Source organism: Rhodococcus sp. NPDC059968 (genome assembly GCF_042738615.1).
In the GTDB taxonomy this organism is placed as follows: domain Bacteria; phylum Actinomycetota; class Actinomycetes; order Mycobacteriales; family Mycobacteriaceae; genus Rhodococcus_F.
In genome coordinates this window covers 284830-342500 of sequence record NZ_JBHWUE010000001.1, presented here as the reverse complement: position 1 = coordinate 342500, position 57671 = coordinate 284830, and the positions used below count along the sequence as shown (strand labels likewise).

At 68.1% G+C, this 57671-nt stretch carries 46 protein-coding genes, 1 tRNA gene and 1 riboswitch (2 of these 48 only partly in view); of the genes, 22 read left to right on the top strand and 25 right to left on the bottom strand.

Annotated elements, in window-relative coordinates:
* From ACFWAY_RS01585 to ACFWAY_RS01555, 7 genes are all read right to left on the bottom strand, one after another.
* A protein-coding gene (locus ACFWAY_RS01585; RefSeq protein WP_378451044.1) for an acyl-CoA dehydrogenase family protein crosses the window boundary here: on the bottom strand, positions 1 to 796 show its 5' portion. It extends 407 nt beyond the left edge of the window; 796 of the gene's 1203 nt are visible here — the first part of the coding sequence; the start codon lies at positions 794 to 796; the stop codon falls past the left edge of the window.
* A 50-nt stretch (positions 797 to 846) separates the two neighbouring features.
* On the bottom strand, positions 847 to 1809 hold the full coding sequence (locus ACFWAY_RS01580) for a phosphotransferase family protein (RefSeq protein ID WP_378451043.1): 963 nt from the start codon (positions 1807 to 1809) through the stop codon (positions 847 to 849).
* Entirely contained in the window at positions 1806 to 3011 is a 1206-nt protein-coding gene (locus tag ACFWAY_RS01575) for an acyl-CoA dehydrogenase family protein (protein ID WP_378451042.1), read from the bottom strand. Before ACFWAY_RS01575 ends, ACFWAY_RS01580 begins: the two co-directional genes overlap by 4 nt.
* A 9-nt stretch (positions 3012 to 3020) precedes the next feature.
* Entirely contained in the window at positions 3021 to 4169 is a 1149-nt protein-coding gene (locus ACFWAY_RS01570) for a thiolase family protein (RefSeq protein ID WP_378451041.1), read from the bottom strand.
* Entirely contained in the window at positions 4169 to 4546 is a 378-nt protein-coding gene (locus ACFWAY_RS01565) for a Zn-ribbon domain-containing OB-fold protein (protein ID WP_378451040.1), read from the bottom strand. Before ACFWAY_RS01565 ends, ACFWAY_RS01570 begins: the two co-directional genes overlap by 1 nt.
* A 37-nt stretch (positions 4547 to 4583) precedes the next feature.
* Positions 4584 to 5372, bottom strand: coding sequence for an enoyl-CoA hydratase/isomerase family protein (locus ACFWAY_RS01560; RefSeq protein ID WP_378451039.1), 789 nt, complete (start codon positions 5370 to 5372; stop codon positions 4584 to 4586).
* Positions 5373 to 5493: 121 nt separating this feature from the next.
* Positions 5494 to 6633 (bottom strand): acyl-CoA dehydrogenase family protein, encoded by a 1140-nt coding sequence (locus ACFWAY_RS01555; RefSeq protein WP_378509629.1) that lies wholly within the window; start codon positions 6631 to 6633, stop codon positions 5494 to 5496.
* A 100-nt stretch (positions 6634 to 6733) separates the two neighbouring features.
* On the opposite strand from ACFWAY_RS01555, the gene ACFWAY_RS01550 reads away from it, so the two are divergent.
* Positions 6734 to 7120, top strand: coding sequence for a hypothetical protein (locus ACFWAY_RS01550; RefSeq protein WP_378509628.1), 387 nt, complete (start codon positions 6734 to 6736; stop codon positions 7118 to 7120).
* A complete protein-coding gene (locus ACFWAY_RS01545; protein ID WP_378509627.1) occupies positions 7104 to 7502 on the top strand; it encodes a hypothetical protein in 399 nt (132 codons plus the stop codon). Before ACFWAY_RS01550 ends, ACFWAY_RS01545 begins: the two co-directional genes overlap by 17 nt.
* Positions 7503 to 7561: 59 nt before the next feature.
* Here the strand turns inward: ACFWAY_RS01545 and ACFWAY_RS01540 are convergent, their stop codons facing one another.
* Positions 7562 to 9652 carry an ArnT family glycosyltransferase gene (locus ACFWAY_RS01540; RefSeq protein ID WP_378509626.1) on the bottom strand — a complete coding sequence of 697 codons (2091 nt, stop codon included), beginning with the start codon at positions 9650 to 9652 and terminating at the stop codon, positions 7562 to 7564.
* Positions 9649 to 10902 carry a glycosyltransferase gene (locus tag ACFWAY_RS01535; protein WP_378509625.1) on the bottom strand — a complete coding sequence of 418 codons (1254 nt, stop codon included), beginning with the start codon at positions 10900 to 10902 and terminating at the stop codon, positions 9649 to 9651. The genes ACFWAY_RS01540 and ACFWAY_RS01535 overlap by 4 nt, the downstream gene beginning before the upstream one ends.
* A 140-nt stretch (positions 10903 to 11042) precedes the next feature.
* On the opposite strand from ACFWAY_RS01535, the gene ACFWAY_RS01530 reads away from it, so the two are divergent.
* Positions 11043 to 11468, top strand: a complete 426-nt coding sequence (locus ACFWAY_RS01530) for an HIT family protein (RefSeq protein ID WP_378451033.1) — start codon at positions 11043 to 11045, stop codon at positions 11466 to 11468.
* A 3-nt stretch (positions 11469 to 11471) separates the two neighbouring features.
* On the opposite strand, the gene ACFWAY_RS01525 is transcribed toward ACFWAY_RS01530, so the two are convergent.
* Entirely contained in the window at positions 11472 to 12854 is a 1383-nt protein-coding gene (locus ACFWAY_RS01525) for a sensor histidine kinase (protein ID WP_378509736.1), read from the bottom strand.
* A gap of 80 nt (positions 12855 to 12934) precedes the next feature.
* Positions 12935 to 13651: a response regulator transcription factor gene (locus tag ACFWAY_RS01520; protein WP_378509624.1), complete on the bottom strand. Its 717-nt coding sequence runs from the start codon at positions 13649 to 13651 to the stop codon at positions 12935 to 12937.
* Between the two features lie 772 nt (positions 13652 to 14423).
* A riboswitch (guanidine-III (ykkC-III) riboswitch) is annotated at positions 14424 to 14485 on the top strand.
* A gap of 10 nt (positions 14486 to 14495) precedes the next feature.
* Here ACFWAY_RS01520 and ACFWAY_RS01515 point away from each other — a divergent pair.
* Genes ACFWAY_RS01515 through ACFWAY_RS01490 form a run of 6 tightly spaced genes read left to right on the top strand, consistent with a single transcriptional unit; the run spans position 14496 to position 18153 of the window.
* The gene (locus tag ACFWAY_RS01515) at positions 14496 to 14810 is read left to right on the top strand and encodes a DMT family transporter (protein WP_378509623.1); all 315 of its coding nucleotides are present in this window, start codon (positions 14496 to 14498) and stop codon (positions 14808 to 14810) included.
* Between the two features lie 48 nt (positions 14811 to 14858).
* Positions 14859 to 15662: an ABC transporter gene (locus ACFWAY_RS01510; protein WP_378451030.1), complete on the top strand. Its 804-nt coding sequence runs from the start codon at positions 14859 to 14861 to the stop codon at positions 15660 to 15662.
* 41 nt (positions 15663 to 15703) lie between these two features.
* Entirely contained in the window at positions 15704 to 16531 is an 828-nt protein-coding gene (locus ACFWAY_RS01505) for a TIGR03620 family F420-dependent LLM class oxidoreductase (protein WP_378509622.1), read from the top strand.
* A 49-nt stretch (positions 16532 to 16580) separates the two neighbouring features.
* A complete protein-coding gene (locus ACFWAY_RS01500) occupies positions 16581 to 16931 on the top strand; it encodes a hypothetical protein (protein WP_378451028.1) in 351 nt (116 codons plus the stop codon).
* A gap of 56 nt (positions 16932 to 16987) precedes the next feature.
* Positions 16988 to 17491 (top strand): epoxide hydrolase N-terminal domain-containing protein, encoded by a 504-nt coding sequence (locus ACFWAY_RS01495; RefSeq protein ID WP_378509621.1) that lies wholly within the window; start codon positions 16988 to 16990, stop codon positions 17489 to 17491.
* A complete protein-coding gene (locus ACFWAY_RS01490; RefSeq protein WP_378509620.1) occupies positions 17395 to 18153 on the top strand; it encodes an alpha/beta fold hydrolase in 759 nt (252 codons plus the stop codon). Before ACFWAY_RS01495 ends, ACFWAY_RS01490 begins: the two co-directional genes overlap by 97 nt.
* Before the next feature lie 63 nt (positions 18154 to 18216).
* Here ACFWAY_RS01490 and ACFWAY_RS01485 read toward each other — a convergent pair whose 3' ends face one another.
* The 3 genes from ACFWAY_RS01485 to ACFWAY_RS01475 form a co-directional block, all read right to left on the bottom strand.
* Positions 18217 to 19182 carry a ferritin-like domain-containing protein gene (locus tag ACFWAY_RS01485; protein ID WP_378509619.1) on the bottom strand — a complete coding sequence of 322 codons (966 nt, stop codon included), beginning with the start codon at positions 19180 to 19182 and terminating at the stop codon, positions 18217 to 18219.
* Between the two features lie 29 nt (positions 19183 to 19211).
* Positions 19212 to 19439 (bottom strand): hypothetical protein, encoded by a 228-nt coding sequence (locus ACFWAY_RS01480; protein ID WP_378451025.1) that lies wholly within the window; start codon positions 19437 to 19439, stop codon positions 19212 to 19214.
* 454 nt (positions 19440 to 19893) lie between these two features.
* On the bottom strand, positions 19894 to 20202 hold the full coding sequence (locus ACFWAY_RS01475; protein WP_378451024.1) for a MerR family transcriptional regulator: 309 nt from the start codon (positions 20200 to 20202) through the stop codon (positions 19894 to 19896).
* 240 nt (positions 20203 to 20442) lie between these two features.
* Here ACFWAY_RS01475 and ACFWAY_RS01470 point away from each other — a divergent pair, with 240 nt between their 5' ends.
* Complete coding sequence (locus ACFWAY_RS01470; protein ID WP_378451023.1) at positions 20443 to 20826, top strand: hypothetical protein; 384 nt, start codon at positions 20443 to 20445, stop codon at positions 20824 to 20826.
* A 15-nt stretch (positions 20827 to 20841) separates the two neighbouring features.
* Here ACFWAY_RS01470 and ACFWAY_RS01465 read toward each other — a convergent pair whose 3' ends face one another.
* The gene (locus ACFWAY_RS01465; RefSeq protein ID WP_378451022.1) at positions 20842 to 21168 is read right to left on the bottom strand and encodes a helix-turn-helix transcriptional regulator; all 327 of its coding nucleotides are present in this window, start codon (positions 21166 to 21168) and stop codon (positions 20842 to 20844) included.
* A gap of 314 nt (positions 21169 to 21482) precedes the next feature.
* Here ACFWAY_RS01465 and ACFWAY_RS01460 point away from each other — a divergent pair, with 314 nt between their 5' ends.
* From ACFWAY_RS01460 to ACFWAY_RS01450, 3 genes are read left to right on the top strand one after another with little or no spacing between them, the layout of a single operon-like run.
* A complete protein-coding gene (locus ACFWAY_RS01460) occupies positions 21483 to 21626 on the top strand; it encodes a hypothetical protein (RefSeq protein WP_378451021.1) in 144 nt (47 codons plus the stop codon).
* 59 nt (positions 21627 to 21685) lie between these two features.
* On the top strand, positions 21686 to 21832 hold the full coding sequence (locus ACFWAY_RS01455; protein ID WP_164709551.1) for a hypothetical protein: 147 nt from the start codon (positions 21686 to 21688) through the stop codon (positions 21830 to 21832).
* A 43-nt stretch (positions 21833 to 21875) separates the two neighbouring features.
* Entirely contained in the window at positions 21876 to 22793 is a 918-nt protein-coding gene (locus ACFWAY_RS01450; protein ID WP_378509618.1) for a SigB/SigF/SigG family RNA polymerase sigma factor, read from the top strand.
* Here the strand turns inward: ACFWAY_RS01450 and ACFWAY_RS01445 are convergent.
* On the bottom strand, positions 22778 to 23542 hold the full coding sequence (locus ACFWAY_RS01445) for an SDR family oxidoreductase (RefSeq protein WP_378509617.1): 765 nt from the start codon (positions 23540 to 23542) through the stop codon (positions 22778 to 22780). The two genes, ACFWAY_RS01450 and ACFWAY_RS01445, sit on opposite strands and share 16 nt — an antisense overlap.
* A 105-nt stretch (positions 23543 to 23647) precedes the next feature.
* Between ACFWAY_RS01445 and ACFWAY_RS01440 the strand changes: the two genes are divergently transcribed.
* From ACFWAY_RS01440 to ACFWAY_RS01425, 4 genes are all read left to right on the top strand, one after another.
* Positions 23648 to 24535 carry a sigma-70 family RNA polymerase sigma factor gene (locus ACFWAY_RS01440; RefSeq protein ID WP_378509616.1) on the top strand — a complete coding sequence of 296 codons (888 nt, stop codon included), beginning with the start codon at positions 23648 to 23650 and terminating at the stop codon, positions 24533 to 24535.
* Positions 24536 to 24629: 94 nt separating this feature from the next.
* The gene (locus ACFWAY_RS01435; RefSeq protein WP_378509615.1) at positions 24630 to 26522 is read left to right on the top strand and encodes a glycoside hydrolase family 15 protein; all 1893 of its coding nucleotides are present in this window, start codon (positions 24630 to 24632) and stop codon (positions 26520 to 26522) included.
* Between the two features lie 42 nt (positions 26523 to 26564).
* Positions 26565 to 27200: a TetR/AcrR family transcriptional regulator gene (locus ACFWAY_RS01430; RefSeq protein WP_378451016.1), complete on the top strand. Its 636-nt coding sequence runs from the start codon at positions 26565 to 26567 to the stop codon at positions 27198 to 27200.
* A 102-nt stretch (positions 27201 to 27302) separates the two neighbouring features.
* A complete protein-coding gene (locus ACFWAY_RS01425; protein WP_378509614.1) occupies positions 27303 to 28715 on the top strand; it encodes a lipase family protein in 1413 nt (470 codons plus the stop codon).
* A 15-nt stretch (positions 28716 to 28730) separates the two neighbouring features.
* Here the strand turns inward: ACFWAY_RS01425 and ACFWAY_RS01420 are convergent, their stop codons facing one another.
* Positions 28731 to 28934, bottom strand: a complete 204-nt coding sequence (locus tag ACFWAY_RS01420) for an RNA polymerase sigma factor (RefSeq protein ID WP_378451014.1) — start codon at positions 28932 to 28934, stop codon at positions 28731 to 28733.
* Positions 28935 to 29077: 143 nt separating this feature from the next.
* Positions 29078 to 29152, bottom strand: a tRNA-Thr gene (locus tag ACFWAY_RS01415).
* Between the two features lie 72 nt (positions 29153 to 29224).
* Here ACFWAY_RS01415 and ACFWAY_RS01410 point away from each other — a divergent pair.
* Positions 29225 to 29605, top strand: coding sequence for a nuclear transport factor 2 family protein (locus ACFWAY_RS01410; RefSeq protein WP_378451013.1), 381 nt, complete (start codon positions 29225 to 29227; stop codon positions 29603 to 29605).
* A gap of 1 nt (position 29606) precedes the next feature.
* Entirely contained in the window at positions 29607 to 31046 is a 1440-nt protein-coding gene (locus ACFWAY_RS01405; protein WP_378451012.1) for a threonine/serine exporter ThrE family protein, read from the top strand.
* 106 nt (positions 31047 to 31152) lie between these two features.
* Here the strand turns inward: ACFWAY_RS01405 and ACFWAY_RS01400 are convergent, their stop codons facing one another.
* The 5 genes from ACFWAY_RS01400 to ACFWAY_RS01380 form a co-directional block, all read right to left on the bottom strand.
* Positions 31153 to 31404 (bottom strand): MbtH family protein, encoded by a 252-nt coding sequence (locus ACFWAY_RS01400; protein ID WP_005244517.1) that lies wholly within the window; start codon positions 31402 to 31404, stop codon positions 31153 to 31155.
* On the bottom strand, positions 31401 to 32747 hold the full coding sequence (locus ACFWAY_RS01395) for a lysine N(6)-hydroxylase/L-ornithine N(5)-oxygenase family protein (RefSeq protein ID WP_378509613.1): 1347 nt from the start codon (positions 32745 to 32747) through the stop codon (positions 31401 to 31403). Before ACFWAY_RS01395 ends, ACFWAY_RS01400 begins: the two co-directional genes overlap by 4 nt.
* 162 nt (positions 32748 to 32909) lie before the next feature.
* The gene (locus tag ACFWAY_RS01390; RefSeq protein ID WP_378509612.1) at positions 32910 to 49685 is read right to left on the bottom strand and encodes an amino acid adenylation domain-containing protein; all 16776 of its coding nucleotides are present in this window, start codon (positions 49683 to 49685) and stop codon (positions 32910 to 32912) included.
* A gap of 289 nt (positions 49686 to 49974) precedes the next feature.
* The gene (locus ACFWAY_RS01385) at positions 49975 to 51174 is read right to left on the bottom strand and encodes a diguanylate cyclase domain-containing protein (RefSeq protein WP_378509611.1); all 1200 of its coding nucleotides are present in this window, start codon (positions 51172 to 51174) and stop codon (positions 49975 to 49977) included.
* A 46-nt stretch (positions 51175 to 51220) separates the two neighbouring features.
* Positions 51221 to 52024, bottom strand: coding sequence for an alpha/beta fold hydrolase (locus tag ACFWAY_RS01380; protein ID WP_378451008.1), 804 nt, complete (start codon positions 52022 to 52024; stop codon positions 51221 to 51223).
* A 110-nt stretch (positions 52025 to 52134) separates the two neighbouring features.
* Here ACFWAY_RS01380 and ACFWAY_RS01375 point away from each other — a divergent pair, with 110 nt between their 5' ends.
* Entirely contained in the window at positions 52135 to 53070 is a 936-nt protein-coding gene (locus tag ACFWAY_RS01375; protein ID WP_016883993.1) for a methionyl-tRNA formyltransferase, read from the top strand.
* A gap of 4 nt (positions 53071 to 53074) precedes the next feature.
* Here ACFWAY_RS01375 and ACFWAY_RS01370 read toward each other — a convergent pair whose 3' ends face one another.
* Entirely contained in the window at positions 53075 to 54823 is a 1749-nt protein-coding gene (locus ACFWAY_RS01370; protein ID WP_378509610.1) for an ABC transporter ATP-binding protein, read from the bottom strand.
* A complete protein-coding gene (locus tag ACFWAY_RS01365; RefSeq protein ID WP_378509609.1) occupies positions 54820 to 56523 on the bottom strand; it encodes an ABC transporter ATP-binding protein in 1704 nt (567 codons plus the stop codon). The genes ACFWAY_RS01370 and ACFWAY_RS01365 overlap by 4 nt, the downstream gene beginning before the upstream one ends.
* A gap of 167 nt (positions 56524 to 56690) precedes the next feature.
* On the opposite strand from ACFWAY_RS01365, the gene ACFWAY_RS01360 reads away from it, so the two are divergent.
* The gene (locus ACFWAY_RS01360; RefSeq protein WP_005262874.1) at positions 56691 to 56864 is read left to right on the top strand and encodes a hypothetical protein; all 174 of its coding nucleotides are present in this window, start codon (positions 56691 to 56693) and stop codon (positions 56862 to 56864) included.
* 33 nt (positions 56865 to 56897) lie between these two features.
* Positions 56898 to 57671, top strand: the 5' portion of a protein-coding gene (locus ACFWAY_RS01355) for a trehalose-6-phosphate synthase (RefSeq protein WP_378509608.1). Its footprint extends 765 nt past the window's final position; only the first 774 of its 1539 coding nucleotides appear in the window; the start codon lies at positions 56898 to 56900; the stop codon falls past the right edge of the window.

Genomic DNA, 57671 nt, shown 5'->3' with positions numbered 1-57671 from the left:
CTCGCATCGCGTAGTGCATGCGCCCCGGCCCCAGCCGGCCCTGCGCGATCGCGAAACCGTCCCCCTCGGCGCCGAGCATGTGATCGGCCGGCACCCGGACGTCCGTGAACTGGACCTCGCCGTGACCGAGCCGGTCCCGGTATCCGAACATGGGCAGATCGCGAAGGACCTCGATACCGGGGGAATCCGCAGGCACCAGGATCATGCTCTGCTGCCGGTAGGTCGGAGCCTCGGGATCGGACTTGCCCATGAAGATGACGAGCTTGCAATCAGGGTCGAGAATGCCTGAGGTGTACCACTTCCGGCCGTTCAGGACGTACTCGTCGCCGTCCCGGCGGATGGTCGAGGTGATGTTCGTTGCGTCGGAGCTCGCCACATCCGGTTCCGTCATGGCGAACGCCGACCGGATCGTGCAGTCGAGGAGCGGCGCGAGCCACCGCGACTGTTGTTGCTCGGTGCCGTACATGGCGAGGATCTCCATGTTGCCGGTGTCGGGTGCCGAACAGTTGATGGCTTCGTTGCCGATCACCGAGCGTCCGACCAACTCGGCGAGCGGGGCGTACTCGAGGTTGGTGAGACCGGCGCCCCACCCACCGTGCGTCATGAAGAGATTCCACAAACCGAGCTCGCGGGCCTTCGCCTGCAGGTCCAGCATGACCTTGGGCTGCTCGTGTGGGTTGTCGTTCGACTTGATCTGCTCGTCGTACACGGCCTCGGCCGGATAGACGTGCTCTTCCATGAAGTTCCGCAGCTGCTCGAGCAGTCGCTCGGTGCGCGCGGAGTATTCGAAGTCCACGTGAGGTCCTCTCTGTTCCTTCATCGCGTCACGCGGTGAACGGAGGTTGATCAGGCAAGTAGCGCGGTCCCGCTGCGGATGAGCTGCGAGATGGTGTCGGGCAGCCGTTCTTGGTCGGGGTCGTGGTGGCGGCCCTCTCGGTGCCGGCGGAGGTTGTGGCCCATGATCGCCGCCATCTTCAAGCGGCCGAGCGCGTTGAACCAGTTCATGTCCGGCAGCGCCGGGTGGTCCCCGGTGTAGAGGGCGATCAGTTCGTCCTCGGACGGCAGGTCCGGCACCGCGCGCCCCACCCCGGGAAAGTTCGCACCGTCGGCGAAGACGAGGAACCAGCCCAGTTCGACCCGCGGATCGCCCAGGCTCCAGATCTCCCAGTCGATCAGTGCCGCGGGCTCGGTGTCACGCGCAATGATGTTGCCGAGCCGGTAGTCGCCGTGCACCAACGTCGGTGCCAGCGCGTCGGGGAGATCGGCGGCGAGGAGGCGCAGGAGTTCGTCGCCGCCGCTGACCAGGTCGGGGGGAACGGCGTCCAGGGTGCGTTTCCACCGCGCCAGCTCCGCGCCGGGCGACAGGGGATCCCCGGCCGCCGGGATCGTGTCGACCGGCACCGCGTGCAGCAGCGGCAGGACCGCGGCGGCCCGGCGCATCCGGGCTGCCGCGACAGCCGGTTCGACCGGAGGGGAATCGAGCACCGGCTCGAGTGATTCCCCGGCCACGCACTCCATCGCGAACCACGCAGGCCCGTCCTCGTCGACGGCGACGATCCGGGGCACCGGAACCTCGGTCGCACCGAGTGTTTCCATGATCCGCGCCTGGCGCACCATGTCGTGTCGTCCGATGGGGCGTTGCCCCTCGGGAACCGCCTTGACCACGAGGTCGCCGTCGCTGGTCTGCACTTTGTACGTCAAACCGGAATGCCCGCCGAGCAGCGGCTCGAGTGTTCCGACGTCCAGGCCCGGGCTCTGCTCACGCAGGCGGTGGGCTACCCGGTCGCCGAGCGTGCTGTTCGTGGTCATCGGCGCGACTCCCTCGGCAGACCGAGAACACGCTCGGCGAGGATGTTGCGCTGGATCTCGTCGGTGCCGCCGGCGATCCGGTACCCGGGCGCGCCGAGCACATGTTCCGTCCATGCGAACGTTCCCCACTCGCCCGAGTCGGCAATCAGATCGCGCCCCAGCAACAGCCGGACGACCTCCGACGTACGTGCCATGGTGTCCGTGGCGAGCAACTTACCCACCGATGCCTCGGGACCGGGGTCCTTGTCTGCGACCACTGCCGCGGCCACCCGCATACCGGTCACCCGCTGGACGTAGCTGCGCGTCACGAGATCCGCGACCTTGTCGCGCTCGATTTCGGTCAGCTGCCGGTCGAGGTGACGGGCGAGTTCGACGGCGTGATCGGCGTTGGCCAGACCCAGGTTCCCGGCGTCGAGGCGCTCGGCTGCCAGCACCGTCAAGGCGACCGGCCAGCCCTCCCCCACCGGCCCCAAGCGGTAGTCGTCCGAGAGTTCGACGCCGTCGAGGTAGACCTCGTTGAAGGAACTGCCCCCGGTCATCTGGCGGATCGGCCGGACGGTGACTCCGGGAGCGTCCATCGGGATCAGGAAGACCGTGAGTCCTGCGTGTTTGGGCGCGTCCGGGTCGGTGCGGCACACCGCGACCCCCACGTCGGCGACCCGGGCGCCGGACGTCCAGACCTTGTGCCCGGTAATGGTCCACCGGCCGTCCTGTTCGACTGCCCTCGTCCGGACGGCGGCAAGGTCGGATCCGGCCTCGGTCTCCGAAAACAGCTGACAGGCAATGATATCGGTACGAAGCATCGCACGCACATATCGCTCGCACTGTGCCGGTGTTCCCCACTGGGCGATCGCCGGCGCGACCAGTTGCTGCGTCACCGAGAACATTTCGGTCCGGCGCGGCACGTCGAAAGCGTTCTCCTCCCGCCGGAACGCGAGAACGTAGGACATCGGCAGGCCACGGCCACCGTACTCGTCCGGCCAATTCATCGAGCCCCAGCCGGCGTCGAACTTCGTCTGCTCGTACGCCCGGATATGGTCGGTCTCGTCGCGCTCCTGCTCTGCGGTCCAATTCTCGAAGACGGCGACCGAGTCGGACCCCACCCCCCACTTGATCTGGGTGCGTGGTTCGGCGACAGTTCTCAGCCACGCCCGCGCATCATCCACGAACTGGTCCATGTCGGGCATCGTTGCTTGATTCATGGCTCTTCCTCAGACGGACAGGACGGTGCAGGCGCTGATTCCGGGCGCACCGTAGACGTGGGTGAATCCGATGCGCGGGTGTCCGGGAACCTGTCGGGCACCGGCCTCCCCGCGCAACTGCGTGACGATCTCGTGTATCTGCCGGAGGCCGGAGGCGCCGATCGGCTCCCCGTTGGCGATGCATCCGCCGTCGGTGTTGATCGGGATCCGGCCACCGATCTCCGTCTCGCCCGCGGCGATCAGCTTCTCCTGTTCGCCGTGCTCACAGAATCCGCACTCGGCCATGTGCATGATCTCGGCGCCGCTCTCCGTGTCCTGGAGTTGCGCCACATCGACGTCGGACGGGCCGAGTCCGGCCTGCTCGAATGCGGCGGTGGCGGTGGACGTGCTCACGCTCGACGGGGTTCCCTCACCCTGTATCGACGGACCGAACACCTCGAAGGAGCCGAATCGGCGGGTGCCCGCCGAGATTCCGCGCAGTTGCACGGGCCTCCCGCCGAGGCGCCGGACGGCGGCCTCACTCGCCACGACGACGGCGGCACCGCCCTCGCCGGGAGAACAGAACATGTATCGCGTGAGTGGGTCGTTGACCATGTCCGCTGCGGCGATCACTTCAGCGGACATCGGTTCGCGACGCCAGGCATTCGGATTGAGCGAGCCGTTGCGATACGCCTTCTCCGCCACGGCGGCGAGCGTAGGTGCGCTGATCCCGTGTTCGCGCATGTACCGCGCGATCTTGATGCCGAAGAACTGGGTGGTGACCATCAGGCCCGCCTCGCCGTAACCGACGGGCAGGCCCCAATCCTGCGGTGCCGGGTCGAAGGCGCCGCGCGGATGTTTGTCGAAGCCGACCGCGAGTGCGATGTCGGCGGCGCCCGCGCGAATCGCGTTGACGGCCGACACCAGCGCGCTACCGCCGGTCGCGCAACCGTTCTTGACGTTGGTGAAGGGTATGCCGGTGAGCCCGAGTTCGGCGACCAGGGTGTCGGCGAGCCCGGATCCGTCGCTGCCGCCGAATGCGACCTGAACATCGGTCCACGCGATGCCTGCGTCGGTCAAGGCGGACGCGATCGCGTCCAGGGCCAGCCCGCGACCGCTCTTGTCCGGCTGACGTCCGAATTTCGAGAGTCCGGCCCCGATGATCGACACGGTGGACATCAGCGGATCTCCTTCAGATAGGCATCGGTGGCGAACCGGGGCACCGGCGCCGTGGCGATCAAGGTCACCGGCGCCCCGTCGTCCAACTCGTCGAAGTCGTGGCATTCGAGCACGGCTTCGATCTTGATTCCCTCGGGGAGTTCGACGTATCCGACGGCGAACGGTGCGAAACCGTTCGGCGGCGGGACGTACGGCGGGGATTTCGGGGCGAACCGCTGAACCGTGTACGCCCAGACCGTTCCGCGTGTGCTCAGCGTGAACGGCGACATCGCCGGTCGTGAGCACTGCGAGCACAGGCTGGTGGCCGGGAACGCGACAGTCGAGCAGTGGGAGCACCGGCTCGCGCCGAGCGCCGGCGCGGTATGTGTCTCGCCCATCCTCATTCTCTCCTCGGGATTCGTCGTCGGTATCGGATCAGCGACCGACCCAGACCGGATCACGCTTTTCGAGGAAGGCGTTCACGCCTTCTCGTGCGTCCTCGGACTGCAGCGCATTGCCGACGGCGAGGTGCTCCATCACCATCAGTGACTGGATGTCCGCGTCGAGGCCGCGGTCGATGCACATCTTGGTGAGCTTCATCATGAACGGGCTCTTGTCGACGATCGGGGCGATGAACTCGGCGAGAAGCTTGTCGAGGTCTTCGGCCGGCGCCGAGGCGTTGATCAGGTCGAAGGCCTCCGCCTCCTTGCCGGTCAGGAGCTTGCCGGTCAGCATGAGCTCCTTGGTCTTCCGAATGCCGATCATCCGCGGGAGCCGGTAGATCGGGCCTGCCCCGCCGAACAGCGCGCGACGGATGTGGAAATCGCCGATACGGGCGTCCTCGGCGGCGATGGCGAAGTCACAGGAGATCATGAGCTCGAAACCGCCTGCGGTGACGAAGCCTTCGAGGACCGCGACGGACGGCGTGTTCATCGAGTACAAGCGGTCGCACACCCGGGCGGACAGCACGGCGACGTCCATCGCGGTGGTGGAGCCGACGTACTTCTCCCGCAGTTCGTCGAGATCGAAGCCCGAGCAGAAGGTGCCGTCACGTCCACGCAGGACCAGCACCTTGAGGTTGGGGTCGTTGTCGACCTCCACGATGATCTCGTCGAGGCGATGCAGCAGCTCGACGGTGACCGCGTTCTTCTTGTGCGGGCGGTTGAGCCACACGCGGGCGACGTCGCCGTCCTTCTCGAGCACGATGTGGTCGGTGTCCACCATGTCGGTGTCCTTTCGAGGGATAAACTGAACTGGATTCACTTCAGTTCTACTGGGTGGGAGTTGTTCCGTCAATAGCGCGGGAAAAGAGTTTTCGATTCAGCCGCCGGCAGGCGACCCGACGTCAGAGCCCGACGAGATCCGCGATACGACTGCGATGCGCCCGCGAATCCCCGAGCAGCGGTTCGTCTCCGAGGGCGCGGCGAACGTAGGAATGCGCCGCATGTTCCCAGGTGAAGCCGACACCGCCATGCAATTGCACGGCCTCGTGGGCGGTGGCGATCGCGGCCTCGGTGCAGATTGCTCCCGCGACCGCGGCGGGGAGCGCCGCGGAGTCCGGGTCTTCCGAGAAGACGGCGGCCGCATATCGCGCCGCCGATCGAGCCTTCTCCAACTCGACCAGGGTGTTCGCCAATCGATGCTTCACGGCCTGGAAGGAGCCGATCGCCCGCCCGAACTGGTGGCGTTGCACCGTGTATTCCCTTGTGCTTTCGAGCAATCGGTCGACAATTCCCACATGTTCGCAGGCCAGGCCGATCACTCCGAGGCTCCGCAGCGATGCGGCCGTCCGCAGTGCGTCGGCGGGTCCGACGAGACGTACCGCCTCGGCGTCGTCGAAGAGCAGATTCGCCTGCCGCCGACTGGGGTCGATGACCGGAAGCTCCGAGCGCCGTACCGGGGCTGTACGCAGATCGACCGCGTAGAGGCCGGGCCCCTCGTCACCACGCCCGAGTAGCACGACGATATCGGCCGCGCCACCCTGCACGACATTGGTCGCGCGGCCGGACACCGACCAGCGGCCTCCGGCTCGGGTGGCGTCGACGAAATCGGTCTCCGAGCACAGGGCTGTCACGGTTGCGACGAGCTCGCCCTCGACGACTTGCCCCAGCAGTTCGTCGACCTGCGGGCACCTCTCGGCAGCGAGCAGGGCGTGCACTCCCAGTGTCGCGGACGTGAGTACGGGTTCGCCGACCAGCGCGCGCCCGCATTCTTCGAGAACGATCCCGAGTTCGACCATGCCGTAACCCAGGCCCCCGCGATCCTCCGGCACCGTCAGGGCGGCGACGTCCATCTCCTTGACGAGAAGCGACCACAACTCGGGGGAATAGCCGATTTCGGACTCGGCGGCAAGGCGGCCGGCCTCGAGCGTCGAATGCCGATCCAGCAATTGGCGGACTACGGCCCGGATATCGTCGTGCTCGGCGACAGGCGTCATCGCCGGGGGTTCGGTCTCGGGCCAGGGACGGGAATGGGGCGACGGCATGGAACTCTCCTCAAATTGACGTGAGTTCAGTTTAGTTTCGCCGAAGCCGCTTCGGCAAGGACTCTCGACAACGCCCGGCAGTTTGAACTAAGTTCATTTCATGACCGATGCACTCGTGATCGAGCGGTACTACGCGATCCTCGACAGCGGCCGGACCGAAGACGCGGTTGCCTTGCTCGACGAATCGATCGAGTTCGCCATAGTCCTCCCGGGTACCGTCCGCCGGGGGTACAGCCGCGCCGACATGCTCGACTACCTCAGGGGACGGCCCCCGGTCGATCGACGACACGTGCTGCTCCGAACGAGCAGCGCCGGCGACGTCCAGTTCGCCTACGGTTCCGTCGTCGAGAACGACGTGAAGACAACCGGCTACTTCCTCGCCGCGATGCACCTCGACAGCGCGGGTGCCATCGATGCGTACGAGGTGTCCTTCGACACGGAATTCAGCATTCTCACAAAGGAGTTGGCCCATGGGAAGCGCGACTGACCTGACCGAGACCACTTGTCCGACGCCCGCGCTGGTCGCGTGGTTCGCGATCATGGATTCGGACGATCCCGACCGCGTCCTGACCATGATCACCGACGATTTCCGGATGTCGATTCAATTCTCCACCGGAGACGGTAATGCCGCCGAGTTCGTCGGGGATCGAGCAGGCCTGATCGGGTACCTGCAGCAACGCGAGAAGAGTGTGCTCGTACACGAGGTCCTCGCGGGTGCTCGTGTGGGAGAGCTCGAGCTGGCTCTGGGACGCACCACCCGAAACGGCGAATTCGAGGCCTCGTTCAACACCTCGGCACAGCTCGACGATTCGGGCCTCGTGCGGAGGTTGCTCATCTGCCGCACGCCCGAAATCTCGTTCGACGTCTGAAACAGCTGCGCGCACTTGTCGACCGCGAACGGTGAACGAGTGCGCACAGCCGGTTTCGATCAGGACGTGAGGTCGTACAGGGTCACGCCGTCGACGGTGACGGTGGTGAAGTTCTCCTGCACCCAGGTGGAGATCTCCGACGCCGTGCCGTCGCCACCCATTCCGCCGCCGCGGCCGCCGGAGATGAAGTAGTGGATCTTGCCGTCCGCCACGTACTGCTGGAACTGCTCCAGCGTGGGTGATGGATCGCTGCCGTTGAACCCGCCGATCGGCATGACCGGGTCCTCGGTGGCCAGCTGGTAGCCGGACGCACTGTTGGATCCGATGGCCGCGGCGACCCAGGTGTAGTTGCCGGAGTCCTGTTCGAGCAACGTCACCAGTTCCGCGCCCGGATCGCTACCGGAGAGCAGTCCCCCGGCGGCGCCGCCTATGGCACCCATACCGCCCATGGCGTCGGTGGCAGCTGCCGCCGCACCGTCCGTTGCGCCCGCAACGACACCGCCCGGCGCGGTGGGCACCGCGGCACCGTCGGTGCGGCCGCCCATGCGTCCGGCACCGTCCATGCCGCCGGGGCCACCCATTCCGCCGGGGCCTCCGCGGGCGCCTTCGACATTGGGTCCGGCCGAGACGATCGAACCGGTGTGCGGCGTCGCGATGGTGTCGACGGCGTAGGCCGTCGGTCCGGCGAGCCCGGTGAACAGCGCGGCCAGCGTGACCACGGCGGCGATCCGGCCTCGGGTCAGCGCCGGGATCAGCACGGCAACCGCGGCGACAACTCCGACGACGACCACGGCCCACTTCAGCCACGGCACGAACGACGCGCTGCGTCCGAGCAGAACCCAGGACATGGCGGCGGTGGCCAGCAGTGTCACGGCGAGGACCGCCCGCACCCACAGGGCGTCCCGTCGACGCCACAGCGTCACCGAACCGATCGCCACCAGCGCGGCCACAGCCGGTGCGAGAGCGACGGTGTAGTACGCGTGGAAAATGCCCGCCATGAAGCTAAACGTCAGTCCGGTGACGAGCAGCCACAGACCCCACACGAGGAACGACGCACGCTGGGTGTCGACGCGAGGCGCCCTGCCGCGCAGTGCGAGACCGGCGACCAGCAGGATCAGTGCGGCCGGGATCAGCCAGGCGATCTGACCGCCCTGAGCCGATTCGAACATGCGCGTGATGCCGGTGCTGCCCCACATTCCGCCGCCGCCACCGGGGCCGCCTGCGGGCATGCCGCCGCCCGCCATCGCCTCACCGGCACCACCCATGGCCGTCGCGGCGTCCCCGCGACTGCCGCCGCCGGGCGTGACACTGCCGGTCTCCTCACCGTTCAACCGGCCGAGACCGTTGTAACCCAGCGTGAGTTCGAGGATCGAGTTGTTCTGCGAACCACCGATCCAGGGCCGCGACGACGCCGGCCACAGTTCGACGATCAGCAACCACCAGCCGGCGGAGACGATCATCGCGCCGAGCGCCGCGAAGCACTGGGCGAGGCGTTTGCCGAACTTCGGCGGTCCCGCGAAGAGATAGGTCAGAGCGAGCGGCGGCACGACGAGCATCACCTGAAGCTGCTTGGTCAGGAACCCCAAACCGACGAACACGCCGGTCAGCACCATCCACCGGGTGCGTCCGTCCTCCACGGCCCGCAGCATCGCCCACACGGACGCGATCATCAGCAGCACCAGCAGGGCGTCGGGGTTGTTGAACCGGAACATCAGCACCGCGATCGGCGTCAGCGCGAGCACGAGACCCGCGAGCAGACCCGCCGGGGCGCCGAACCACCGCTTCACCGTGGTGTACAGCAGGGCGACCGAACCGACACCGAGCAGGGCCTGCGGTACCAGCATCGCCCAGGAGCTGAGCCCGAAGACCCGGACCGACAGCGACATCAGCCACAGCGACATCGGGGGCTTGTCGACGGTGATGGAGTTGGCGGCGTCGGAGGATCCGAAGAAGAACGCCTTCCACGACTCCGAACCCGCCTGGACCGCGGCGGCGTAGAACGAGTTGGCCCAGCCGGAGGCGCCGAGCCCCCAGATGTACGCGACCGCGGTCCCGACCAGGAGTGCGGCGAGCGCCCAGGGCTCCCACCGCCGCCGGGCGGGAGGTGGTTCGGCCGGTTCGACCTTTGGCTGTTCGAGGGTCGTCGTCATGCACGAACTCCTTCGGGGCGTGCGTTCCGGAACACCCAGCGAAGGGCTATGAAACGGCTGATGGTGGCAACGAGATTGGCGAGAACGAGGACGGCGAGTTCGACGTGCTTGGACACGTCCGGGGCCGCCGAATGGAGGACGTACAGCGAACCGCTGGTGAGCAGCAGTCCGAAGGCGAACACGAGCAGGCCCTGCATCTGATGCCGGGCCGCACCCTCGGATCCGCGGACACCGAACGTGAACGCGCGGTTCGCGGCCGTGTTGAGCACGGCAGTGACGAGGAGTGAGACGGCGTTGGCCCACTGCGCGCCCATGATCGGATGCAGGAGCAGGTAGAGCAGCGCGTACGCGACGGTGGACGCCACGCCGATCACGGCGAACCGGGCCAGCTGCCCGACCATGCCGCGGGGAACTCCGGGCACCAGCGGCTCGCGTCCGAAGCTGTCGCGGAGGCTGCCGATCGGCAGCGATCCGGTGGACAGGGCACGGCCCACCCGCCACACGCCCTTGAGGTCGGCGACAGCGGTCGCGACGATGTCGACGCGGCTGTCCGGGTCGTCCACCCAGTCGACGGGGACCTCGTGGATGCGGAGCCCGGCGCGTTCCGCGAGCACCAGCAGCTCGGTGTCGAAGAACCATCCGGTGTCCTCGACCAGCGGCAGCAGCCGCTGCGCGACGTCCGCCCGCATCGCCTTGAACCCGCACTGCGCGTCGGAGAACCGCGCGTGCAGCGCACTGCGGAGGATGAGGTTGTAGCTGCGGGAGATGAACTCGCGCTTCGGCCCCCGGACCACCCGCGACGAGCGGGCGAGACGGGAGCCGATCGCGAGGTCCGAATGCCCCGACAGCAAGGGCGCAATGAGCGGCATCAGCGCGTTGAGGTCCGTCGACAGGTCCACGTCCATGTACGCCACCACCTCGGCGTCGGAGGCACTCCACACTGCACGCAGAGCGCGGCCCCGCCCCTTCTCGTCGAGGTGCACGACGCGGACGCCGTCGACCTCGGCGGCCAGCCGGTGGGCAACGGCGAGGGTGGCGTCGACGCTGGCGTTGTCGGCGATGGTGATGCGGGCGGAGTAGGGAACGTTCTCGTCGAGGTGCCGCCGCAGCCGGCGCACGCAACGTTCGAGTCCGGCTTCCTCGTTGTAGACCGGCACGACAACGTCGAGCACGGGCGCAGTCTCTGAGGTTTCGGGGGTCTCGAGTCGTCCCATGGCGCCCGGTGCGCGGGAGAGGGAATTCGTCGTCATGCGTCCAAGATTCGTCCCGTACGCTCCGATGACTCTGGACGGAGGCTGGGAGTTTCCTGTGCGCTTCGCGCCCGTGAGTACTTATTAACCGCGGGTGGTTGATAAGTACTCACGGGGGGCGAAGCCGCATAATGGCGGCCATGGGATCAGTATTCAGCGCCATCATCAACGGAGATCTGCCCGGACGTTTCGTGTGGGAGGACGAGGACGTCGTCGCGTTCCTCACCATCGCCCCCGTCACGCAGGGCCATGCCCTCGTCGTACCTCGCAAGGAGGTGGACCAGTGGCAGGACGTCGACGGTGCGATCTGGACGAAGGTCATGGACGTCGCCCGCACGATCGGGCAGGCCGTCCGCCCCGCGTTCGACGCACCGCGGGCGGGTCTGCTGATCGCCGGCCTCGAGGTGCCGCACCTGCACGTGCACGTTTTCCCGGCGTACGACCTCGGCGATTTCAACATCAGCAACGCCGAGCAGAATCCGTCCCGGGAATCGCTCGACGAGGCGCAGGCAAAGCTCAAGGCCGCGCTGCGCGAACTCGGGCACGGGGACAACGTCCCCGACTGACGGTCAGCTCGACCGCGGCAGTTCCACCCGGAAGGTGGCACCCTCGCCGGGCCGGCTGTCGACGGTCACCGACCCTCGGTGGGCGGCGACGAGGGCCGCCACGATCGACAGGCCGAGCCCGCTGCCGCCGCTCTCCCGGGTGCGGGAGGCGTCGGTGCGGTAGAACCTCTCGAACACGCGGGCCGCGTCCTCTTCGCCGAGGCCGGGTCCGGTGTCGGCCACCTCGAGCACGACGCTGTGTTCGGTGGTGCTCAGCCGCACCGTCACGTCCGCGGTGGCGGGGGTGTGTTTGACGGCGTTGGCGAGCAGGTTGCCGAGGACCTGCCGCAGCCGGGCCTCGTCACCGATCACCTCGGGTGTCCCTGGTCCGGGGCGGACGTCGAGCGCGATGGACCGATCGGGGGCGACGGCGCGTGCCCCGTGCACGGCGTCCGAGGCCACCGACAGCAGGTCGACGGGCCGGGTCTCGAGGGGACGCTGGGCATCGAGCCGGGCGAGCATGAGGAGATCCTCCACGAGGAGCCCCATCCGCGACGCCTCCCCTTCGATGCGACTCATCAGGGTTTCCGTGTCGGTCATCGCGCCTTGTCGATACAGCTCGGCGAAGCCGCGGATCGTGGTGAGCGGGGTGCGCAGCTCGTGACTCGCGTCGGCGACGAATCGCCGCATCTTCTCCTCGGAGCGGCGCGCGGATTCCTCCGACGCCTCGGTGGCGGCGAATGCGTGCTGGATCTGGGCGAGCATTCCGTTGAGCGCCACGGACAGTCGACCGATCTCGGTACGATCGTCCCGTTCCGGAACTCGGCGGTGCAAGTCACCCGACGCGATGGCCGCAGCCGTCTCCTCCACTTCGACGAGGGGACGCAGACTGCACCGGACCACGAAGTACGCGACCACTCCCAGCGCGATCAGCACCACCACACCGATGATGAGTTGCAGCACGACCAGCCGGTTCACCGTTTCGTCGTTCTCGGTGAGCGTCATCGCGACGGTGGTCTCGGTTCCGTCCGGCGCGGTCGTCGTCAGCACCCGCCAGCGCACGTCGGAGTTGTCGGTCGAGCCGACCGTCTCGGGCCCGGACGCGGGGTCCTCGGGCAGTGCGGGGGAGACGGATTCGTCGTTGATCTCGCGCAGGACCGTTCCGTTCGCCAGCGTCGTGCGGACGTAGAACGGGCTCGGCGGGCGGCCGGGGTTCGGTTCGTCCGGCGGCGGCAGCGGGCGCGATTTGCCGGGCTTCGCCCACCCCTGAGCCGCCTCGTGCAGCTGGTGATCGACACGGTTGGTCAGGGAATTCTCGAGCGCCGACGTCACCGCGACACCGGACGCGAGGAGCCCGAGTGCAGCGAGCAGGAGCACGGCGCCGACGAGGGTGATGCGTAGCGGCATCGCGCGAATCCACCGTCGCGCAAGCCCGTTCGGGAGAGCGGCGACCACTTCGGCCGACTCCTGCGGAGCCGCAGGCGCGGTCATCGCCGCGGTTCTCGCATCACATAGCCGACGCCGCGGAGGGTGTGGATCAGCGGCGTCTCGCCCGTGTCGACCTTCCGGCGGAGGTAGGACACGTACGACTCGACCACCCCGACCTCACCGCCGAAGTCGTAGTTCCAGACGTGGTCGAGGATCCGCGGCTTGCTCAGCACGGTGCCGGCGTTGACCATGAAGTACCGCAGCAGCGTGAACTCGGTCGGCGACAGCGACACCAGGTCGCCCGCCTTCCAGACCTCCCGCGTGTCGTCGTCGAGTTCGATGTCGGCGAACTTGATGCGGGCGGACTGCTCCTCCACCGACACCTTGCCGGCGCGCCGCAGGATGACGCGCAGCCGCGTCACCACTTCTTCGAGGCTGAACGGCTTGGTGACGTAGTCGTCCGCGCCGAGGGTGAGGCCACTGATCTTGTCCTCGACCGCGTCCTTGGCGGTGAGGAACAGCACCGGAGCGTCCACACCGTCGGCGCGCAGGCGCTTGAGCAGCCCGAACCCGTCCATTCCCGGCATCATGACGTCGAGAATGACGGCGTCGGGGCGGAACGTGCGGGCCGTGTCGAGTCCCTCGGCCCCGGTCGACGCCGTCGCCACCTCGAATCCCTGAAATCGCAGGCTCACGGAGAGCAACTCGAGGATGTTCGGTTCGTCGTCGACGACGAGGACGCGGGCTTCGACAGGCTTCTCATTCACGGAACCCATCATCACTCGTGACGCTGGATCGTCGCTGTAGGTTTCCTGGGAGATTCCTGTGAGCCGGCACCACCGGCCCGTGCGGGCGGGATTCCGCTCGTCAGTTCACGACGATGTTGAGGTTGAACACTACGCCGCCGAACGTCAGGATCGTGTTGGCCAAGCCGAGTGTGACACCGCTGTTGAGCGCCCCGAGCAGTCCGAGCATCATGACCTCCATCGTCGCCCCTGCGAAGGGGTGGTTGCGCGCCGTCCGTGCGCGTTGCGGATGACACTAGGTCAACTCCGGGGAATTAGCGGCGACACACGCGAGCAATTTTCCTGAATAAAATCAGCCATTCTTCTTTGGCGAAAAAGGGTGAAACTCACGGCACATAGGCAAGGATGGGAAAGTTGCGCTCCGCGTGCCGACGCCTCCGGTCGCCGCACACGAGACAACCCCGCCGCCGAGCCGACAGCGGGGTTGCGGGAGCGGAGTTGTCTTGACAGGCAGGAAGTTCAGGCGACGACATTCAGGTTGAGTACCACTCCACCGAACGTCCCGATCGTGTTGGCGAGCCCGAGGGTGAAAGCGCTGTTGATTGCGGCGAGCAGTCCGAGCATCATGATGTGCCTCGTTATCTTCCGTGGTATATGCACAGAATTCACTGTTTCGCTCGACAATAAATGAGGCGACCTCGATCTGCGAGATAATCGGCGCATTCGCGACCCGTGCGCGTTCGAGGAGTGTGTGTACTCGCTCACCACTCACAGGCGCGGAGTGCCTCGTTGGGTACCGTGGAAATCGTCGACACGACATCCGGACGAGCGCACCGTACCCGGCCAGCGACAAGACGGTGCCCGGAGGTTTGTCATGGCGTGGATCGTCCTTGTGCTGTCGGGAATCCTGGAGGCCGTCTGGGCCACCGCCCTCGGCCGGTCGGAAGGCTTCACCAAACTCGGACCCAGTGTCGTATTCGGCGTCGCGTTGATCCTCAGCATGGCGGGTCTGGCGTTCGCGATGAGCAGTCTCCCCATCGGAACGTCGTACGCGGTGTGGGTGGGCATCGGCGCGGCCCTCACGGTCGGGTTCGCGATGGTGACCGGCGCCGAGAGTTCCTCGCTGGTGAAGATCCTGCTGATCCTCGGCATCGTGGGATGCGTCGTGGGGCTGAAGGTTCTGCACTGAGCCGATCGTGACACTCGATGCTTGTGTGTCGCGGGTTACAGTAATTCCATGAACCTGGTGTCGTTGATGACCCTCCCGGTGCGCGTCGGTCTCGCGGCGGCCGATGTCGGCCTCGGAATCGCCGAAGCCAGCCTGATGACCGTCCGCACGGCAGTCGCCGGGACCGGTGTGGTCACGGGGATGAGCACCCCGGGGAGCCCGTTGCAGGTAATCAGCCAACTGTCGTCGCTCGCGGCCAATGACCGCCCGCTCGGGCAGGCCCTTCAGCCGGGTGGTCCGCTCGACCGTCTCCTCGCTCCGGGCGGTCCCGTCGACCGTCTCACCTCGGAGGGCGGTACCCTCGAACGTCTGCTCGAGCCGGGCGGCCCGCTCGAGCGGGTGCTCGCCAAGGACGGCCCGCTCGACCGGGTGCTCGCCGAGGACGGCACCCTGGAACGGCTTCTCGCGAAGGACGGTCTGCTCGACCGTCTCACCGCCGAGCAGGGACCTCTCGAACGGCTGACCGCGCAGGACGGTGCGGTCGAGCGGCTCACGGCGCCGGGCGGAATCGTGGACCGGGCGCTCGCCGAGAACGGCATCCTCGAGACCCTGCTGTCGGAGGGTGGCGCGTTCGAACGTCTCATCGCCGAGGGTGGCCCACTCGACCAGATCGTCGCGCTGTCCGAAACGTTGACGGCGCTGGCGCCCAACCTCGAGCGGATGAGCGCCAGCATCGACCTGCTGCAGGAAACGGTGGGGATTCTCAGCGCCGCCGTCGGGCCGCTCGGCGACCTCGCCGGCAAGTTGCCGGGACGGTGGCTCAAGGGCAAGGGAGACCGCCCGGGCGTCGACTACACACTCGGGCCCGCCTGACGCCTTGACCTGAACGTGACTCGAGGTTCTACGGTCGGGTCATGACTCGCATCGAAGGCCTCGGACCCGTCGGCATCTCCCTGGACATCTCACCGGACGAGACGCACCTCGACGAGGCGGCCCGGCTGGAATCCCTCGGCTATTCGGCGATCTGGCTGCGGGGCGGTCAGATCGACAGCCTGGACCGGATCTCGGCCGTCGTCCGGGCGACCGGCTCGATTCCCGTCGCGACCGGCATCATCCCGGTCGACGTCTACGACGCCGATGCGGTCGCCGAGCTGTACGCCGATCTGCAGACCACTACGCCGGACCGGTTCGTCGTCGGACTGGGCGGCCCGCAGATCCCGCGACCGCTCCGGGCACTGAACGAGTACCTCGACAGGCTCGACCGGTCCGACCCACCGGTGCCGGCGGAGCGCCGACTACTTGCCGCACTGGGCCCACGCAAGCTGGAACTCGCGCGGGACAGGGCCGCGGGGGCCGTCCTGCTCCTCGTCACCCCCGACTACACCGCGGAAGCTCGCCGCATCCTCGGTCCGGACGCGATGCTCGTCGTCTCGCTCATGACGGTGCTCGGCACCGACGCTGCGCGTGCCCGCCAAGCAGCCCGCGTCCCTCTCGGTTTTCTGTCCGGAGTCCCCGGCTACGCCGCCAACTTCGGGCGGATGGGTTTCGATGCCACCGACATCTCGGGACTCAGCGATCGGCTCGTCGACGACCTGGTCGCCTGGGGCGATGCCGACGCGATCGTCGCGCGGGTCCACAGCCACCTCGCGGCCGGCGCCGATCACGTCGTCATCGGCGAACTGGGGGAGCTGCCGGGCGAGGCGGCCCGGCAGCTCGCGAGAGCACTGCCGCTTCGTGCATAGGACCGACCGGCCGACAACGCCCGACACGTGCCTCTGGTATGTATTTCGCATGACACGAACCATCGTTGCGCTGTTGATCCCTGCCGCCCTGCTGCTCGGGGCGTGCAGTTCCGAATCGACCACCACCGAGGCCGAGTCCCCGGCGAGCGCAACGACCGAGGCCACCGAGGCATCCTCCGCAGACCTGCCCGCCGTCGCGGACCTGTGCAAAGGCCTGCTCCAGTACGCGAACGGCGCAGAGGCGCGGGCGCAGCAGAGCGGCGAGTCGTTCGACCGCACGAAGGCCCTCGACGACCTCTTCACCCAGTCGGCCGAGACGGCGGAGTGGAAGGACGCTCCGCAGGAGCGCAAGGACCAGATGATCCAGGCCTACGACGCCGCCAAGACCGGGGCCTGCTGACCCGGCTTCGCAATCGAGGACCGGAACCGTCCTCAATCCTTCATAGCGTGTTCGGTATGACCGACACGACGAAGACCATCCGTCCGTTTCGCATCGACATCGCGCAGGAGCAACTCGACGATCTCGACGATCGCCTCGCGCGAACCCGGTTCGGCACACCTCTCCCGGGTGACGACTGGGCGAGCGGTGTGCCCACGTCCTACCTGGTCGAACTCGTCACGTACTGGCGCGACGAGTTCGACTGGCGGGCGCAGGAGAAATCGCTCAACACCATCCCGCAGTTCGTGACCGAGATCGACGGTCAGAACATCCACTTCCTCCACGTGCGCTCACCCGAACCGGACGCACTGCCCCTCGTCCTCACCCATGGCTGGCCGGGTTCGTTCGTCGAGTTCCTCGACGTGATCGGACCTCTTACCGACCCCGCAGCGCACGGGGGGGCGACCCCGCCGACGCGTTCCACGTGGTCGTACCGTCGCTGCCCGGATTCGGGTTCTCCGGACCGGTCCGCGAATCGGGCTGGAACACTGCCCGTATCGCCGCGGCGTGGGCAGAGCTGATGAGCCGGCTCGGCTACCACCGCTACGGGGTCCAGGGCGGGGACATCGGTGCGGGCGTCTCACCCGAGGTCGCCCGCATCGCCCCGGACGCGGTGGTCGGGGTGCATCTCAACGGCAACGTCGGGGTTCCGTTCCACGAGCTGGACGATGAGGAGCGGGCGAGCCTGTCACCGTTGGAACAGGACCGCCTGGACCGGGTGTCCCGGTTCATGTCCGAGGAGTTCGGCTACATCTCCATCCAGTCCACGAGACCCGCGACTCTCGGTGCCGCGCTTGCCGATTCGCCGGTGGGTCAGCTCGCCTGGATCGTCGACAAGTTCCGCGAGTGGACGTATCCCCGCGCGGCGCTCCCCCACGATGTCGTCGGCATCGACCGTCTGCTCACCAACGTCATGCTGTACTGGCTCACCGACACCGCGTCTTCGTCCGCGTATGTCGGCTACATGCGGGAATCATCTTGGGGCGCCGACAAATCCGCGTCCGGGATCCCCACCGGGGTCATCGTCTTCGCCCACGACGTCGGCATCCGTCGCTACGCCGAACAGGAGCACGCGATCACACGGTGGACCGACGTCGAGGACCGCGGCGGTCACTTCGCCGCACTCGAAGAGCCCGAGAGGTTGACCGCAGACATCCGGGAGTTCTTCGCCGGACTCCGCTGAGCGCGACACGACGAACCGCCGGCCCCGGGTTGCGGGACCGGCGAGTTCGCCGACGGTGTTGCGTCAGTTACCGATACCGGCAACCTCCTGGGCGATACCGGCCAGTCGAGTCTGGGCCGCGGAGACCACGCCCTGACGATCCTTGTGGGCTTCCTCGTAGGCGACGACGGTGCGCACGTCGGAGGGATCGGTCAGATCCTTGACCGCGGCGACGGCCTGGGACACGTTGAGGTCGTCATAGTCGGCGATCGGGAGTTCGTCCGCCTCCAGGACGCCGCCGGCGGCGCGTGCAGAATGAATCGCGTCGGCGATTCCGTCGGCGCCTTCGTTGCGAGTGACCTGCTCGGCCGTTTCGAGAGCGGCATCACGCGAGGCGGCAAGTGTCTTCACCGCGACGTCGCCCGCGTGGGCGCCTCGCCCGAGCAACGCGCTCAGCATCGGCGGGGTGGTGCGGGCCGTGTCGAGAGCACGGTCGATGCCGCGCGCGGACCACGAGACGGGGACGTTGATCAGCCGGATCGTGGCGCCGGTCGCCGCCTGGAACGGGGTGCGTCGCAGGGCCGCCGGTCCACCGAGCGCCTCCTCCGCGAGCACCGTGGTCAACCAGTCGACGGTCGCGGCGTGCGCGGTGACCAGTCGATCGGCCAACCGGACGACGTCCTGCTTCCCGGCCGTGGTCGCGAGGGCCTTCACGTACCGCGCGCGATCGAGCAGCTGGTGTTCGAGGGCGAGGTCGCCGAGCAGGGCCTCGTCGAACGGCTGGGCCTGCTCCGCCATTGCCTTCAGCGCCGCTGCCAGCCGGCCGAGCAGCGGGCCGACGATCTCCGGCACTCCCCCGAGATCGCGGATGGCGCGTTCGATCGCCTCTGCACGGAGGCGTCCGTTCTCGGCGTTCTCGGTCAGTTCTCGGCGCACGGCCTCGGTGCGCGCCTGCGCGACGCGGGTTTCGGCAACCTGGATTTCGGTGTTGGTCAGATCGAGTACGGCGCGCAGCTGGGTGATCAGTGTGGGGACAGTGGTGATGGTCATGGTGTGTCCTTCCGGTTCGTGGGGTGCGGTCAGATCAGGCTGGAGATGAGATAGGCAGCGAGTAGGACGCCGGCCAGAACGGAACCGGCAGTGACGGCCGCGAGGACCGCCGATCCGGTCACGGACATCGCAGGCACGGCGGCGACGAGTGCAGCGACGAGAGCGGTCCCGAGCGAGAAACGGCGGTCGGGCTCGTCCTGCTGGTTCTTCGCGTGCCGGGGAGTGCGTGTGCGGAGTGCATTGTGGGCAAGGGTCATGGTTCGATTTCCCGTCTGGAGTCGAGTGCGGACCAGAGGCGGGCGTACACGAGAGGGCGTTCGCCTGACGACGCTGTCGGCGCCTTCGTGCAGGGCCCGGGTTTCGCGATTTACAGCGGTAGCGCGCTGACGACATCGACTGCACGGGCAGTGTCGGGTTCGGCCATTGCTTGTTCTCTCCCTGCCGCGGCGTCACACTCTGTGTTCGTGTGCGTGCGGCTCGTATCGGGTCGTCAACTTATCTGCTCTGGCTGATACAGATTTCATCTTATCTACTCAGCAGTAAAGTTCAACCCGTCCGAGCAAGAGAATCGGCCGACGCGAGGATTGCGGCGCTGAAACCACCCGGGACCAGCGCAGATGACACACCTACGGGATCCCACTGCTCGAGAAGAACCGGAGGCGGAGACCGACGTCGGTCCGAAAATCGGTCGAACCCCCATAACCTGACGGATCACTCTCCGGCCGAGCCGCCCTCCGACCCTTCCAACCGGGACGCCAGATCCACGTTCTCGGCTTCGAGCGCGAGAATCCTCTGAATGCCCGGGACGTTCACTCCGTCCTCCATGAGCTGCGCAATGCGCGCCAACCTGACCAGATCGTCATCGCTGTATCGACGGGTGCCGCCGCTGGTCCGGGCCGGCGTCAGCAATCCGCGACGCTCGTACAGCCGCAGAGTTTGCGGGCCGATGCCCGTCAACTCCGAAGTCACTGCAATTCCGTAGACCCCGCGACATGAGCGGGGTAAGGCATCGATGGTCACAACAGGCTCCCTTCTGCTCAAGGAACACCTGATGTTAACAAACGCATGAAACGAATCTGCAACTGAAGGTATAGATTTTGCATCTCCGGCTGCTCATGCCCGGCCTGCTGCCGCGAGGACCAGGAGCGGGTGACGTAATCTCGGGTCCGAACCGAACACGAACCGAGGTCGCTCCGGCAGGGTTCGTGGAGGTGTCGTGGCCGCCAGTGCCACGGCCTCTGCGCCAGAGACGAGAAAACGGTGCCCCGCACTCAGGAACACGCAGATCGCTACCGCGATGCCCTCACTGCGCTCGCCGCGGCCACCCAGCGGCCGGCAAATGTCGTCAACACCGGTACGGGCTATGCGATCCGGGTCGATTTCGAGTACAACCGCTACCTTCTCGCATTCAACGCCGCCGACGGACTGACCGAGACCGCCGAGGACACGTCCGAATGGCGGGTCAGCCTCTACCAGGGCGTCACCGACGGCACGTCCGACGAACTGCTGGCCGCCGCCGAGCACGCGTGGCTGGTCGACGCGTTCGACCTCGCGTTCGCCGACATCCGGGCCGAGGGCAAATGGCAGTCGGCCGACGCATCGTTCGACGAGTTCAACGCCACCAACGACCCGTCCACGAGCTGAGCCGGTAAGCGCCGCTCAGGCGCGACCAGGGACCTCGGACTGCACGAGCTGCTCCAGCTCGGCGTTTCGCGCCGTGAGGATCGCATTCTCGGCTTCGAGCTGAAGAATCTGACCGATTCCGACCAGATTGACACCGGCGGCAACGAGTTCGGTGACCTTATGGAGGCGCGCGACATCGTCCTCGCTGTACCGGCGTGTGCCACCGCCCGTGCGAGTCGGTGTGATCAACCCTCGCCGCTCGTACAAGCGCAGCGTCTGCGGCCCGATACCCGTCAGTTCCGACGTTACCGAGATCCCGTACACACCTCGCTGCGAACGAAGCGGCACATGAGAGGACGTCACCGGATCTCCCTTCTTCTCAGGGCGCATCAATCTTATCAAGGCCCGAAGGACACAATGTGCCGCAGGGGGTACAGGTTCGCGCTGCCCTGCATGTGCCGCGCTTTCCCCACTCCCGCATCGCAGTTCTCGGCGGCCCGGACGGCCACTCGGCTTCCTCTGATCTCTTCCTGATCCGGATCTCCTCCGGCGATCGCCCCCCTCGAGCAGCAATCTTGCTGACTCCGCTTGAACTTCCTGCGCTATGACTGTAGAACAAATCTATATTCTTCAACGCAGATAAGTTCACACCACGAGGTGGACACCAAGGAGAACCGATGACCACACACAACGCGCAGAACCCTCCCCACGACGGAGAAGTCCTCGTTCTCCGCGCAGGTAGCGGTGGAGCGATCGCCGGCGGCCTGATCGCCACGCTGGCCCTCAGCGCGCTCACTCTCCTCTCGTCCCTGCCGACCTGACGGCCGGCCCGCCCACCTTTTCTCCACCGACCCTTCGCACCCGACAGGACACAACGCTCATGCCCGCCAGCTCCACATCCCACGCTTCCGCCACCACTACTGCCTCGCGAGGCGGAGCAACGATGAGCACCGAGGAAATCAAGGCCCGGATCGAGGCGATGTTCGCCGACGAGGCCGCCGACACCTCACCCGCACTCGTCGAATAGCGACGCCATTGCCGATGCCGGCAGGTCAGAGAAGGGCAGAGCCATGAATGTGTCCACCCAGCTCGTCGCACCATCCTGCGAAATCCGTCGCATCCCCTCGAGGACGACGCCGACGCATCGCACGAAGCCTGCGGCAGAGGTCGCAGCAGCAGAAGACCGACGGCGGGAACGCCCGGAGCTCGCGCGCCGCGAGCGCGACCAGTACCGTGACGTGCCCGCGCAGTGCGAGGCCATCGGCCGGCTCGCCGCCTCCGACCCCCGCCGCGAAGTGTTGCGACAGCGACTGATCGAACGTTGCCTGCCGCTCGCCGAACACATCGCCCGGCGCTTCCACGGTCGCGGAGAACCACTCGACGACCTGATCCAGGTCGCCCGCCTCGGTCTGGTCAAGGCCGTCGACCGATTCGACGCCCGCTGCGGCGCGAACTTCGTGTCCTACGCCGTCCCGACCATCACCGGCGAAGTCCGCAGGCACTTCCGCGACACGGGCTGGGCCATGCGTGTCCCGCGCAGCATGCAGGAACTGCACCTATCCCTCACCAACGCGACGACCGAACTGACCACCACACTCGGACGCGCCCCGACGGCGAGCGAACTGGCCGAAGCCCTCGGGATCGACAAGGACGAAGTAGTCCAGGGGCTCCGGGTCGCCGACGCGTACAGCACCCTCTCCGTCGATTTCCCGCTCGGCGAGAACGAACGCCCGCTGTCGGAGACGATCGGCGACCTCGACCCGGCCCTCGCACACGTCGAGGACCACGTGGTCCTCGAACCTCTACTGGAATCACTTCCCGACCTCGAACGCACCGTGCTGGTCCTGCGCTTCTTCGGCAACATGACCCAGTCGCAGATCGCCGCGCGGGTGGGTGTCTCGCAGATGCAGGTGTCCCGGCTCCTGACCAAGACCCTGGCGGACCTGCGCGGGAAACTCGCCGACGTCGGCGGTCAGATGCTCTCGTAGGCGGCCAGGAAGTCCTCCCACGTCCGCTTGCCCGTCGCTGCGACGTCGAGTGACAGGTTCGCGCCGTCCCGGTACGCGCGGCCGGCCTTTCCCGGCATCCGGACCGGCATCGTCAGCCGACGCCTTCCGGTCGCCTGCAGGTATCCGCGAATCAGATCGGCCATCCCGTACACGGTCGGCCCGGGCAGGTCGGGAACCAGGCCGGCCGGTGCCCCGAGCGTCAGTTCCACCAGACGCGCCGCGACCTCCCCCGAGTCGACGGGCTGGAAACGCAGTCCGCCCGGGACCGGGATCACCGGCAGTTTCACCATCTTCTGCAGCATGGTCAGCACCAGGTCGTGGAACTGGGCCGCGCGCAGCGTCGTCCACGGCACACCCGAATCGGCCACCGCTCGTTCCGCGGCCAGCTTGGACGTGAACCAGCCGAGCGGGACGCCGTCGGCGCCGATCACCGAGATGTACACCAGGTGCTGCACCCCGGCGCGCGAGGCGGCCTCCGCCAGGTTCCACGTCGCCACCTCGTCGCCCTTGGGGCCGCCCGCCAGGTGCAGAACGGTCTCGACCCCCTCCAGCGCTGGCTCTATTCCCTTGCCCTCGAACAAGTCACCGGTCACGTACTCGATGTCGTCGCCGGTCTCGCGGCCGTGCCGGCTGAGAACCCGCACGTCCCGTCCCGCCGCCCGCAGCAGTGGGACGACCTGACGTCCGAGCGTGCCCGTACCGCCGGTGATCAGAATGGGTGATGTCATGATCTCTCCAGATTCGTGGGATGCGGGACTCGGTTTCCCGGTCTCGACAGCTGGTTTTCGGTGGATCTACTGCGTAGACACGCGGCGAGGAAGGAATGTGACACGGTGGACGACCGCGATCGGCTGACAGAGCGTTTCGAGGAACACCGGCCCCGGCTGCGGGCTGTCGCGTACCGGATGCTGGGCTCGGTGAGCGAGGCCGACGACGCCGTCCAGGAGGCGTGGCTGCGCATGAGCCGCGCCGACACCGGCGATGTGGACAATCTCGAGGCGTGGCTGATCACAGTGGTGTCGCGGGTGTGCCTGAACGTGCTGCGCTCACGCGAGCAGCGGCGCGAGGAACCTCTCGACGTGCTGGCACACGACCCGATCGTCGGTCACGAGGACGGTGGCGACCCCGAACACGAAGCGATGCTCGCGGACTCGGTCGGGCTGGCCCTGTTGGTGGTGCTCGACACGCTGACCCCGGCCGAGCGGCTCGCGTTCGTGCTGCACGACATGTTCGACGTGCCCTTCGACGACGTCGCCCCCATCGTGGGCCGCTCCTCCCCCGCGGTGCGGCAACTCGCGAGCCGCGCCCGCCGACGGGTGAAAGGAGCCTCGCCGGCGCCGGACACGACGGATCTGGACCGCCGGCGCCGCGTCGTCGACGCCTATCTGGCCGCCACCCGCGGCGGCGACTTCGACGCGCTGGTCGCCCTGCTCGATCCGGACGTGGTGCTCCGGGCCGATCCGGCTGTCGGCCCCACCCCGGCACCTCTCGTGATCCGGGGTGCCCGCGTCGTGGCCAGGGGCGCGCTCGCCTCCGCGGAACGGGCCCGGTTCACCCAGGTTGCCCTGGTGAACGGGGCGGCCGGGCTCGTGATGGCACTCCACGGACGGTTGCACCTGGTGCTGGCGTTCACGATCGCGGACGGCAGGATCACCGAAATCGACGTCATCGCAGAACCCGATCGCTTCCGCCGACTCGATCTCGCGGTTCTCGGTGACTGACGGGACCCCGGTCACCCGTACAGGGTGATGACCGTGCGCGCCCCGACCAGCAGCATGGAGGTGGTCGACACTGCCGGGAGAGGGGCGCGCGAACGTGACTACAGCCTCGGACGACGATGCCCCACCCCAGAGCGCTGCCGCGCCGTCGCCGTTCCCGCCGATCGCCGACTACGCCTTCCTCTCGAACTGCCACACCGGGGCGCTGATCGCGCCGGACGGTTCCGTCGACTGGCTGTGCGTGCCCCGGTTCGACTCGCCCAGCGTGTTCGGGTCCCTCCTCGACCGCGAGGCGGGGATGTTCCGGATCGGACCGTTCGGGCTCAACGTTCCGGCGTCCCGGCAGTACGAGCCGGGAAGCAACACCATTTCGGCGGTGTGGAACACGCCGACCGGCTGGGTCACGGTGCGCAGCGCGCTGACGATGGGTCCGAGCCGCGGCGAGGACACCGTCACTCCTCACACACGGCCACCTGCAGACGAGGACGCAGACCACATGCTGGTCCGCACTGTCACCTGCCTCGACGGCAGCGTGGAGGTGGAGTTGGTGTGCGAGCCCGTGTTCGACTACGGGCGCACACCGGCGGAGTGGGTTCTCGTGGACGGCAGCCGGCACACCGCCGACGCGAGCGGCGCGGGTCAGACCCTCCGCCTGCAGACCGACATGGCACTCGGCATCGAAGGGGGGCGGGTTCGCGCCCGCCACGTGCTCGAGAAGGGTGAAACCCTCTACTGCGCCCTGACGTGGTCGGCGGAACTCGTCGCACCGCAGACCGTGGAAGAGGCTGTCGGGCAACTCGATGCGACAACGGAATTCTGGCGGCAGTGGTTCAGCCACGCACGTTTTCCCGACCACCGGTGGCGTGAGGCGATCCAGCGGTCCGCCCTGACCATCAAGGGACTCACGTACATGCCGACCGGCGCCACCGTCGCGGCTCTCACTACGTCCCTTCCGGAAACTCCGGGCGGCGAACGCAATTGGGACTACCGGTACACGTGGATGCGGGACTCAACGTTCACCCTGCAGGCGCTGCACTATCTGAACCTGGACTGGGAGGCCGACGAGTTCATGCAGTTCGTCGCCGACCTCGAGTCGAACGGCGATGGCGCACTGCAGATCATGTACGGAATCGACGGCACCCGCGACCTGACGGAGTCGACCCGCGACGACCTGTCCGGTTACGCGGGCGCACGACCGGTGCGCATCGGCAACGGCGCGTTCGACCAGCGGCAGAACGACGTGTTCGGCGCCGTCCTCGACTCGATCCTGTTGCATACGGTGCGCAGCAAGCGCCTCCCCCGCCGGCTGTGGCCGCTCGTGCAGCAGCAGGCGACGTGCGCGTCCGCGGTGTGGCGCAACCCCGATCAGGGGATCTGGGAGGCCCGCGGCGCACCGCAGCACTACGTGTCGTCGAAGCTGATGTGCTGGGTGGCACTCGACCGGGCGTCGAAGATCGCGGGCATCCGCGGCGATCGCTCGGCCGAGGAAACCTGGCGCGCCACAGCCGACGAGATCCGCGCGGACATCCTCGAGCACGGGGTGAAGAACGGGGTGCTGCGCCAGCACTACGACACCGAAGCGCTCGACGCGTCGACCCTGCTCGCCGCCGTCTTCGGGTTCCTTCCCCGCGGCGACGAACGCCTGCGCGCCACCGTCGACGCCATCGCGAACGACCTCACCGAAGACGGATTCGTCCTGCGCTACCGCACCGGCGAAACCGACGACGGGCTGTCGGGGAAGGAAGGCAGTTTCCTGATCTGCTCGTTCTGGCTGGTGTCGGCACTGACCGTGGTCGAACAGGTACAGGCGGCAACCGATTTGATGGAGCGGCTACTCAGTGTGTCCTCTCCGCTGGGGCTGTACGCCGAGGAGTTCGACACGAGCACCGGCCGTCATCTCGGCAATTTCCCGCAGGCGTTCTCCCACCTCGCGCTGATCGAGGCCGCGGGGCGCATCATCCTGCACGAGCGGATGCGGGAACTGATGTGAGCCGCGGCGGGCCACAACGTCCCGTCACCGTAGGCTGAGATCGTGTCCCGAGCAGAGTCGAATCGGACGTACAGCGGCCAACCGGTTGCGGAACGTCGCGTGGCCCGCCGGGCACGGTTCCTCGACTCCGCCCTGTCGGTCTTCGCGGAGAAGACGTACGCCCACAGTTCGATCAGCGACATCTGCGCCCACGCCGGACTGTCGCGTCGCCAATTCTACGAGGAGTTCGGCAGCCGCGAGGACATCCTCCTCGCGCTCTACGACACGATTCAGGACGAGGCCCGGGACGCCGTGCTCGCCGCGAACGACAGGGCGCCGTCGCGCGATCCGCGGACCGTCGCCGGCACCGTCATGACGGCGTACATCGAGTCGGTCGGCACGGACGAGCGGCGGGCCAGGATCATCTTCGTGGAGGTGGTCGGGGCGGGCCCCCGGGTCGAGCAGTACCGCCTCGAGCGCCGCACGCAGTGGGCGCAACTCTTCGAAACCGTCACTCGCACGATCGACGGCGGCGTCGTCGACCCGCCCGAGCGGTTCGCGATGGTGTCGATCGCCTTCATCGGGGCGGTCAACGACCTCGCCCACCACTGGAGCACCGCCTCCCCCCGACCGTCCGCGTCGGTCCTGGTGGACGTCCTGAGCACGATGCTCATCGCGCTGGTCACCGATCAGTCCTGAGCCGAACTTACTCGCGAGTATTGCGATACCCGTCACACCTGATCTAAGGTCTGCTCTCAAAGTGAGACATGGACATCTCACTTCGGCTCCGGGGAGGACCACATGATCGGATCGAGAGTGCTGCGACGTCGAATACTGCTGGTGGGAGCGTTGGTGGTGGGCACGCAGCTCGCCGTCGCCACGCCGTCGGTCGGGGCTCCCGCCGACGCCGGAACGTCGGTGGACGTGCAGCCGGCCCCTACCGTTCCCGCCTGGCCCGAGGCCGACCGGGGTTTCTACGAACCGCCGGCAGACGTGGTCGCGGCGGCCGAGCCGGGCGAGATCATCGCCGCCCGCGAAGTGCATCTGGCCAACCTGTCGGTGCTTCCGGTGAACGTCGACGCGTGGCAGCTGTCCTATCGCTCCAACAATTCGCGGGACGAGGCGATCCCGGCGGTCGCGACGGTCGTCAAGCCGCGGGGCACGATCGACGGCGTCCGCAATCTGCTCTCGCTCCAGCCGGCGGAAGACTCCCTCGGCAGGTACTGCGCCGCCTCGTACGCACTGCAGCAGTGGTCCGTGCCCGCGCCGCTGACCGGTCAGGTCGTCGCGCCGCTGCAGTTCCTCGAGGCGCAGGCCGCCCTCGCCCAGGGATGGGCCGTCGTGATGCCGGATCACCAGGGCCCGAATGCCGCGTATGCGGCCGGGCCCCTCGCGGGCCGCATCACCCTGGACGGAATCCGGGCGGCGGAGAACTTCGACCCACTGGGGCTGCCGGGCCGGCAGACTCCCGTCGGGGTGATGGGCTACTCGGGAGGCGCGATCGCGACGGGGCACGCCGCCGAACTCCACGCGAGCTACGCACCGGACCTGAACATCGTCGGCGCGGCCGAAGGCGGCATCCCGGCCGATCTCGGCGCCCTCGTCGATCTCGCCGACAACAACCTCGGTGCGGGGATCGTGCTGGGCGGCGTGTTCGGCGTGAGCCGTGACTATCCCGAGCTCGCCGAGTATCTCGACACGCACCTGAATCCACTCGGCAAGCAACTCCTGGCCGCCAAGAGCAACCTCTGCGTCAGCTACCAGTCGGCGCTGCTGCCGTTCGCGAACCTGCGGGGCCTGTTCGACAGCCCGAGTGGCGACCCGCTGCGAGATCCGGTCGTCGAATCGGTACTCGACCGGACGAAGATGGGTCACCGGGTCCCGGACGTACCGATGTTCATGTACCAGGCGAACCCGGACTGGCTGGTGCCGGTCGGACCCGTCGACACACTCGTCGGCACCTACTGCCAGGACCAGAACGCCCGGGTGACGTACACCCGCGACCATGCGAGCGAGCACCTGTCCCTCGAACCGGTCGCGGCCGCGAGCGCCCTGATGTGGCTGCGGGACCGGTTCGCCGGGGTGCCCGCCGACGTCGGGTGCACCACCCACGACGTGGGATCGATGGCCCTCGACCAGGCGACGTGGCCGGTGTGGTCGTCGATCGTCGGCGACACGATCGCGAGCCTGCTCGGTCAGCCGATCGGCACATGAGGGCGGGGGTTCCGATCAGAGGCTGCCGACACCAGCGAGCAGTCTGCGCGCCCCCTCGTGGAGGCGGTCCCGGACGGTGGCGACGCTGATCTGCATCGTGTCCGCCACCTCGTCGCAGGACATGCCCCGGTAGTACACGAGGGCCAGTGTCTCCCTTTCGAGCGCGGGCAGCGCTTCCACTGCATCCAGTACCGCCGACCTGCACGAATTCACTTGCATGCACTCATCGTCAATGACCGGCGGGGTCGGAGACAGGGACCCCAGGGTGACGAACTGCCCACCCAGGGGTGAGCGTGCGGGAAACACAGTGGGCCACCTTCCCGGGGGAAGGTGGCCCACTGTGTGCGGAGGCAATTCCGCGGTGGAGCCTCCTGTCAGGATTGAACTGACGACCGCTCGCTTACAAGGCGAGTGCTCTACCACTGAGCTAAGGAGGCGGACACGCGCGCCCATCATATCCATTGCAGGAACGTCGGCTACTTCCGCCCACATTGGATAGCGTTGGAGCCATGAGTACCTCGGAGATCGCCACTGTCCTCGCTTGGCACGACGCCCTCAACTCCGGCGACATCGACACTCTGCTGTCGCTGTCGAGCGACGACATCGAGATGGGTGGGCCGCAGGGTGCCACCCAGGGCCTGGCGGCGCTGCGGGAATGGGCGTCTACCGCGGGCGTCACGCTGATTCCGCAGCGAATGTATTACTACGACGGGGTGCTGGTGGTCGAACAGCAGGCCGCGTGGGCCACGGACCCCGAAGAGACGCGTATCCTGGCCTCTGCATTCCGTGTCGTCCACGATCAGGTCATCTCCACGTTCCGCCACGAGACACTCGAGTCTGCACTCTCCGCTACCGATTTGACCGAGAAAGACCTTGTCTCCGACACGTAGTATGGCCAAGCTCACAGAATCCCTCCAACGTCTCACAGGCGACCGTCGCGCAACGGTCGATGCGGTCACCGCTGCACCCACACCGCTGCAGCCGATCGACCTCACCGACGATGCGGTCGTCGCCGAAGTACTCGACCTCGCCGTGCGAGTCGGTGAAGTGCTCCTCGCCTCGGGCACCGGTGCAATGGACACCGCCGAGCAGGTGCAGTTCATCGCCGCCACGTACGGCCTCGCCCAATGCGATGTGGATGTCACGTACAACTCCATCGTGCTGTCCGCGTACCGCGGGCCCACCCTCCCGCCGGCGAGCACCATGCGGATCGTGCATTACCGCTCGATGGACTTCACCCGGCTCGCGGCGGTCGACCGGCTCACCCGGCGTATCCGCCGGGAAGCCGTCACCCCCAGCGAGGCGCACGAGGCCCTGACCGCGGTCACAACGGCGCCGCACCCGTACAACCGCTGGATCGCGACGCTCGCCTGGGCGTCCATGGCCGCGTCGGTCTCCGTGTTGATGGGCGGTGGGGTGCTGGTCGCATCCGTCGCCTTCCTGACGACGATGGTGATCTACCGGGTCAACCGCGTCCTCAACCGCATCGGTCTGCCGTTCTTCTTCCAGCAGGTGGCGGGCGGTCTGGTGGCGGCGACCCCGGCGGCGACGCTCTACACCTTCCAGGATCAGTTGGGTGTCGAGATCAGACCCTCGCAGATCATTTCGGCCGGTGTGGTGGTGCTGTTGTCCGGGCTGTCGCTGGTCGGTTCCGTGCAGGACGCCATCACGGGAGCACCGATCACGGCGGCGGCGCGATTCTTCGAAGTGGTCATGATGACCGGCGGCATCATCGCCGGTGTGGCCATCTCGTTGCGTCTGACCGGCGTGCTGGGTTCGACCCTGCCACCCGTCAACGTCGAGATCACGGAACTCGTGCAACTACCCGTGCTGGTGATGTCGGGCGCTTTCGCGTCGATGTTCTATGCATTGGCCTGTTACGCCGAGCAGCGCGCCCTCACGGCCGCGTGGTTCGGTGGCGCGGCCGGTGCGCTCGTCTACATGGTGGCGCACCAGTTCGGCATCGGCCCGATCATCGGTTCGGCACTCGCCGCCACCGTGGTCGGCTTCGCCGGTGGTCTGATGGCCCGCCGCGCGCTCACGCCGCCGCTGGTCGTCGTGGTGGCGGGTATCACGCCACTGCTTCCGGGCCTGTCTCTGTACCGGGGTCTGTACGCCCTGCTCAACAACGAAGTGGTGCTCGGACTGAGCTCGCTGCTCGCGGCGTTCGGTATCGGTTGCGCGCTCGCGGCCGGCGTCACGCTCGGCGAATGGATCGCCCGGACCCTGCGGAGGCCGCGCATCCTGCGGCGCACAGACGACATCCGCCGCCCCGTCTTCAAGACGAGGCGGCGGAAGCCGGTCGAAACACACACACAGAAGGCGGCCTGAGGCAGTTTCAGGTGACGGCCTCCCGGCCGTCTGCCGGGTACGACCGCCGGTGTCTCACCGGACGGTCGTCCCGGCACATCGACGCCGAAACGCGGCGCCGGGGAGGTCAGCTCTTGTCGACGCTGTGCCGTCCGCCCGACTTCTCGTCGGCCTCCATGGCCTCACGCAGGCTCTTCGGCCGCATGTCGGTCCAGTTCTTCTCCACGTACTCGAGGCACGCGGCCCGGCTTTCCTCGCCGAAAACCACGCGCCAGCCTGCCGGCACCTCAGAGAACGTGGGCCACAGTGAGTGCTGGTCCTCATCGTTCACCAGCACGTAGAAGCGGCCTTCTTCGTCATCGAATGGATTGGTGCTCATCTCGCCTCGCTTGTCGCATACGTGTCCTGTGCGTTCACACTAGCAAGCGTGCCGTTGCGGCCACGCCTTGTTACGACAGATGTAACGATCTCTCCCGCCCGCACGGCAACGTTCGACAGGAGCGACGACGTGATTCCGTGCGTTTTCTCCGTGCCGCCCTGCAGATAGATTCCCGCTGTGACGTCCGGTGAAACCGCCAATCTGTAATCTCGGTCCACTTCACGCGGCGGGTGGGTGTTCGGCGCGAGATCGCCGAGCAGAGGCTCGAGGGGTGCGGGAGTGAAACCGGTGGCCAGAATCAGTGCGTCGCAAGCGAGAGTGTCGGTGAGTCCGTCCACACCGCTGCGGACAGCCACCTCGATTCCGTCCGAAGTCTCGTCGACGGCAATGATCTCCGAGGCGCGGCGCATGAAGAGGCGGCGACGCCCACGCACGCGTTCCTGGTATTCGGTGGCGTAGAGCTCGTTGATGAGCTCGATGTCGACCACCGAATAGTTAGTACTCCTATGGACATCCAGCAATCGCAGTCGCTCCTCTTCCGGGGCACCGTGCAGATCGTCCACGGCCTCCGGATCGAAGATGCGGTTGGCGTACGGACTGTCGTCGGCCGGGCTGTAGCCGTAGCGCGAGAAGACGCTGTGGACTTCGGCTTCGGGGTAGTTTCCGTGCAGGTATTGCACGATCTCGGCGGCGCTCTGGCCTGCCCCGAGGACGACGAACCGATGGTGGACCGGGGCCGGCATCTCGCCGAGCCGGAACAGGAACTGGTGGTTGTGGAAGCACCGCGCAGAGGGGTTGGCCCACTCGGGGATTCGTTCCCGCAGACCGGCGCCCATCACCACGTTGCGCGCGATCACCGTGCTGCCGTCGGCGGCGCGGACCTCGAAACGGTCGATCACCCCGTCGTCGCCGCGGATTCCGCGTACGGTCTCCACCGCCGTGCCGTATCGCACGTCGGCGTCCACTCGGCGTGCCGCCCACTGCAGGTAGTCGTGAAACTCGTGACGAGTCGGAAAGAACGTCTGGTGATTGACGAAGTCGACGAGGCGACCCTGATCGAAAAGGTAATTGAAGAAGGTGAACGCGCTACGCGGATTCCGGAATGTCACCAGGTCCTTGGGAAACGCGATCTGCATCGTCGCGCCGTCGAGAAGCATCCCGGGATGCCACCCGAACCGATCCTGCTTCTCGAAGAACTGCGCGCTGATCCGCTCGCGCGGGGGGCACTTCGCATTGTGTTCCTCGATGGCAATGGCCAGGGCGAGGTTGGCGGGACCGAATCCGACACCCACGACATCTCGCACTGGGAGATCTGTACCGACCGTTTCCGGCGATTCACTCATAGCTCGTTGTCCGTCCTCGACGCCGCGCCGCACCCGACCCAGCCGCCGTCTGCCTTCCGAAAAGATAGTGAAGCCTATCCTTATTTCCAGCACAGTACCAAGTACTTCCGGCCCCCGCGGCGGCGAACTCCGCCCCGGAACTGCGATCTAGATCACTCTTGATCATCGGGGTCCTTCCGCCCATGCGGTGACCAGCGAAGACAACTCCGACGCCCAGCCACAGACCTTCTCGGCGTCCAGCACATCCGAGGAGAACGAGAAATACGCGTGGACGGGTCCGTCACCGATCGGCTCGTAGAAGCTCAGTGTCAGGTCCGAATCCGGAACACCCACCGGCACCGGCATCAGGCCGCCCAGTGCGTCGAGATGACCGAGCCTGGCCTGCTCGTGATGAACGAGCATGATCTGCGGACGCAGCACCGGCGTCTCGCCGATTGCCTCCACGACGTCGGCGAACGCCATGTCCTGGTTGTCCAGCGCGTCGAGATTCGCGGTGCGGATACGCCGCAGCAACTCCACGGGATCGGGGTCCCCGCTCGTATCCGTTCGCAACAGAACGATATTGAAGAAGCAGCCGACCAGCGCGTCCAGCGCCTCCTCCGTGCGTCCCGCGACGAGTGACCCCAGCGGAATGTCCGTGCCGGCGCCGTGCCGTGTCAGCACGGTGGCGAGTGCGGCCTGCAACACCATGAACAGGCTGGTGCCCGTGTCGCTCGCGAGCTTCTCAACCGCGCTGTGGAGTTCCGCGTCGATCTCGACCGGCACGATCTCCGCCGTCCGCGGTCCGCGAACGGCCGGGGCGGGCAGTTCGAGCCGGGACGGCATGCCGTCCAGCGTCTCCCGCCAGTAGTCGAGCTGACGCGACCGACGGCTGTCCGGGTCCCCGGGATCGCCGACGAGTGCCTGCGACCACACGACGTAGTCGGCGTATCCGACGGGCAGCGGTTCCCACGCGGGTTCCTCGCCGTGCGCGCGCGCGGCGTATGCGCCCATCAGATCTCCGAGCAACGGCACCACGGACCACTCGTCGACGGCGATGTAGTGCATCGCGAGAAGCAACGCCTGGGTGCCGTCGGCGCCGGTCACGAGATGCACCCGGAGCGGTGCGTGCTCGGTGAGATCGACGGGTTCCTGCGCCAATTCGAAGACCGTGCGGTGCACGTCTCCGTCCCCGACGTCGACGAGTTCGAGGGCGGGCCGCACCGCTTCCTGCGCGACGACGGTGCCCTCGGCCTCCACGTACACGGTCCGCAGCGGTTCGTGCCGGGACGTGACGTCGTCGAGAGCCTGCGCCAGGATCTCGGGGTCGACGGTGTCGCGAAGCTGCAGCGACAGCGCGTGACTGGCCCGCGCCTCGGCGCCGGCCGACCGGAACTGCTTCCAGAACCGGCGTTGCGGCCCGGACAACGGGAGCACCTCCGGCCTCGGGTGCGCCGCCGTCAGCATCGGCCTTCCGGTGGACGAGGCCCCCGCGACGATCGCGGCGAGTTCGGCCACCGTGGAACTGTCGAACACGTCCCGGATACCGACGTCGACGGCGAACCGCCCGCGGATCCGTCCCACCAACCGCATCGACGCCATGGAGTTGCCGCCGAGGTCGAAGAAGTTGTCGTGGATGCCCACCGACGGCAGGTGCAGGATGTCGGCGAACGCTGCGGCGATCTCCTTCTGCTCCGGCGTCTGCGGCGTGCCGTCCCCGGTCAAGGCCGACCAGTCCGGCAGCGGAAGCGCCTTGCGGTCAAGTTTGCCGTTGGGTGTCAACGGGAGGTCGCCGTCCAGCACGACCACGAGAGTCGGCACCATGTAGTCGGGCAACCGCGATGCGGCGTGTTCCCGCACCGCCTGCGGATCGATCTGCCCGGCTCCGTGACCGTCGGCCGGTGTCACATAGCCCACGAGCCGGACGATGTCGCCGGACCGGTCCGCGACGACCGCCGACTGCTTCACCGCCGGATGGCTTCCGAGGGCCGCGATGATCTCGCCGAGTTCGATGCGGAATCCACGGATCTTCACCTGGTCGTCGACGCGTCCGAGGAAGTCGATGTTGCCGTCGGCCCGCCAGCGCGCCCGGTCGCCGGTCCGGTACATCCGGGTGCCCGCGTCGCCGAAGGGGCTGGGCACGAACCGCGCCGACGTGAGGTCGGGCCGGCCGAGATATCCGCGCGCCAGTCCGCGTCCGGCGATGTACAACTCGCCCGCCACTCCCGGCGGCACCGGTTGCAGGCGGTCGTCGAGGACGTACGCCTGTTCGTTGGGATCGGGGATGCCGATCGGCACAGCCGAGTTCCATCCGGGCTGCGCCTGCCACAACGTGTTGTTGACGGTGGCCTCGGTGAGACCGTATGCGGCCAGCAGGTTGAGCCGTTCCGCCCAGCGTCCGATCAGTTCTGGCGGCACGGTCTCGGTGCCCACCAGCACGGTGCAGCCCTCGGGGACGTCGCATCCCGTCGGCAGCGCCGCCAGCAGGGACGGCGGAATGATCGCGTGCGTCACGGCGTGTGCGGTCATGAAATCGGTGAGTTCCGGTCCGGCGACGCGGGACTCGTCGGGCACGATGACCAGGCGGGACCCCGTGCACAGTGCCATCGACAACTCGAAGACCGCGACGTCGAATCCGATCGAGGCGAACTGCATCACCACCGAACCCGGAACGAGCTTCATCCGCTGTTCGGCGGTCGCGACGAGACTGGGAATCCCGTCGTGAGTGAGGATCGCGCCCTTGGGTTTACCGGTGGAGCCCGACGTGTAGATGACGTACGCGGCGTGGTCCAGGCCTTGCGGGGGCCGCGGCACCTGCAGGGCGGGCCCGCTCTCGAGTTCCGCGACGACGGCCGCGTCGTCGAGGAGAACGCGTGTGAGGCCGCCGTCCTCCGCGATGCGCGGGCTCTCCCCCACCGTGGTCACCAGCACCCGCGCGGCGGAGTCGGTGAGCATGTAGGAGATGCGGTCGGACGGGTGGTTCAGGTCGAGCGGTAGGTACGCCGCCCCGAGTTTCAGCACCCCGAGCACGACCGCGACCATCTGCGCCGACCTCGGGACCGCGAGTCCCACAACGTCTTCGACGGAGACCCCGCGGCGATGCAGCAGTGCGGCGACACGGTCGGCGCGAACACTCAGTTCCGCGTACGTCACCTCACCGTCGGTGTCGACGACGGCCACGGCGCCAGGGGTCGCCGCCACGTGGCGCGCGAACGCCTCGTAGAACGTCTCCTCCGCCACCGGGTGCGCGGTGTCGTTGAACCCGCACACCACCAGTTCACGTTCGTCGCCGAGGAACACGTCGAGGTCGCCGACCGCGCGACCCGAGTCGGACGCGACGGCGCCCAGCACCACGACCTGCCTGCGCGCGATCTTCTCCGCGGTGGCCCGGTCGAACAGGTCCGAACCGTATTCGAGGCGCAGTTCGACCCGGTCGTCGTCGAGATACTCGGTGAAGTTGAACACCAGGTCGAACTTGGACGTACGTTCCTCGAACGCCACCGGGGTGAGGGCCGGTCCGGGTGCGAGCGCCGAATCGGACGTCCGGCTGTGGTAGCCGACCATCACCTGGAACAACGGGTTCCGGGCCAGGGTCCGCGCCGGATTCACTTTCTCCACGACGGTTTCGAACGGGACGTCCGCATGCGAGAAGGCCGCCAGGTCGGTGTCGCGGACCCGTGCCAGCAGCTGGTCGAACGTGGGGTTGCCCGACACGTCCGTCCGCAACACCACGCTGTTGACGAAGAATCCGATCAGGTCGTCGAGACCCTGTTCGCTGCGACCGGCGACCGGCGCACCGATCGGCAGGTCGTCGCCCGCACCGAGACGGTGCAGCAACGCCGCCGACGCCGCGTGCAGCACCATGAACATGCTGGTGCCCGACGTCCGCGCGAGCGAGCGCAGGGCCCGTGTCGTCGCGGCGTCGAGCGTCGTCTCGATCGCACCGCCGGCGAAACTGGGCCGCGCCGGACGGGTGCGATCGGTGGGGAGCACCAACTCCTCCGGCGCCCCGTCGAGAGTCTTCGCCCAGTAGTCGAGTTGGCGGCTGACGAGGCTGGACGGGTCCTGCGGATCACCCAGAACGTCGCGCTGCCACAGCGTGTAGTCGGCGTACTGCACGTCGAGCGGCTCCCACGCCGGTGCCGAGCCCTGCGCGCGAGCGGTGTACGCCGTCATCAGGTCCCGCAGGAACGGGCGGTCCGACCATTCGTCGGTGGCGATGTGGTGCAACACGATGGCCAGCACCTGTTCGTCCGCGACCCGGATGAGGCTCGCGCGCACCGGGATCTCCGTCGCCAGGTCGAACGGGCGGCCGACGGTCTCGGTGACGAGCCGGACCAGATCGGCCTCGGTGCCGTCCACCACCGCGACGTCGGGGCGGGCATCGTCCAGGATCACCTGCACCGGTTCACCGTCGTGCTCCTCGAACACCGTTCGCAGCGATTCGTGTCGCGATACGACGTCGGTCAGCGCCTGCTCGAACAACCCGGGGTCCAGTGCATCCTGCAGTCGCAGGACGATCGGGAAGTTGTACGCGACGGCGGGGCCCGCCCCATCCCGACCTGACGCGCCTTCCATCTGCTGTAGGAGCCACAGCCGTTGTTGTGCAGCGGAGAGCGGCAGATGCTCGGGACGTGGCCTGGCCACCAGCACCGGACGCGTCGAAGCGGTGTCGTCGCCGATCCGGGCGGCGAGTTCGGCGACCGTCGGTGCCTCGAACAGGTCGCGCATGGTGAGGTCGGTGTCGAGCGCGGCCCGTGCCCGGCTGATCAGCCTGGTCGCCAGCAACGAATGACCGCCGAGGTCGAAGAAGTCGTCGTCGACCCCGGGGGCGGGCACGCCGAGGATCTCCCCGAACAACGCGGACAGCACCCGTTCTGGGTCGGTGCGCGGTTCCGTGCGCGCGCCGCCGCTGCGGCCGAGCACGTCGTCCGCCGACGGCAGCGCCTTCACGTCGAGTTTGCCGTTCACCGTCATGGGCAGGCTGTCGACCTCGATGACCGCGGCGGGCACCATGTAGTCCGGCAACGTTGCGCGCAGCGCCTGTGAGTACTTGTTAACGTCCCGCGGTTGATAAGTACTCACGACGGCGTAGCCGACGAGCCGTGTGAAACCACCCGCGCCCGAATCGACGACGACGACGGCCTGGCGAACGTCGTCCAAAGCTTCGAGCGCGGATGCGATTTCGCCGAGTTCCACCCGGTGACCGCGGATCTTCACCTGATCGTCGGTGCGGCCGAGGAAATCGAGACTCCCGTCCTCGCGTCGGCGGACGAGATCGCCCGTCCGATACATACGTACGGATTCCCGGAACGGGTCGGCGACGAACCGCTCCGCCGTCAGCGCGAACCGGTCGAGGTAGCCGCGCGCCAACCCGACCCCGGAGATGTACAGCTCGCCGGGAACACCGTCCGGAACCGGACGCAACCACGCGTCCAGCACGTAGGCGGACGTGTTCCAGATCGGGGTGCCGACGGTGGGTGTCGCGCTGTCGGCGGTGCCGGCACCGAGTGTGTTGATCGTGTACTCGGTGGGACCGTACAGGTTGTACCCGCACGTACCGTCCGTGTCGCGCAACCGGTTCCACACCGAATCCGACACCGCCTCGCCGCCGAGCAGTACGAGCGGCGGCCGGTGCCGCCCCGGACCGTCGTCGAGCAGACCCTCCTCGATCAGGTGCTGCGCGTAGGTCGGCGTCACGTTGACGACGTCGATCGCGTGGGTGTCGCAGTAGGCCACGAGCGCTTCGGCGTCACGCCGCAGGTTCTCGTCGCAGATGTGGACCTCGTGGCCTTCCACCAGCCACAGCAGTTCCTCCCACGACATGTCGAACGCGAACGACACGGTGTGCGCGATGCGCAGTCGCCGACCGCCCGCCGCGGTCACGACGGGTTCGAAGATCGCCTCCCGATGGTTGAACTGCATATTGGTCAGGCCGCGGTACGGGGTGACGACGCCCTTCGGCTTGCCCGTGGACCCGGACGTGTAGATGACGTACGCCGGATGGTCCAGGCGCCCGGGGGCTCCGGGCGCGAAACCGCCGAGTTCGGCCTCCGACAACGGTGCGGACGCGACCGCGCCGAAATCCAGGGTGTCGACGGTCAGCGTGTCGACCGTCGCAGCGGCGAGCGTTCCGTCGACCTCCGACGTGGTGACCAGGACCGTCGGACGCGCGTCGTCGAGCATCGCGACGAGCCGCTCGGCGGGGTGGTCCAGTTCGAGCGGCAGATACGCGGATCCGGTGCGCAGCACGGCGAACAGCGCGGTCACCATCTCCACCGACCGCGGCAGTGCGAGTGCGACGATCCGTTCCGGGCCCGCGCCGCGGGCCAGCAGGAGCCGGGCCATCCGGTTCACATCCGAATCGAGTTCGGCGTAGCTCACGATGCGGTCCCCGAACACCAGGGCCGTCTCGTCCGGCCGGCCGCGGGCCGCGTCGGCGAACAGATCGGCGATGGTCGCGTCGGGCAGGGCCTTCCACTCGACCGGCACAGGCTTTGCGGCACCGGCGATTCCGCCGACCACACCGGACAGGTCGGTGGACCATTCCTCGAGCACGGTCAGGTACCGCGACAGCATGCGTTCGACCCGCGACTCCGCGATCTTCTCGGGGTGGAACTCGAACTTCACCTTCACGCTCGCGCCCGGCGTCACGACGACCGTGACCGGGTAGTGCGTGTGATCGATGCTGTCACCGCCGCTGATGTCGTGCGCCGCATTGAGCGCCGACACCTGCTTCTCGTCCACGAAGTTCTGCAGCACGTACAGCACGTCGAACAGCTGCCGGTGCTCGGACACCCGCTGGATGGAGGCAAGCCCGAGGTAGTCGTACGGGGTCAGCGCCAACCGCTCCGACTGGGTTCGCCGGAGCAGATCGGTGACGGTCTCGTCGGCGCGCAGCGTCGTCCGGACGGGGACGGTGTTGAGGAACATTCCGGCCACCGCGTCGATGCCCGGGACCTCCGGTGGACGTCCGGCCACGGTGGTGCCGAACACGAGGTCCCGGCGTCCGGTCTCGATCCCGAGCACGACGGCCAGCGCGGCGTTCAGCACCGCGTTGAACGTGACACCGGCACCGCGGGCACCGGCACGAAGCCGTTCGCTCAGTTCCTCGGACAGCACCGCGTCCCGGCGCTGCGGCGGCTGCGGCTCCCCCGCGACCGTCGCGGCCAGCAGCGTCGGTTCGTCGAGGCCGCCGAGCGCGCCGGTCCATGCCGACTGCGCGGCGTCCGGCTCGCGGGTGGCCAGCCACTGCAGGTAGTCCTCGAAAGATCCTTCCGGGGCGGCGAACCCGGAGTCGTCGCCACCCGATTCGTAGAGGGCGAGCAGCTGGCCGACGACGAGGCCGTTGGACCATCCGTCCCAGAGCAGGAACTGCCGGTTGATCACCAGTCGGTCGTGGGAGTCGTCGAGCCGCAACACCATTGCCCGCCACAGCGGCGGGGAGGTGAGGTCGAACGGTGTCAGCCCGTCCTGCGCGGTCAGCTGTTCGGCGTAGGACGCGCGTTCGGGATCCTCGAGTTCCCGCAGGTCGAACTCGGTGATGGGCACGTCCAGCCCGGCGCCGAAGAACTGCACCGGCGCAGGCAGGCCTGCACTGACGAATCCCGCTCGCAGCGTGGGGTTGCGTCGCTGCAGGGTGCGCAGCGCGGCGGCGAGCCTGTCGGTGTCGAGGCGGTGCGCGAAGTCGAGTGAGAACTGTGCCGTGTAGATGTCGGCGCCGGAGTCGAACCCGGCCTGGAAGTAGAGACCCTCCTGCAGCGGCGACAGCGGCAGCACCGTGTCGACCCCGCTCGGGCTCGCCTCGACGATCCGGTCGATCTCCTCCTGCGTCAGCCCCACGAGGGGAAGGTCGGACGGCGTGAGCATCGCCGGTCCGTCGTGTTCTCCGGCGGCGTCCGCCAGTTCACGAAGCGCGGCCACCCAGCCGTCGCTCAACGCGAGGACGTCGGCCTCGCTCAGGTCGGCCTCCGACCAGGCGAAGACGGCCTGCAGTTCGGTGCCCCGCTCGGACTCCTCGCACAGGGCGTTGATCACCAGCCGGTAGGGGCCGCCGAGATCGGCATCGGGATCGGTCGCCAGCGAGTCGGATTCGATCGCGGGCGTCCAGGGTCCGGGCACCGCGTGCGGCATGCGGCCCAGGTAGTTGAACAGCACCTGCGATTCCGCCCGTGCCGCTAGAAGGCCAGCGGTGCGCGCGTTGACGTACCGCAGCATGCCGTAGCCGATGCCGCCGTCGGGGGCACCGCGCAGCTGTTCCTTGACGTCCTTGAGCGTCTCGAGTGCGCCCGTCCGGCTGCGCAACCGGACGGGGGTGACGTTGGTGATCCAGCCGACGGTCCGGGAGAGATCCACACCCTCGGCGAGTTCTTCTCGGCCGTGCCGCTCGAGGTCCACCAGCAGGTCGTTCTCGCGTCCACGGCCGGCGAGCCACCGGTCGGCCGACAGGCGCAGCGCCGCGAGCAGCACATCGGTGACGTCGGCGCCGACCACGGCGGGAACGGTGGTCAGCAGCGCCGTTGTGAGTTGCGGGTCCAGGACTACCGACCGCCGTGCGCCGCTGCTCACGACCGCGTGCCCGTCGGTGTCGGGCACCAGATCGGCACCCGGTTCGGTGACGCGCAGCCAGTGGTCGAGTTCGGCGAGCCGGCCGGGGTCCTGCGCCTGCTCGGTGACGATGCGGGCGAATCCGCGCAGCGACGTGGGCACCGGGTCGAGCGCCGCGTCCTGGCCGCTGTCGGCCGCCACCCATGCCATCGCGAGATCCTCGATCAGCGTCCGCCACGACACCCCGTCGATAACCAGATGGTGTGCGACGAGCAGGAGCCTGCCCAGCTCCTGCGGGCCGGCGTCGAACCACACCGCCGACAGCATGGTGCCGTCGTCGGGGTCGAGCCGGTCGGTCGCGGCGTCGGATTCTGCTGCCACGGTCTCGCGCATCGCGGCGGCGTCGAGTCCGGTGACGTCGACACGACGCAGTTCCAGGTCCGCGGATTCGGTGATCTCGAGCGACCACACGCCCGGTGCGTGCCGGGTGAGCTTCTGCCGCAGGCCGTCGTGATGACCGATCACCGAGTGCAGGGCGGCCGTCAGGACGGTGGCACTGGTGCCCGGCGGCGTGTGGAGCAGAACGGCCTGGTTGAAGCGGTTCTTTCCGCCGCTCCATTCGGACAGACGATGGACCACCGGCAGGGGCGACAGGACGCCGGTGCCCGAATCCTCCACGCGCGGGGCCGGCGCGACGACGGTGGCCGCGACCAGTCGCGCGAGCGCGGCCGGCGTCCGCTGCTCGAAGATCTGCCGCGGGGTGACGGTGATTCCCTCCCGGCGAGCGAGATTCACCAGTCGGATGGCGAGGATGCTGTCGCCGCCGAGCGCGAAGAAGTCGTCGTCCACGCCGACGGTCCCGAGACCGAGAACCTCGGCGTAGTGGGCGGCCAGCACCACTGCCGGTCCGCTCGCCACGACCGGCGCGGAGGTTGCCTGGCCCGAAGTCATTTGCGCCGCGAAGTCAGGCGCGGGAAGCGCTTTGCGGTCCAGCTTCCCGCTGGGGCCGAGCGGGAACTCGGGCACGTTCACGAACGCGACGGGCACCATGAACTCCGGCAGGGCCGCGGCCAGGCGCGCACGGACATCGTCGACGTCGGCGTCCCCGACGACGTACCCGACCAGCTGTTGCTGACCGGGCCGGTCCGTGCGCACGACGGCGGCGGCCTGTCGCACTCCGGGGCAGGCGGCCATCTGGGCTTCGATCTCGCCCAGTTCGATGCGGAAGCCGCGCAACTTCACCTGATCGTCGACTCGGCCGAGGTATTCGACCGCACCGTCGGCGTCGACCCGGGCGACGTCACCGGTGCGGTACATGCGGGACCCGGTGCGGGAGAACGGATCGGCGACGAAACGCTCGGCGCTCAACCCGGGCCTGCCCAGGTAGCCGCGGGCCAGCTGTGGTCCCGACAGGTACAGCTCACCGGCAGCGCCCGCGGGCACCGGTTGCAGGTACCGATCGAGGACGTACAGGCCGGTGTTGGACGTCGGCAGGCCGATCGGCACGGACGGCGCGGACGCGTCGATTCCCTGCACCGATGCGGCGTAACTGACGTCGACCGACGCCTCGGTCGGACCGTAGAGGTTGTCGAGTTCCACTCCCGGCAGGAGTTCGGCGACGCGCCGCGCGGATGCCACGGGAAGCGCCTCACCGCTGCACGAGATGATCCGGAGCCCGGTGCACCGCGCCGCGGCGGGTTCGGCGAGGAACACCTCGAGCATCGAGGGCACGAAATGCACGCGCGTGATCGACTGCCGGATGATGACGTCGGCGAGGTACGCCGGGTCCTTGTGGCCGTCCGGCCGCGCCAGCACGAGAGTCGCCCCCGCGAGCAGCGGCCCGAAGAATTCCAGCACCGACACGTCGAAGCTGGACGGCGTCTTCTGGAACACGTTGTCCGAAGGGGTGATCGGCCGGAACAGCTGAACCCACAGCAGACGGTTGACGATGCCGGCGTGCGGTATGACGACCCCCTTGGGCCGTCCCGTCGAGCCCGACGTGTAGATCACGTAGGCGGGGTGCTGCGGCGTGAGCGCGACACCGGTCAGCGGCTCGGGCGAGAACCGGTCGGCGTCCGACACCCGGACCTGCGGAACGCCGGACCCGGAGAACGGCACGGTGCCGTCGGTGAGAACGCACACCGGTTCCGCGTCCTCCAGCATGTACGCCAGCCGGTCCGCGGGGTAACCGGTGTCGAGCGGAACGTAGGCGCCGCCCGCCTTCCCGACCGCGAGGAGCGCCACCATCAGGTCCAGCGAACGGGGCAGTGCCACCGCCACCTTCGACTCGGGTGCAACCCCGCGGTCGACGAGCAACCGGGCGAGGCGGTTGGCGCGCGCGTGCAGTTCGGCGTAGGTGAGGTGTTCGTCCTCGAACACGACGGCCACCGCCTCGGGTGTCCGTGCGGCCTGCTCCTCGAGCAGTGCCGTCACCGTCGTCTCGGGGAACTCCACCTCGACATCGCGCAGTGCCGCCTCGATCGGCTGACGCGACGCCAGCGCAACGGACGACACGTTCTGGTCGACGTCCCGGGTCAGCTCCGCGAGATACGCCAAAGTCGACTCGGCGAACCGGGTCGCGGTCGCCGCATCGATGCGGGCGGCGTCGTACTTCAGCTCGAGTGTCAGCGCGTCACCGGGCACGACGATCAGTGTCATCGGGTACGGCGGGTGCTCGTCGAAGCGGATGCCGGTCAACTGCACCGCACCGGTGGGATCCGCGACCGCGCCGTCGCCGAGCGGATAGTTCTCGAACACGACGAGCGTCTCGAACAGGTTCTGCAGTCCCGCTTCCCGGCGCAGCTCGGGCAGGCCGAGGTGCTGGTGATCGAGCAGCGTCGACTGCTCGTGCTGCCACCGGGCGAGGGTCTCGGCCACCGTGTCGGTTGGCCGGTACCGCAGCCGGGTGGGCACGGTATTGATGAACAGGCCCACCATGGTCTCGATACCGGGCAGGTCCCCGCCGCGGCCCGACACCGTCGAACCGAACACCACGTCCTCCCGGCCGGTGAGGCGGCCGAGGACCAGACCCCACGTGCCGTGCACGAGGGTGCTGAGCGTCAATCCGCGGGCCCGGCCCACCGCGGAGAGCGCAGCGGTGTCGTCCGACGGCAGTGCCGCCCGGACACTGCGGATCCCGGACTCCCCCTTCGACGAGGGCTTCGGGAGTTCCACCGGCTCGGGGGCGTCGGCGAGCGCGTCCCGCCACACGGCGAGCGACGCCTGACGGTCGCGCGCCCCCAGCCATTCGAGATAGCTCCGGTACGGCGTGGGCGTCGGCAGTGCCAGCGGCTTCCCCTCGACGCTGTAGAGGGCCATCAGTTCCCGCAACATCACCGGCACCGACCACCCGTCGGCGACGATGTGGTGAATCGACTGCAGCAGAAGGAACTTCTGCGGCACATTTTCCGTCGCGTCGCTCGCCCCGGACGCCACCCGCGCGAGCGTGTAACGCAGCAGGGGGTCGCGGCCGAAGTCGAATCCCCGGGCCCGGTCTGCCGCCAGCACCTGTTCCACGCGCTGCTCCGGGTCCGCGACGCCGGTCAGGTCGAGCACCTCCATCGGAACGCGGACGTCCTCGCCGACCACTTGCACCACCCGGCCGTCCGATACCGCCCGCACGCCGACGCGGAGGGCCGCGTGCCGGTCGACGACCGCCTGCAGCCCGCGGTGCAACGCCGCGGCGTCGACGGGCCCGGTCAGTTCGATCACCTGCTGCACCACATACGGATCCGTGCCGGTGTCCTCGAACGCCGACTGGAAGTAGATGCCCTGCTGCAGCGGTGTCAACGGAAGCACGTCGACCGCCCCCGCCAGCGCGTCCACGTCCGGCTGCGTCAGCGACACGAGCGGGAAGTCCGAAGGCGTGTGACCGCCGAGACGGTCGATTCCGGCAAGCACCCGCAGCACTGCGGTCCACTCGTCGGCGAGCGCGACGACGGCGTCACGGGTGAGCACACCGGGCGCCCACGTCAGCGTCGTGCGCAGGACGGGGCCGTCGGCGCCGTCCTCGGCGATCACGTCGAACGCCAGGGCGTGTCCGAGCGGCATCCGCGGGTCGTCGGCGGCGCCCATGGCTCGGGGCAGCCAGTCGACGCCCTCCGCGGACGTCACCCGCCCGAGGTAGTTGAACAGCACCTGCGGGGTCGGTGCGTGCGCAAGTTCCGGCGTCGGGACACCGAGGTAGCGCAACGCGCCGTAGCCGAACCCGGAACCCGGGATGCGGCGCAACTGGTCCTTGACCGCCTTCAGGGCGTCGGCGATTCCCGTCTCGCCGACCGCCGCACCGGGGTCGAGCACCACCGGGTAGACGGTGGTGAACCAGCCGACGGTCCGGGAGAGGTCGAGGGCGGGTCCGTCGCTGCGGCGCACGAGGTCTTCCTCGCGTCCGTGTCCCTCGAGATCGAGGAGCACGGGGCCCGGCCCGCCGTCTCGCCACTTCTGCAGCGCCACCGCGACACCGGTGAGGAGTGCGTCGTTGACGTGGCCGTGGAACGCTGCGGGCACGGTGGAGAGCAGCGGCCGGGTGAACTCCGGCGGCAATGTCACCGTGAGGGTTTCGGCGTCGCCGGCGAGGTCGAGGGCCGGGTCGAGCGCACGTGAGCCGAGGAGTGGGTCTTCGGTGGTCGCCACGTCCGCCCAGAAGGACAGTTCGTGGTCGAAGGCACCCGACCGCGTCTGCTCGTCGAGCAGCTCGGACCAGCGGCGCAGCGACGTTCCGACCGGAGCGAGTTCGGGGACGCCCCCGGCCGCCACAGCTGTTCCCGCGCGGGCGAGGTCTTCGAGAATGATGCGCCAGGACACCCCGTCGACCACCAGGTGGTGGCCGATCAGCAACAACCGGCCGGGACCGTCGGCCGCGGAGAAGAGGACGGCCTGCACCATCGTGCCCGCATCCGGGTCGAGCCTGCCGACGGCAGCCCGCGTCTCGACGTCGAGTTGCTCGGCGCTGCCGCCGAATTCGACGACCCGCAGGATTCCGTCGACCGCCGCCGGGGACGGTTCCGGCACGGACAGCGTCCAGCGGTCGCCGCGGACGAGCGTCGCGCGCAGGGCGTCGTGCCGCTCGAGTACCGCTGCCAGGGCCGCCTTCGCGGCATGCTCGTCGAGGGCGGCCGGAGTCTGCACGAGCACCGACTGGTGGAACGCGGCGATCTCGCCACCCCGCTCCGCGGTGCGGGCGACGATCGGGGTGCTGCGGACGTCACCGACGGCGACGTCGTCGGAGTCTACGGCGGCCGCGGTCCGGCCGTCCTGGACCCGGGCGAGCGCCTCGGCGGTGCGGAGCTGGAAGATCTCCCGCGGGCTGATCGAAAGCCCTTCCCGCCGACCGTGGTTGACCAGCTGAATCGCGACGATGCTGTCGCCGCCCAGCGCGAAGAAGTCGTCGGTGACGCCCACCGACTCCACCCCGAGGACGCCCGCCATCAGCGCACACAGGGTTTCCTCGGCAGCGGTGCGGGGTGCGACGTTCTCGCCTGCCGCGCCGAGATCCGGCTCGGGCAGCGCACGCCGGTCCAATTTTCCGTTGGGGGTGAGCGGGAACCGATCGAGGACGACGAACGCCGACGGCACCATGTACTCCGGCAGCTTCGACGACGCCCAGACCCGCAGCTCGGCGACGTCCGGTACCGAATCCTGCTTCGCCACGACGTAGGCCGCGAGATACTTTGTCCCCGAAGTTGTCTCCCGCACGACGACGGCACTGTGCCGGACGGCGGGATGCGACACGATGCCCGCCTCGACGTCCTCGAGTTCGAGGCGCATGCCCCGGATCTTCACCTGATTGTCGGCGCGGCCGAGGAAGTCGAGGGAACCGTCCGCCGCCCACCGTGCGAGGTCACCGGTTCGATACAACCGGGAGCCGTCATTCGTGAACGGGTTGGCGACGAAGCGGGACGCCGTGAGCCCCGGAGCGTCCACGTAACCGCGGCCGAGGAGGAATCCGCCGGCGTACAACTCACCGCCGGTGCCGAGCGGCACCGGGTTCAGGTGTTCGTCCAGCACATACAGCTGCGTGTTGGGGTTCGGGCGTCCGATCGACGTCGCGATCCGCGCGGCGTCCTCCCGGTAGATCACATGCGACACCCCGATCGTCGCCTCCGCAGGGCCGTAGCCGTGGTACAGCGTGATGGCGAGCTGCGATCGGAACCTCTCGAACAGACGCGGTGTGAGAACCTCACCGCCGCACCACACGTGCTTCAGCGCCGCCAGCCGATCCGTGCCCCGTGACAGGTCGAGCAGCACGTCCAGCATCGACGACACGAGGTAGACGAACGTCACCGACTCGCGGGCGATCAGGTCCAGCAGGTACTGCGGGTCCCGTTCCCCGCCGGGCTCGGCCACCACCAGCCGGCCACCCGCCACCAGGGGCAGCAGAATCTCGTTCACGGAGATGTCGAACGACAGCGGCGCCTTGAACAGCGACGCGTCCGCGGGCCCGAACCCCAGGATGTCGTCGCGCTGCCACAGCAGTCGCGCGCACACGGCCTCGTGGCGGATCATGGCACCCTTGGGCCTACCCGTCGAACCCGACGTGAAGATGACATACGCCAGCCGCGAACCCTGCACTGTCACCGCGGGCGGCTCGGTGGACTGCTCCGCGTATGCCCACGCCGCGAGGTCGACCGGCACGGCCCGCTCCCCCGCGTCGGTGACTCCGCCGGGTCCGGTGAGAACGAGCGCGGCCCCGGCGTCGGCGAGGACCGACATCCGGCGGTCTTCCGGCCACGACGGGTCGAGGGGCACGAACGCCCCACCCGAACACATGACGGCGAGCAGTCCGATCACCATTTCCGCCGACCGCGGAAGACCGACCGCCACAACCGTTTCCGCTTCGACACCGCGGGCGCGCAGGTGATGGGACAGCTGCGCGACGCGTTCCCCGAGTTCCCGGTAGGTGAGCCGGATGTCGCCGGCGATCAGGGCCTCGGCATCCGGCGTCCGCGACACCTGAGCGTGGAACAGGTCCGGAACCGTCACCGATTCCTGCGGGGACGCCGTGTCGTTGAACTCCACCAGCAACTGCCTGCGCTCGGCCTCGGTCATCGGATCGAGCGACGCAATGGGCTGCGACGGGTCGGTGACGAACTGCCCGACGAAGTGCTCGAGCCTGCGGCGATGCTCCTCGAGCTCGGCCACGAGACCCGCCGGCGCCCGGAGATCGATCTGGATGGGCTCCGAATCCTGCCCACCGCGGATGGAGAAATCGAGGTCGCGGACCGGTCCGGTGGCCGAACCCCGCACCCACGCCGGGAACCCGCCGAACGTCAGCGAGTGCTCGAACATCATGGAATTGATTCCGGGACCGAAGATCTGACGGTCCGGATCGATCGACCGCAGGTCGCGGGCGAGGTCCTCACCGCGGTAGCGCCCGTGCCGCAGCACCGAGATCAGCGTCGTGTCGATTCGGGTGGCGAGCTCGCCCACCGTCATCTCGGGATCGACCTGCACCCGGAGCGGCAGGATCGTCGAGCACATTCCGGGGATGCGGCGCAGTTCGCGGCCGACCCGCGCCGTCATCGGCAGCGACAACGTGAGGTCGCGGCGGCCGGTGAACCGGTGGATGTACGCCACGACCGCGGCGAGCGGCAGCCGGGTGCGCCTGATCCCGGCGTCGGAGGCGAAGGTGTAGATCGCGTCGGCATCGTCCGCGTCGATCTCGACGAGGGCGGAGATCGGCGACCCGGAGTGGTCGACGACATGCGGGAGCAGCCGAGGCGGCTCCGGTGCGTCGATCACCTGCTGGATCCAGAAGTCGCGGTCGGACTCGAAGCGCGTCGACCCACGGTAGTCGTGGTCGGACGCCACGAGCGTGTCGAGGGGCCACGACGCCGTGGACGTCTCGAGTTCCGGGTGGTCGTATCGATCGACGACGTCGGCCACGAGCAGGGTGATGCCGTATCCGTCGATGAGGCTGTGGTGGTAGCGCTGGTACCAGATCACCGACTCGTCCCCGGTGCGCAGCAGGGCGTGCCGGAACAGCGGTTCGTCGCCCTCGATGTCGACCACGGTCGCCATGTCGCGATCCATCCACGCGCGCGCAGACGCTTCGGGATCCTCTTCGCCGACCAGGTCCACGACAGCGAGCGTCCACCCGCCCGGAGCTGTCGGCACCTGCAGCAGTTCGTTGCCGGCGCTGCGCTCGAAACGCACGTGCAGGGCTTCGGCCCGCTCGACGGTCTTCTGGATCGCCGCGGCGGCACGGTCCAGGTCGATCCGGCCCGCGACCTCGACGACGAGCGAGAGGTTGTAGACCGGGCTGCCCGGGTTCAACTGCTGTCCGACCCACACCTCGGACTGCGCGGCCGTCAGTGGCAACGCGACACGCGTCGAAGCGGAGAGAGCCGAGGAAGGAGCGCTCTCAGCCGAAATGGTCTGAGGGCGAGCAGCCGCCGAGTGGTCCGGAGACATGGGTGATCCGATCGTCCGTCGAGAGTGCCCGTCCAACGACGGGCACCCGAGGAGTTTAGGTTAGGCTACCCACTAGCAACAACCCGGTTGCCAGCAACTTCACAGGTGCCAGATATCACGGCGGTAATTCGAGTTCAATCACCACGAACGCGTGTCCCCCGAACCGCCGCCGGCATTCACCAGACCAAAGCGGTCCCGGCGTCGCGTTTTCCCACGTAAACATACCGTGCGTCCGCGGCGTCGGCACACGAGCGGCGGCGTCGAATCCCGGGGGCAGCCGCCCAGCAACCTATTCGTGCCAGACCGCGGTATTCCCACCGCGACGCTTGGCGGCGTAGAGGGCGGTGTCGGCGTGATGGAGCAACTCGTCTACCGTGCGCGCCGACGTGCTGCGCGCCATCCCCACGCTGATCGTCACGACGAGGAGTTCGTCGCCGACGTCGATCGGCGTCGTGATCGACGCGAGCATCCGGGTGACCACGTCGTCGGCGTCGTATTCGTCGATGTCGGGAAGGATCGCGACGAACTCGTCGCCGCCGAGCCTGCCGACCGCGGACGGCGCGCGCATGGCGTGGCGCAGATGCTCGGACACCCCCTGCAGGATCCGATCTCCGACGCGATGACCCCGGGTGTCGTTGACGTCCTTGAACCCGTCGACGTCGAGGAACAACGCGACCGCAGGCCCCGCACCGGGCTCGAACAGGCGCTGCAAGTGCTCCGTGATGGCGGCGCGATTGAGCAGTCCGGTGAGACTGTCGTGCGTGGCCTCGTGCAGAAGAAGAGCGTGCGCCTCCTCCGCCTGCTGCTGGGCCGTGACTTCAGCGGTCACGTCCCGGAAATGCACGACCAGTGCGCCGGAATCGGCTGCGGCGGTCACCTCGATCGTCATCCCGGGCGAATACAGCGAGTCCACCCGGGTCTGCTGCTCACGGCCGGTGGCGAGAACCTTGCGGCACAGTGCGTCGAAGTAGCTGCCCTGCGTTTCGGGGAGAACCTCGGTGACGACACGGCCGAGCAGTTCGTCCCGCGACCGCCGGACGTGCCGCAGACAGCCGGAGTTGACGTAGATGATCCGAAGGTCCTCGTCGAGTGCCATGAACCCCAGACCCACCCGATCGAGCAACGAGGCGAGTTGCGCGTCCCGGCCGGCCAGGTGTCCGAGTTCGATGACCACTCCCGTCAGCTCGACCGGGGCACCGGACGCATCGGTGGTGACGTCGATGCTGCGGGTGAGGATGTACCGGGTCGACCGATCTGCCAGCACGATGCGGAACACACATTCCGCGCCGACGGACCCGGCGGTGTCACCGAACATGCGACGCACCGCGCCGATGTCTTCGGAATGGACCCGCTCCCGCCACAATTCGAGCGGTGGCCGGGAGCCGTCGTCCCCGAAGATGGCGGCGGCCTTTTCATCCCACCACAACGCTGCGTTCACGATGTCGTACCGGACGATGCCCACCCCGAGGCGCGGAATACCCAACGCCATCAGAACCTCGCCGTCACCGTGATCGCGCCCCAGCCGCTCGAAACTGTCAGTTGGCGAGGAACTCGAGCAGCACCTTGTTCACCACTTCGGGCTGTTCGAGGTAGCCGTAGTGCCCCACATCGGTGATCTCGTAGTACCGAGCCGACGGGATCGCCTCGGCCACCTCACGCGAGAGGTAGGGCGGGATCATCCTGTCGTCGGCGAAGCCGATCGACAGACACGGCGTCGTGATCGCCCGGTAGGCCTGCCTGCGATCGAAGCTGCGGTCCATTTCCATCTGCGCGCGCACGCCGTCCGACGTCCGGCCGCCGCTGAACTCGAACAGGTCGAGCCAGTCGCGGGCCGTGTGCGGGTCGACGAGCGACGCGGGCGACAGATTCATCACGGCAGTCACCGCGGCCCGGTACTTGGCCGGCAGTTCGACACCGCTGTCGTGCAGGGCGCGCTCGCCCTCGGTGAGGGTCTGCTGGAAGTAGTCCATGCGGGCGTGACCGGCGAGGAAGGCCGCCTTGTGCACGAGGTCTGGCCGGGTCAGGGCCAGTTCCTGCGCGACGCGGGCACCCATCGAGGTGCCGACCACACGGGCCGGTCCACCGCCGAGGTGCTCGATCAGTCCCGCGGTGTCGGCGACGAGGTCGTCCATGGTGATCCCGTCGACGCTCTCACCGGACGGCGCGATGCCACGGTTGTCGAACGTGCAGACGCGGTAACCGGCGTCGATGAGCGCAGGGGTCTGATGCAGATCCCACACCCGTCCCGGACTTCCGGTTCCCATGATGAGCACCACTAAATCGCCGGATCCCTTGACCTGGTAATTCAGGGGGATCCCGTTGATCGTGGCGATCGTCATGTTGCCTTCCTTCCATGGGCGGTCTCAACGAAATAGATTGGATAGCCTAAGCTGGCTTCGCTGCCGCTCGCATGCGGCGCTGACCGACAAGCTCGTCCAGGAGGACCGCGTTGAGAGTCGCCACACTCGGATATCAAACCTGGGGTCACCGTACCCTGCAGGCCCTGCTCCAGTCCGACCATGAGGTCGTCCTCGCGATCACCCACCCCAAGAGCGACCACGTCTACGAACAGATGTGGGCGGACTCCGTCGCCGACCTGGCCACCGAGCACGGGGTGCCCGTGCACATCGCCACCAAGCCGGACGAGAACTTCAAGGCCGCGCTGAAGCAGGCCGACCCCGACATCGTCGTCGCCAACAACTGGCGCACCTGGCTGCCACGGGACGTCTTCGACTCTCCCCGCTACGGCACCCTCAACATTCACGACTCGCTCCTGCCCAAGTACACAGGATTCTCCCCGCTCATCTGGGCGCTCATCAACGGTGAAGAAGAAGTAGGCCTCACCGCGCACCTGATGGACGAGGAACTCGACGCCGGCGACATCGTTTTGCAGAGGTCGACGCCCGTCGGCCCGACGGACACCGTCACCGATCTGTTCCACCGCACCGTCGACATGATCGGCCCGATCACCCTCGACGCACTCGAGCTGATCGCGTCCGGTCGCACGGACTGGACGCCGCAGGACCGCTCGCAGGCCACGTTCTTCCACAAGCGTGCCCCCGAGGACAGCCTCATCGACTGGACGTGGCCCGCCGACGCGATCGAACGGCTCGTCCGCGCGCAGTCCGACCCGTATCCGAACGCCTTCACCCATTACAAGGGACAGCGTGTCCGGGTACTGAAGGCCGCCGTATCCGAAGGAAATTACGGTGGAACGCCCGGGCGTGTCTTCATCCACGAAGGCGACGGAATGGTCATCGTCGCCGGACCCGACGCCCGCACGGGTCGGAACAAGGGCCTCAAGATCCAGCGCGTCCGGCTCGACGACGGCACCGAACTCGCCGGCACCGAATTCTTCCCCCACGGCGGCGGCTACCTCAGCTGACGCCCTACCGCCCCTCCCACGCCGACCAGAGTTCGGCGTAGCGACCGCCGGCGGCGACGAGATCCGCATGTGGGCCCTGCTCGACGATCCGGCCGTGTTCGAGGACGACGACCCGGTCTGCCGCGGCCGCCTGTGTCAACCGGTGGGCAACCACCAGCGTCGTGCGACCACGGGTCGCCGCCTCGGCCGAGGCCTCGAGTTCCCGGGCACCCGCGCTGCCGGCTTCGGCCGTCGCCTCGTCCAGGATCGCGACCGCCGGGTTCGCGAGGACGAGTCGCGCCAGAGCCAACTGCTGCGCCTGGGCGGCGGTCAGCTCGTGACCGCCCTCCCCGACCACGGTCTGAACGCCGTCGTCCAGTGCGCTCACCCAGCCGTCGGCGCCGACGGCTTTCAATGCCATCGCCGCATCCTCATCGGAGGCGTCGGGTGCGGCGAGCCGCAGGTCGTCGATCAGCGGTCCGGCGAACACGTGGACTTCCTGGCTGACGATGGCGACCCGGCGGCGGAGACCACCCGGCTCCAGATCCGGCAGCGCGGTACCGCCGATGCGCACCGAGCCGGACGTCGGGACGATCGACCCGGCCGCGATCGCCGCGACCGTCGTCTTGCCCGCTCCGGTCGAGCCGACGAGGGCGACACGTTCACCGGGCTTCACGTGCAGGCTGATGCCGTGCACCACTTCGTGGCTGCCGTCGTAGGTGTGCCGGACGTCGGCGAGTTCGAGCGTCGAATCCGCGGACTCCTGAACGGCCGGGGTTCCGGTGCTCGACTCGTCGTCGAGGTCGACGACGCCGACGAGCCGCGCCAGGCTCGCGCCCGCCGACTGCACCTCGTCGAACGTGTACATGAGCATGCCGATCGGATTGAACAACCGGTGGAAGAGCAGTGCCGCGGTGGTGGTTTGCCCGACGGTGACGATGTCGGCGTTCACCAGTGCGAAGCCGGCGGCGAGGATGGTGGCGAGTCCCACGAACTCGGCCCGGTTGCCCCGCCCCGCGAACCGGGTGAACAGTGCGAAAACGCCGACGGACAGGTCGCGGGCCTTCTCCGACGCGCCGTTGATCTGCCCCAGATGGCTGTCTTCCAGACCGTAGGCGCGCACCGTCCGGGCACCCTGCATGCTGCTGATCAGGGCCTGCGAACGTTCCCCCATCGCGACGCGTTCGGCGGCGTACACCGGCGCGGACCGCGGCAGGTACCAGCGCATCGCCAGCGCATACATCGGCAGCGCCACCATGCCTGCGAGCCCGAGCCGCCAGTCGATGCCGAGCATCGTGACCATGCTCAGCACCACCAGCAGGACAGCCGTGACGAGGTTGGGGACCACGTCGGTGACGGCCTTGCCGATCACCGCGACGTCGTCGCCGACCCGCGACAGCAGGTCGCCCTTGCCGACGCGTTCGACCGTCTGGATCGGCAGCCGGAGCGCGCGGTCGACGGTGCGTTCGCGCAGATCCGCCAGGATTCCCTCGCCGAGGCTGCGGATCAGGAACGACGCGAACCCGGCACACACGCCGCCGATCACCGCGGCCGACGCGATCACCGCGACCACCCACCCGATGGTGGACGGCGGCGCACCGGCCTGCACACGGTCGACGAGGACGCCGAAGACATAGACGGGAACCAGCGCCATGCCCGCCGCGACGGCGGCGACCAGCAGAGTGAAGACACTCCGGCCGCGGCGGCGGTTCAGTTCGGACTTCAGCCACGCCCATGTGTCGCGTGCGTTCGCGATGGGCAGCAGTTCACTCATCGCAGGACCGCCTGACGGTAGTTCGCGTTCTCGGTCGCCAATTGCGAGTGCGTGCCCTCGCCGATCACCGTTCCGTCGTTGAGCACGACGACGCGGTCGGTCACCGACAGCAGTGCGGGGCTGCTCGTGATGAGGATCGTCGTCTGGCGATCCGCGGAGCCGCGATGTCGCAGGTCCGCAATGCCGCCCGCGATCGTGTGTTCGGTGACCGCGTCCACCGCGGTCGTCGGATCGTGCAGCACCATCACCGGCGACTGCGCCACCAGTGCACGTGCGAGGGCGACCCGCTGCCGCTGACCGCCGGACAGCGAGGACCCGCGGTCGGCGACCTCGTGGTCGAGGCCCTCGGGGTGTGCTTCGACGACGTCCACCGCCGCGGACGCGGACAGCGCCGCCTGCACCTCGGACGCCGTCGCGCCGGGCCTGCCCGCGGTCACGTTCGACGCGACGGTTCCGGAGAACAGGTCGCCGTTGTGCGGTTCGACGAGCAGCGCCCGGCGGGCCTGCACGAGATCCGCGTCCGACAGGCGGACTCCGCCCACCGTCAGTTCGCCGTCGTACCGGTCGGGCGGAACCTGCCCGGACAGCAGCGCGGCCAGCGCCTCGGCGTCCTGCGGGCGGTATGCGACGACCCCGAGCAGTTCGCCGGGGGTGACCCGGAGATCCACCGCGCTCAGGGACCGGTAGGACACGCCGGTCAGGCTGAGCTCGCTGCCGTCGAGTGTCCGGCCGGATCCGGCGGGCAGCAGGGGTTCCGCGTCCAGGACCAGGGCGAGACGGTCCGCCGACGCGCGGGAGAGGGCGAGGAACCCGGGCAGACCGGCCAGGACGCCGAGCGGTTCGATGAAGAACTGGGACAGTCCGACGACGGTGATCAGCTCGCCGATGGTGATGCGCCCCTCGAGGGCGAACCAGCCCGCGAAACCCGCGACACCGACGGCGAGGAGGGCGCTGACAGTCATCGACACCCCGGCGAACACGGCGGAACTCTTCGCCGTGTGGAGGGTGGCGCCGAGCGCCTCGCGGCTGGCCGTCCGGTATCGCCGCGACGCCGACACCTCGGCACCGATCCCGCGTAGGGGCCGGAGCCCGCTCACGAGGTCGGTGGCCATGGCGGACGCCCACGCGACGGCGGCCTGCTGATCGGTGGCCCGGCGGGTGATCAGCGGCGCCGCGAGCTGGAGGAGACCGAGGATGACGGGGGTGCCGATCAGAACGGCGAGGCCGAGGGGCACGTCGATCAGCAGGAGGGCGACGGCGGATCCGATCGCCGCGGTGAGGGCCGCCGCGGCGCGCGGTGTGATGTCCGCGATCCAGGCCGCGCGGTCGGCGTCGGACGTCGACACGGACAGCAGCTCACCGGCGCGCAGGTCGGTGCGCACTCCCCGCGGGTCGAGGATGCGGTGCGCCACCTCCATCCGCAGCTGGTGCGCCTCGTTCTGCATCGCCACGACGATGAACCGAGCACCGAACCGCCACGCCGCGGTGAGCACCAGGAACAGCAGCGCCAGGGTGCACAGCCACACCGAGAGAGCGAACACGTCCCCGGTCGCGACGGCCCGGTCGACGATCACGCCGATCGAGATCGGGACCAGCGTCTCGGCCACCTGATGCAGGCAGACGAGTGCGGTGCCGATCCCCAGCCGAACACGATTCCGCACCAGCGTGCGACGCAGAATTGCGGTGCCACCAGTCTTCACGCGCGTAACTCCCAACGCCGATGCTTCCCCACCCACCAACCAAGTAAGCAGACCCTAACTAGATGAACCCTAATCGATGGGCAACTAGCGTTGACATGCCCGGTTCTCATAGAGTCGCCGATACGAACTACTGCGCGTGACGCAGCAGCAAGCCCGAGAGGACAAAGATGGCCGCGAAGACGACCGCCGAAAACGACATCGCGGACGAGGATCTCGAACCCCTAGCCGACGAGACCGCCCGCCAGGCGCAGCGCGTTGTCGCTGCATACGCCGAAGATGCCGACGAGTGCAGGATGCTGCTCTCCATGCTCGGAATCGGACCCACCTCCAAGCTCGACTGAGAATTTCATCCACTTCGACTGCGAAGGAAGCCCGTGGCTGCCAGTTCGGAATCGTCATCGCGTTCGACATCTGATCGTGTTTCCGGGCAAGCCGACTTCGTCGTCGTCGCGAACCGACTCCCCGTCGACCTCGAACGCCTTCCGGACGGCACCACGCGCTGGAAGCGCAGCCCCGGTGGCCTCGTCACCGCGCTCGAGCCGATCCTGCGCCGCAACAAGGGCGCATGGGTCGGCTGGGCGGGGGTCGCGGACGCCGAGCTCGATCCAGTCGTGGAGGACGACCTCGAGCTGTTCCCCGTTCCGCTGAGCGCGGCGGAGATCGCCGACTACTACGAGGGCTTCTCCAACGCCACCCTCTGGCCGCTCTACCACGACGTGATCGTCAAGCCCGAGTACAACCGCGACTGGTGGAACGCCTACGTCGAGGTCAACCGGCGCTTCGCGGAGGCCACGTCGAAGGCGGCCGCGCACGGCGCCACGGTGTGGATCCAGGACTATCAGCTGCAGCTCGTTCCGAAGATGCTGCGCATGCTCCGCCCCGACCTCACCATCGGGTTCTTCCTGCACATTCCGTTCCCGCCGGTGGAACTGTTCATGCAGATGCCGTGGCGCACCGAGATCATCGAGGGTCTGCTGGGCGCCGACCTGATCGGGTTCCACCTCCCGGGCGGTGCACAGAACTTCCTCTACCTGGCCCGCAAACTCGCCGGTCAACAGACGTCCCGCGGCAACGTGGGTGTCCGCTCCAAGCTGGGCGTCGTACAGGTGGGGTTCCGCACGGTGCGCGTCGGCGCCTTTCCGATTTCC

Excerpts from the sequence above, each read along its gene's own strand:
- ACFWAY_RS01580 (WP_378451043.1), bottom strand. The coding sequence starts at position 1,809 with ATGACCACGAACAGCACGCTCGGCGACCGGGTAGCCCACCGCCTGCGT.
- ACFWAY_RS01575 (WP_378451042.1), bottom strand. The coding sequence starts at position 3,011 with ATGAATCAAGCAACGATGCCCGACATGGACCAGTTCGTGGATGATGCG.
- ACFWAY_RS01570 (WP_378451041.1), bottom strand. The coding sequence starts at position 4,169 with ATGTCCACCGTGTCGATCATCGGGGCCGGACTCTCGAAATTCGGACGT.
- ACFWAY_RS01565 (WP_378451040.1), bottom strand. The coding sequence starts at position 4,546 with ATGGGCGAGACACATACCGCGCCGGCGCTCGGCGCGAGCCGGTGCTCC.
- ACFWAY_RS01560 (WP_378451039.1), bottom strand. The coding sequence starts at position 5,372 with ATGGTGGACACCGACCACATCGTGCTCGAGAAGGACGGCGACGTCGCC.
- ACFWAY_RS01555 (WP_378509629.1), bottom strand. The coding sequence starts at position 6,633 with ATGCCGTCGCCCCATTCCCGTCCCTGGCCCGAGACCGAACCCCCGGCG.
- ACFWAY_RS01550 (WP_378509628.1), top strand. The coding sequence starts at position 6,734 with ATGACCGATGCACTCGTGATCGAGCGGTACTACGCGATCCTCGACAGC.
- ACFWAY_RS01545 (WP_378509627.1), top strand. The coding sequence starts at position 7,104 with ATGGGAAGCGCGACTGACCTGACCGAGACCACTTGTCCGACGCCCGCG.
- ACFWAY_RS01540 (WP_378509626.1), bottom strand. The coding sequence starts at position 9,652 with ATGACGACGACCCTCGAACAGCCAAAGGTCGAACCGGCCGAACCACCT.
- ACFWAY_RS01535 (WP_378509625.1), bottom strand. The coding sequence starts at position 10,902 with ATGACGACGAATTCCCTCTCCCGCGCACCGGGCGCCATGGGACGACTC.
- ACFWAY_RS01530 (WP_378451033.1), top strand. The coding sequence starts at position 11,043 with ATGGGATCAGTATTCAGCGCCATCATCAACGGAGATCTGCCCGGACGT.
- ACFWAY_RS01525 (WP_378509736.1), bottom strand. The coding sequence starts at position 12,854 with ATGCCGCTACGCATCACCCTCGTCGGCGCCGTGCTCCTGCTCGCTGCA.
- ACFWAY_RS01520 (WP_378509624.1), bottom strand. The coding sequence starts at position 13,651 with ATGGGTTCCGTGAATGAGAAGCCTGTCGAAGCCCGCGTCCTCGTCGTC.
- ACFWAY_RS01515 (WP_378509623.1), top strand. The coding sequence starts at position 14,496 with ATGGCGTGGATCGTCCTTGTGCTGTCGGGAATCCTGGAGGCCGTCTGG.
- ACFWAY_RS01510 (WP_378451030.1), top strand. The coding sequence starts at position 14,859 with ATGAACCTGGTGTCGTTGATGACCCTCCCGGTGCGCGTCGGTCTCGCG.
- ACFWAY_RS01505 (WP_378509622.1), top strand. The coding sequence starts at position 15,704 with ATGACTCGCATCGAAGGCCTCGGACCCGTCGGCATCTCCCTGGACATC.
- ACFWAY_RS01500 (WP_378451028.1), top strand. The coding sequence starts at position 16,581 with ATGACACGAACCATCGTTGCGCTGTTGATCCCTGCCGCCCTGCTGCTC.
- ACFWAY_RS01495 (WP_378509621.1), top strand. The coding sequence starts at position 16,988 with ATGACCGACACGACGAAGACCATCCGTCCGTTTCGCATCGACATCGCG.
- ACFWAY_RS01485 (WP_378509619.1), bottom strand. The coding sequence starts at position 19,182 with ATGACCATCACCACTGTCCCCACACTGATCACCCAGCTGCGCGCCGTA.
- ACFWAY_RS01480 (WP_378451025.1), bottom strand. The coding sequence starts at position 19,439 with ATGACCCTTGCCCACAATGCACTCCGCACACGCACTCCCCGGCACGCG.
- ACFWAY_RS01460 (WP_378451021.1), top strand. The coding sequence starts at position 21,483 with ATGACCACACACAACGCGCAGAACCCTCCCCACGACGGAGAAGTCCTC.
- ACFWAY_RS01455 (WP_164709551.1), top strand. The coding sequence starts at position 21,686 with ATGCCCGCCAGCTCCACATCCCACGCTTCCGCCACCACTACTGCCTCG.
- ACFWAY_RS01450 (WP_378509618.1), top strand. The coding sequence starts at position 21,876 with ATGAATGTGTCCACCCAGCTCGTCGCACCATCCTGCGAAATCCGTCGC.
- ACFWAY_RS01445 (WP_378509617.1), bottom strand. The coding sequence starts at position 23,542 with ATGACATCACCCATTCTGATCACCGGCGGTACGGGCACGCTCGGACGT.
- ACFWAY_RS01425 (WP_378509614.1), top strand. The coding sequence starts at position 27,303 with ATGATCGGATCGAGAGTGCTGCGACGTCGAATACTGCTGGTGGGAGCG.
- ACFWAY_RS01420 (WP_378451014.1), bottom strand. The coding sequence starts at position 28,934 with ATGCAAGTGAATTCGTGCAGGTCGGCGGTACTGGATGCAGTGGAAGCG.
- ACFWAY_RS01410 (WP_378451013.1), top strand. The coding sequence starts at position 29,225 with ATGAGTACCTCGGAGATCGCCACTGTCCTCGCTTGGCACGACGCCCTC.
- ACFWAY_RS01405 (WP_378451012.1), top strand. The coding sequence starts at position 29,607 with ATGGCCAAGCTCACAGAATCCCTCCAACGTCTCACAGGCGACCGTCGC.
- ACFWAY_RS01400 (WP_005244517.1), bottom strand. The coding sequence starts at position 31,404 with ATGAGCACCAATCCATTCGATGACGAAGAAGGCCGCTTCTACGTGCTG.
- ACFWAY_RS01395 (WP_378509613.1), bottom strand. The coding sequence starts at position 32,747 with ATGAGTGAATCGCCGGAAACGGTCGGTACAGATCTCCCAGTGCGAGAT.
- ACFWAY_RS01390 (WP_378509612.1), bottom strand. The coding sequence starts at position 49,685 with ATGTCTCCGGACCACTCGGCGGCTGCTCGCCCTCAGACCATTTCGGCT.
- ACFWAY_RS01385 (WP_378509611.1), bottom strand. The coding sequence starts at position 51,174 with ATGGCGTTGGGTATTCCGCGCCTCGGGGTGGGCATCGTCCGGTACGAC.
- ACFWAY_RS01380 (WP_378451008.1), bottom strand. The coding sequence starts at position 52,024 with ATGACGATCGCCACGATCAACGGGATCCCCCTGAATTACCAGGTCAAG.
- ACFWAY_RS01370 (WP_378509610.1), bottom strand. The coding sequence starts at position 54,823 with ATGAGTGAACTGCTGCCCATCGCGAACGCACGCGACACATGGGCGTGG.
- ACFWAY_RS01360 (WP_005262874.1), top strand. The coding sequence starts at position 56,691 with ATGGCCGCGAAGACGACCGCCGAAAACGACATCGCGGACGAGGATCTC.